At 64.4% G+C, this 41885-nt stretch carries 34 protein-coding genes, 3 tRNA genes and 1 pseudogene; 13 read left to right on the top strand and 25 right to left on the bottom strand.

What is annotated here, in order from left to right; genetic code table 11:
• On the top strand, positions 1–429 hold a 429-nt coding region (locus tag FFS27_RS01810; RefSeq protein ID WP_335926862.1), incomplete at its 5' end, for an HD domain-containing phosphohydrolase.
• Positions 430–439: 10 nt separating this feature from the next.
• On the opposite strand, the gene FFS27_RS01805 is transcribed toward FFS27_RS01810, so the two are convergent.
• The gene (locus tag FFS27_RS01805; protein ID WP_003090055.1) at positions 440–2047 is read right to left on the bottom strand and encodes a methyl-accepting chemotaxis protein; all 1608 of its coding nucleotides are present in this window, start codon (positions 2045–2047) and stop codon (positions 440–442) included.
• Between the two features lie 111 nt (positions 2048–2158).
• On the bottom strand, positions 2159–3307 hold the full coding sequence (alkB1, locus tag FFS27_RS01800) for an alkane 1-monooxygenase AlkB1 (protein ID WP_003090058.1): 1149 nt from the start codon (positions 3305–3307) through the stop codon (positions 2159–2161).
• Between the two features lie 346 nt (positions 3308–3653).
• On the opposite strand from alkB1, the gene FFS27_RS01795 reads away from it, so the two are divergent.
• Positions 3654–4256, top strand: coding sequence for a nitroreductase family protein (locus FFS27_RS01795; RefSeq protein WP_003090061.1), 603 nt, complete (start codon positions 3654–3656; stop codon positions 4254–4256).
• Positions 4257–4320: 64 nt separating this feature from the next.
• On the opposite strand, the gene FFS27_RS01790 is transcribed toward FFS27_RS01795, so the two are convergent.
• Positions 4321–5220, bottom strand: a complete 900-nt coding sequence (locus tag FFS27_RS01790) for a DMT family transporter (protein WP_019371712.1) — start codon at positions 5218–5220, stop codon at positions 4321–4323.
• A 132-nt stretch (positions 5221–5352) separates the two neighbouring features.
• Between FFS27_RS01790 and FFS27_RS01785 the strand changes: the two genes are divergently transcribed.
• Entirely contained in the window at positions 5353–5790 is a 438-nt protein-coding gene (locus FFS27_RS01785; RefSeq protein WP_003090065.1) for an Lrp/AsnC family transcriptional regulator, read from the top strand.
• A 14-nt stretch (positions 5791–5804) separates the two neighbouring features.
• Positions 5805–6365, top strand: coding sequence for a GNAT family N-acetyltransferase (locus tag FFS27_RS01780; RefSeq protein ID WP_003090067.1), 561 nt, complete (start codon positions 5805–5807; stop codon positions 6363–6365).
• A 31-nt stretch (positions 6366–6396) separates the two neighbouring features.
• On the opposite strand, the gene kynA is transcribed toward FFS27_RS01780, so the two are convergent.
• Both kynA and FFS27_RS01770 read right to left on the bottom strand, forming a co-directional pair.
• Positions 6397–7263, bottom strand: coding sequence for a tryptophan 2,3-dioxygenase (gene kynA, locus FFS27_RS01775; RefSeq protein ID WP_003138969.1), 867 nt, complete (start codon positions 7261–7263; stop codon positions 6397–6399).
• A 324-nt stretch (positions 7264–7587) separates the two neighbouring features.
• Positions 7588–8178, bottom strand: coding sequence for an NAD(P)H-dependent oxidoreductase (locus tag FFS27_RS01770; protein ID WP_021264886.1), 591 nt, complete (start codon positions 8176–8178; stop codon positions 7588–7590).
• A gap of 423 nt (positions 8179–8601) precedes the next feature.
• Here FFS27_RS01770 and FFS27_RS01765 point away from each other — a divergent pair, with 423 nt between their 5' ends.
• Positions 8602–9642, top strand: a complete 1041-nt coding sequence (locus FFS27_RS01765) for a hypothetical protein (protein ID WP_021264887.1) — start codon at positions 8602–8604, stop codon at positions 9640–9642.
• Positions 9643–10034: 392 nt separating this feature from the next.
• On the opposite strand, the gene FFS27_RS01760 is transcribed toward FFS27_RS01765, so the two are convergent.
• The 3 genes from FFS27_RS01760 to FFS27_RS01750 form a co-directional block, all read right to left on the bottom strand.
• Positions 10035–10108, bottom strand: a tRNA-Cys gene (locus tag FFS27_RS01760).
• Between the two features lie 290 nt (positions 10109–10398).
• Positions 10399–10932: a ProQ/FINO family protein gene (locus tag FFS27_RS01755; protein WP_021264888.1), complete on the bottom strand. Its 534-nt coding sequence runs from the start codon at positions 10930–10932 to the stop codon at positions 10399–10401.
• A 90-nt stretch (positions 10933–11022) separates the two neighbouring features.
• Positions 11023–14001: a response regulator gene (locus FFS27_RS01750; protein WP_021264889.1), complete on the bottom strand. Its 2979-nt coding sequence runs from the start codon at positions 13999–14001 to the stop codon at positions 11023–11025.
• Between the two features lie 831 nt (positions 14002–14832).
• On the opposite strand from FFS27_RS01750, the gene FFS27_RS01745 reads away from it, so the two are divergent.
• The gene (locus FFS27_RS01745) at positions 14833–15693 is read left to right on the top strand and encodes a fimbrial protein (RefSeq protein ID WP_223677416.1); all 861 of its coding nucleotides are present in this window, start codon (positions 14833–14835) and stop codon (positions 15691–15693) included.
• Between the two features lie 733 nt (positions 15694–16426).
• On the opposite strand, the gene FFS27_RS01740 is transcribed toward FFS27_RS01745, so the two are convergent.
• The 5 genes from FFS27_RS01740 to pqsH all read right to left on the bottom strand — a co-directional run bounded on the left by FFS27_RS01740 (position 16427) and on the right by pqsH (position 21126).
• A tRNA-Gly gene (locus FFS27_RS01740) sits at positions 16427–16502 on the bottom strand.
• 68 nt (positions 16503–16570) lie between these two features.
• On the bottom strand, positions 16571–17131 hold the full coding sequence (gene pgsA, locus FFS27_RS01735) for a CDP-diacylglycerol--glycerol-3-phosphate 3-phosphatidyltransferase (protein ID WP_003090349.1): 561 nt from the start codon (positions 17129–17131) through the stop codon (positions 16571–16573).
• Positions 17132–17164: 33 nt separating this feature from the next.
• Positions 17165–18991: an excinuclease ABC subunit UvrC gene (gene uvrC, locus FFS27_RS01730; protein ID WP_003097551.1), complete on the bottom strand. Its 1827-nt coding sequence runs from the start codon at positions 18989–18991 to the stop codon at positions 17165–17167.
• On the bottom strand, positions 18992–19636 hold the full coding sequence (gene gacA, locus FFS27_RS01725) for a response regulator transcription factor GacA (protein WP_003090351.1): 645 nt from the start codon (positions 19634–19636) through the stop codon (positions 18992–18994).
• 341 nt (positions 19637–19977) lie between these two features.
• Positions 19978–21126 (bottom strand): 2-heptyl-3-hydroxy-4(1H)-quinolone synthase, encoded by a 1149-nt coding sequence (gene pqsH / locus FFS27_RS01715; protein ID WP_003090354.1) that lies wholly within the window; start codon positions 21124–21126, stop codon positions 19978–19980.
• A 617-nt stretch (positions 21127–21743) separates the two neighbouring features.
• On the opposite strand from pqsH, the gene FFS27_RS01710 reads away from it, so the two are divergent.
• The gene (locus FFS27_RS01710; RefSeq protein WP_021264891.1) at positions 21744–22772 is read left to right on the top strand and encodes an AraC family transcriptional regulator; all 1029 of its coding nucleotides are present in this window, start codon (positions 21744–21746) and stop codon (positions 22770–22772) included.
• 15 nt (positions 22773–22787) lie between these two features.
• On the opposite strand, the gene FFS27_RS01705 is transcribed toward FFS27_RS01710, so the two are convergent.
• From FFS27_RS01705 to vqsR, 3 genes are all read right to left on the bottom strand, one after another.
• Positions 22788–24002, bottom strand: coding sequence for an MFS transporter (locus FFS27_RS01705; RefSeq protein WP_003130955.1), 1215 nt, complete (start codon positions 24000–24002; stop codon positions 22788–22790).
• A gap of 10 nt (positions 24003–24012) precedes the next feature.
• Entirely contained in the window at positions 24013–26667 is a 2655-nt protein-coding gene (locus FFS27_RS01700) for a TonB-dependent receptor (RefSeq protein ID WP_023101198.1), read from the bottom strand.
• A gap of 119 nt (positions 26668–26786) precedes the next feature.
• The gene (gene vqsR, locus FFS27_RS01695) at positions 26787–27593 is read right to left on the bottom strand and encodes a transcriptional regulator VqsR (RefSeq protein WP_003130951.1); all 807 of its coding nucleotides are present in this window, start codon (positions 27591–27593) and stop codon (positions 26787–26789) included.
• 152 nt (positions 27594–27745) lie between these two features.
• Between vqsR and FFS27_RS01690 the strand changes: the two genes are divergently transcribed.
• Together FFS27_RS01690 and qteE are read left to right on the top strand one after the other, a co-directional pair.
• Positions 27746–28849 (top strand): polyamine ABC transporter substrate-binding protein, encoded by a 1104-nt coding sequence (locus FFS27_RS01690; RefSeq protein ID WP_003090368.1) that lies wholly within the window; start codon positions 27746–27748, stop codon positions 28847–28849.
• Between the two features lie 206 nt (positions 28850–29055).
• Positions 29056–29628, top strand: a complete 573-nt coding sequence (qteE, locus tag FFS27_RS01685) for a quorum threshold expression protein QteE (protein ID WP_003090369.1) — start codon at positions 29056–29058, stop codon at positions 29626–29628.
• 66 nt (positions 29629–29694) lie between these two features.
• Here qteE and FFS27_RS01680 read toward each other — a convergent pair whose 3' ends face one another.
• The 8 genes from FFS27_RS01680 to FFS27_RS01645 all read right to left on the bottom strand — a co-directional run bounded on the left by FFS27_RS01680 (position 29695) and on the right by FFS27_RS01645 (position 38357).
• Complete coding sequence (locus FFS27_RS01680) at positions 29695–30654, bottom strand: aliphatic sulfonate ABC transporter substrate-binding protein (protein ID WP_021264893.1); 960 nt, start codon at positions 30652–30654, stop codon at positions 29695–29697.
• Positions 30655–30789: 135 nt separating this feature from the next.
• The gene (locus FFS27_RS01675; protein ID WP_003097601.1) at positions 30790–31746 is read right to left on the bottom strand and encodes an ABC transporter substrate-binding protein; all 957 of its coding nucleotides are present in this window, start codon (positions 31744–31746) and stop codon (positions 30790–30792) included.
• 11 nt (positions 31747–31757) lie between these two features.
• Positions 31758–32744 (bottom strand): aliphatic sulfonate ABC transporter substrate-binding protein, encoded by a 987-nt coding sequence (locus tag FFS27_RS01670; protein ID WP_003113358.1) that lies wholly within the window; start codon positions 32742–32744, stop codon positions 31758–31760.
• Positions 32745–32851: 107 nt separating this feature from the next.
• On the bottom strand, positions 32852–34003 hold the full coding sequence (locus tag FFS27_RS01665) for an acyl-CoA dehydrogenase (protein ID WP_003162150.1): 1152 nt from the start codon (positions 34001–34003) through the stop codon (positions 32852–32854).
• A gap of 4 nt (positions 34004–34007) precedes the next feature.
• Positions 34008–35090, bottom strand: coding sequence for an LLM class flavin-dependent oxidoreductase (locus tag FFS27_RS01660; RefSeq protein ID WP_003097607.1), 1083 nt, complete (start codon positions 35088–35090; stop codon positions 34008–34010).
• 9 nt (positions 35091–35099) lie between these two features.
• Positions 35100–36044 (bottom strand): ABC transporter substrate-binding protein, encoded by a 945-nt coding sequence (locus FFS27_RS01655; protein ID WP_003097609.1) that lies wholly within the window; start codon positions 36042–36044, stop codon positions 35100–35102.
• Positions 36045–36053: 9 nt separating this feature from the next.
• Positions 36054–37121: an LLM class flavin-dependent oxidoreductase gene (locus FFS27_RS01650; protein ID WP_003113362.1), complete on the bottom strand. Its 1068-nt coding sequence runs from the start codon at positions 37119–37121 to the stop codon at positions 36054–36056.
• 339 nt (positions 37122–37460) lie between these two features.
• Entirely contained in the window at positions 37461–38357 is an 897-nt protein-coding gene (locus FFS27_RS01645; protein ID WP_003090383.1) for a LysR family transcriptional regulator, read from the bottom strand.
• Between the two features lie 112 nt (positions 38358–38469).
• On the opposite strand from FFS27_RS01645, the gene FFS27_RS01640 reads away from it, so the two are divergent.
• Positions 38470–39075 carry a 3-mercaptopropionate dioxygenase gene (locus FFS27_RS01640; RefSeq protein WP_003162147.1) on the top strand — a complete coding sequence of 202 codons (606 nt, stop codon included), beginning with the start codon at positions 38470–38472 and terminating at the stop codon, positions 39073–39075.
• Positions 39072–40655 (top strand): rhodanese-related sulfurtransferase, encoded by a 1584-nt coding sequence (locus tag FFS27_RS01635; protein ID WP_023101197.1) that lies wholly within the window; start codon positions 39072–39074, stop codon positions 40653–40655. The genes FFS27_RS01640 and FFS27_RS01635 overlap by 4 nt, the downstream gene beginning before the upstream one ends.
• 134 nt (positions 40656–40789) lie before the next feature.
• Here the strand turns inward: FFS27_RS01635 and FFS27_RS01630 are convergent.
• A tRNA-Ser gene (locus FFS27_RS01630) sits at positions 40790–40879 on the bottom strand.
• A gap of 129 nt (positions 40880–41008) precedes the next feature.
• Between FFS27_RS01630 and FFS27_RS01625 the strand changes: the two genes are divergently transcribed.
• Both FFS27_RS01625 and FFS27_RS34065 read left to right on the top strand, forming a co-directional pair.
• Positions 41009–41677: a Bax inhibitor-1/YccA family protein gene (locus FFS27_RS01625; RefSeq protein WP_021264895.1), complete on the top strand. Its 669-nt coding sequence runs from the start codon at positions 41009–41011 to the stop codon at positions 41675–41677.
• A 110-nt stretch (positions 41678–41787) separates the two neighbouring features.
• Positions 41788–41885, top strand: a pseudogene (locus tag FFS27_RS34065) (sulfurtransferase complex subunit TusD); the annotation flags it as partial.

Here is a 41885-nt window from a genome sequence, read left to right as displayed (position 1 = left end):
TATCCGGACCACCTCAAAGGCGAGTCCATCCCCCTGGGCTCGCGCCTCTTGAAGCTGGCGGTGGATTTCGTCGAGTTGCAGCGTGGGCTGATCCTCGAACGGCGCATGAATCGCGACGAAGCGCTGATCTACATCCGCAAGTACGCCGGCCGGCTGTACGACCCCGAGCTGATCGAACCGTTCATCCAGGTCTGCGCGACGACCCTTGCCGACGTCACCCTGGCCGATCCGCAAGTCCGTGCCCATGGCACCCGCGACCTGGTTCCGGGCATGGTGCTGGCGCGCAACCTCACCGCCAACAACGGCATGCTGCTGCTCAACGCGGGCAAGGTCCTGAACCTGGCGCTGATCGAGAAGCTGATCGCCTTCGAAGCGATCGAAGGCGCACGCTACACGCTGTTCGTGCGCCTCCCGGAGTCGACGACCTAGGCGGCCCCCGTCAGATCTTGAAGCGCTCCACCGACGAGCGCATGGTCGCCGCAACCTCGTTCAGGCGCCTGGCGGTGGCGGCCATCTCGTGCATCGCCTGGGTGTTCTGCTGCGAACGCTGGGCGATGAGCTCCACGCGCTGGGCGATTTCATCGCTGGCGCGCGACTGTTCGCGGATGGTCTGGGAAATTTCGTCGACCACCGACGCGGCATGACGGGTTCCATCGAGGATCTCGTTGATCGACACCCCTGCCTGGCGGGCGAACGACACCCCCTCGTTGACCCGGCTCACGCCGGCCTCCATGCTGTTGATCGCTTGCCCCGTGCTGGCGCGGATGCGCTCGATCATCGCGGTGATCTCCTGGGTCGACTGGGTGGTCCGCGCCGCCAGCCCGCGCACCTCGTCGGCGACCACGGCGAAACCGCGCCCGGCCTCTCCGGCCCGCGCCGCCTCGATGGCGGCGTTCAATGCCAGCAGGTTGGTCTGCTCGGCGATCCCCTTGATCACCTGGATGATCGAATGGATCTCGTCCGACGACTGGCCGAGAGCGGTGATGCTGGTGGAGGACTGGTTGACCACGTCGGCGATGCGGCTCATCCCTTCCACCACGTTGAGGATCACCTGTCCGCCACTGCTGGCCAGCTCCTCGGACTTGGCCGAGATCACCCTGGCGTTGTCGGCGTGGTCGGAAATCTGCGAGATATTGGTGATCATCTCTTCCATGCTCGCAGCCATGCTGGTGGCGCTGTCGGCCTGTTGGCTGGCGCCGTGGACGATCGACTGCGAGGTCTGGCCGATGGACTGGGAGGTGTCGTGGAGCTCTTCGCTTTCCTGGCGGATGATGGTGATCATCTGCCGCAGGTTCTCCTGCATCTCGCCCAACGCCCGCTGCAACTGGCCGGCCTCGTCATTGCTGTCGACGCCGATCGGCTCCTGCAGGTTGCCCTGGGCGATCACCCGGGCCGATGAGACCAGTTTGCGCAGCGGCTGCAGGACGGCGCGCAGCAACTGGCGACAGAGCTGTCCGAGGACCAGGCAGGCGACCAGGATGCCGCCCGCGAGCATCCAGGCGGAATAGCGCATACTGTCTTCGCGCGCCCGGTTGGTCTGCTCGACGTGTTTCTCGATCAGGCTGCTGAGCGCTTCGTTGCGCCCTTCCAGATCCTTGAAGGCCTGGACGAACTGCGGCAGCTCGGCCCGCGCCGCCACGGGATCGAGCAACGCCTTGCCGACGATGCTCTCGGCGGCGCCGATGTAGGCTTCCAGGTCGGGCCGCAACTCGACCAGCGCCTGATGGATGGCGTCGTTGAGAGGCAGCCCCTGGTTCTGCTCGACCACCTTGCGAAACCACTGACTGTGCTCCTGCAGGTCCTCGCGGACCTGCTCGGCCGCCGCGCCGTCGCCGGGCTGGACCACGAACGCCGCCAGGACGTCGGCGCGCAAGGCGTCGTGCATCATGTCGCCTTCCATGTGGTTGCGCAGCGCATTGACGCTCAGCTCGTTCTCCGTCAGCGCCTTGCCCAACCGCAATTGCCCCCAGAAGCCGACCCCGCCGAGCAGCACCACAGCCACGATGCCGATGGCGCCCGAAGCGAGGATCCTCTGCCGAATGTTCATCCCTGGGCTCCTTTCCATGCGAGATATCGCTAAGGATAGCCAACCCCCGGCAAGGCGGAATTACCCGAACGAAGAGCTATCCGGGCACGGAGCGGGAGGCATCGGCGATGCTCAGGAGGCCGCCGGCCGCTCGCTCTGTTCGGCCGTCAACTGGAACTCTTCGCCCGCATAGTAGGCCCGCACCTTGGGGTCCATGACCGCCCGCCACAGCGGCGGGATCAGCGCCAGCACCACCATCCCGGCGTAACCGCTGGGCATCTGCGGGCTATCGTCATAATGGCGGAGGGCCTGGTAGGGGCGTTTGGCGAAGGCATGATGGTCGGAATGCCGTTGCAGATGGAACAGGACCAGGTTGGTGAAGACGAAGTTGCTGTTCCAGGAGTGGGTATGGTTGGTCCGCTCGTAGCGCCCGTCCTCGCCCTTCCGCCGATGCAGGCCGTAGTGCTCGACGTAGTTGATGATTTCCAGCAGGGTCACCGCGACGAACGCCTGGCCAAGGAAGAAAACCATCCCCAGCCAGCCGAACGCCCAACCGAAACCGACCAGCAACGCCAGGCTCAGCAGGTACCACCAGATCAGTTCGTTCTGCCAGCCGAACACCGGCAGGCCCTTCTTGCGCAGCCGCACCGCTTCGAGGCGCCAGGCGTTGAGGAAGTTGTACTTGTAGGCATGCGGCAGGAACTGGTAGACCGACTGGCCGAAACGCGCCGACGAAGCGTCCTCCGGGGTGGACACATGCACATGGTGGCCGCGCACATGCTCGACCTTGAACCCCGCGTAGCACACGGCGGCCAGCAGGATGCCACCGGCAGCCTGCTCCAACGCCGAGTCCTTGTGGATCAGCTCATGGGCGACGACGATCCCCACCGCTCCCATCACCGTGCCCATCGAGAGGATCCAGCCCAACCGGCCGAGCCAGCCCCATTCCTGGAAAGCGACGAACACGCCAGCGGCCCAGACCAGCGTGCCGATGAGCACCGGCACCGTGGCCAGGGTCAGCAATACGTAATAGCCCTGGCCGAGCAACTGCGGCGTCTGGGTTTCCTCGTCTGGGTTGGCCGGGTCACGACCGAACAGCATGTCCAGCAGCGGCCCGATGCCGAATACCGCAATCACCAGGGAAAATGCCCAGAAGGCCGGATGTGCGCTGTCCTGGGCCATCCAGTAGTTGAACGGCATGGACAACGCCAGCAGCAGCCAGAGCCAATAGGCGTACTTCTTGATGGCCAGCATGGTGGTGGGAGAGAAATTTTCAAACATCGTGCGCTCCAGTTTTTGTCCGACAATCCTACAATCGAACCATCACCGAGCCGGGCCGCCGGGTCACCATCACTAAAGGTTGGCCGCCTCCCTGGCCTCCACCCTGCTTGACCTGAATCAACGGTCAGGTCCTCGCGGGTTTATGCCCATCGACTTTCTCGATATTCCGATTTCATCCGTACGCGCCATCCCTCGCTGTCGGCCTCGCTGGACTGCTGATACCCGGCTTTCCTGGGGAAACAGGACATCCATCACATCAGTCGATAGGAATCACCGGTTATTTCCCATTGATCTCATCGAGGCCGTCGCTAATATCGAATCCAACTTCCAAACAAGGAGCCTCACGATGTCTGACGCATTCCTCTCCTCCATCAAGAACCGCCGCACCATCTACGCCCTGGACAAGCAACTGCCTATCTCCCAGGAGAAAGTCGTCGAACTGGTCAAGGAGGCCGTCTCGCACAGCCCTTCCGCATTCAACTCGCAGACCTCGCGGGTGGTCGTGCTGTTCGGCGCCGAGCACGAGCAGTTCTGGAACATCGCCAAGGACGAGTTGAAGAAGATCGTTCCCGCCGACGCCTTCGCCGCCACCGAAACCAAGCTCAACTCCTTCGCTGCCGGTGCCGGCACCGTACTGTTCTTCGAAGACCAGACGGTAGTGCGCCAGCTTCAGGAGCAGTTCGCCCTCTACGCCGATAACTTCCCGGTGTGGTCGGAGCAGGCCAGCGGCATGGCCCAGTTCGCGGTCTGGACCGTCCTCGCCGAGCACAAGGTCGGCGCCAGCCTGCAGCACTACAACCCGCTGGTAGATGCCCAGACCCACAAGACCTGGAACCTGCCGGAAAGCTGGAAGCTGCGCGCACAGATGCCTTTCGGCGCCATCGCCGCCCCGGCGGGCGAGAAAGCCTTCATCGCCGAAAGCGAACGCTTCAAGGTCTTCGGCAACTGATCAGCCGAGATCGCTGTAGAAAAGCCTCGCCCCCGTCGCGGGGCTTTTTCTTTTCCTCGCCGCCTCAGCCGCGCCGCACTGCCGGCCCCGGCAGGCGCACGCTCCAACCCTGCTGCATGCCCGCCGCGGCAAGCAGGATGGCGGCCACGCCAAGCCACTGCGCCAGGCTCAGGCGATGTTCGAAGACCAGCCAGTCCACCAGGATCGCCGCGACCGGATAGATGAAGGACAACGCACCGGTCAGCGCCGTCGGCAATTTCTGAATGGCGCCGTAGAGCAGCACGTACATCAGCCCGGTATGGACGATTCCCAGGGTCGCCAGGCTGGCCCAGGGAGCAACGCCCCGGGGCAGTTCGGCAAGGTTCGCCAGCGGTGCGAGCATCAGCACGCCGGTGCCCACCTGGATCAACGCGATAAGATGCGGCGGCGTGCCTTGCAGGCGCTTCACGATCAGCGCGGCAAAGGCATACAGCAGCGCGGCAGCGAGCGCCAGGAGGATACCGAACAGGTAGTCCCCGCGCGGGGCGTCGCTGTCGCCGTGGGCGCTGACGATCGCCAGCATGCCGGCGAACGAAAGCCCCAGCCAGCCCAGCTTGCGCGCCGTGACCTTCTCGCCGAGAAACGCCGCGCCTAGCCCCACCAGCATGAACGGCTGGACGTTGTAGACCGCGGTACCGATGGCGATCGAAGCCCGTGAGTAGGATGCGAACAGCAACACCCAGTTGCCGACGATGAACACCCCGCTGAGGAGCGCCAGCAGGAACGCCTCGCGCCCCAGGCTGCCGCGGCGCAGGAAGCCCAGCGCGGCACAGGCGACCAGCAGGGCGGCGAAACCGAATACGCAGCGCCAGAACACCACGTCCAGCACGGGCTGCCCGGAGAGCAGCACCAGCCAGCCAATGGTGCCGCAGATCAGCATGGCCGAAGTCATTTCCAGCGTACCGCGACGGATCGGATCGTTCATGAGCGCTCTCCCGCAAGACAGGCCTATGATTATCCAAAGCCGTCTTCCAGCCCTCCATCGCATTACTCAGGCAAAAACCCGTGACGACCTTTTTTATCAGGGCTATTTTGAAAAAAAACTTTCGAGGCCGACATGACCGACGACATCGACCAACGCCTGATCAACGCCCTCATGGCTGACTCGCGACTGTCCCTCAAGGCCCTCGCCCAGGTCAGCGGACTATCGGCCCCGAGCGTCGCCGAACGCCTGCGCAAACTGGAAGAACGCGGCGTGATCCGCGGCTACACCCTGGATGTCGACCCCCGCTGTTTCGGCTACCAGTTCCAGGCGATCGTGCGCATCCGCCCCCTGCCCGGCAAGCTGCACGAGGTCGAGCGACAGATCCAGGACATCGCCGAGTTCACCGAGTGCGACAAGGTCACCGGTGACGACTGCTTCATCGCCCGCCTCCAGGTCCGTTCGATGGAACAGCTCGACACGCTGCTGGACAGGATCAACGGCTACGCGGAAACCAACACCGCCATCGTCAAGAAGTCCCCGGTTAAACGCCGGCTCCCCCCGATGACCTGAGCGAGGCACTCCGCATGCCCACACCCGGCACGGGTTCCGTCCCGGACCTGCAACTCGTCCCGTTCCAGCTGGAACACTTCCCCACCCTGCAACGCTGGTTCGCCACGGAAAAGGAGCTGGTGCAATGGGCCGGCCCCGCCCTGCGGCATCCGCTGAGCCTCGAGCAGATGCATGAAGACCTCGCGGAAAGCCGCCGACAACCGCCGCTGCGCCTGCTCTGGAGCGCTTGCCTGGATGGCCAGGTCATCGGCCATTGCCAGTTGCTGTTCGACCGCCGCAACGGCGTCGTCCGCCTGGCTCGCATAGCCCTGGCGCCAAACGCGCGCGGCCAGGGCCTGGGGCTACCGATGCTGGAGGCGCTGCTCGCCGAGGCTTTCGCCGACGCCGACATCGAGCGCGTTGAATTGAACGTGTACGACTGGAACGCTGCCGCCCGTCATCTCTATCGACGCGCGGGGTTCCGCGAAGAAGGCTTGCGCCGCTCCGCCACCCGGGTCGGCCGGGAACGCTGGAATGTCGTTCTCATGGGGCTTTTGCGGCAAGAGTGGGCGGCGGGAGGCGCCGGCAACGACTGAGGCGCAGGCGGATGCTGCGCCTCATCCGGTACTACAGGTTGGAACGGAGCCGCCACAGTTCGGGGAAGAGGATGGTATCGAGCATGCTGCGCAGATACCCCACGCCCTCGGTTCCGCCCGTGCCGGGTTTGAAACCGATGATGCGCTCCACCGTGGTCACGTGACGGAAGCGCCACTGGCGGAACGAATCCTCCAGGTCGATCAGTTTTTCCGCCAACTGATACAGGTCCCAGTAGCGCTCCGGCGTCTGGTAGACCTGTCGCCACGCCGCCTCCACCGAGGCCTCGTAACAGGTGCCGGCCGCCGCGTCCCGGACGAGCCGCTCCTGGCTTACCGGCAACCCCTGGGCGGCCATCAGGCGGATCGCTTCGTCGTATAGCGACGGCGTATGCAGGGCCTGCTCCAGGGCCGCCAGCAGCTCGGCGCGGTGAGCATGGGGCTTGAGCAGGGTGGCGTTCTTGTTGCCGAGGATGAATTCGATCTCGCGGTACTGGTAGGACTGGAAACCGGAAGACTGGCCCAGGTACGGGCGGATGGTGTTGTACTCGGTCGGCGTCATGGTGGCCAGCACCGCCCAGGCGTGTACCAGCTGGTCGAAGATCCGCGAGACCCTGGCGAGCATTTTCAGCGCCGGACCGAGCTTGCCTGACTTGACGTGCTCCCGGGCGGCCCGCAGTTCGTGGAGCATCAGCTTCATCCATAGCTCCGAGGTCTGGTGCTGGATGATGAACAGCATTTCGTTGTGGTCGGGCGAAAGCGGGAACTGGGCGTCCAGGACCTTGTCCAGCTTCAGGTAATCGCCGTAGCTCATCGCATGGGTGAAGTCCAGGGCGGCGTTATGCCACTCAGCCTCTCCGTCCGTTTCTCCCTGGGCCTGGGAGTGAGGGCAAGGACACATGTGAATCTCCTGAATTCGGCGGCAGGCGTCGGAAGTCGATGAGCGACCTGCCAGCAACGTTGTCGGGGGTGGCTTCGACACGGTCGAAGCGCGCTCATTTTACGATGCGCCCATTCGAATATTCGTGCAAAGCATCCTTTCCTCCCCGTCCCCGATGAAATCTAATTCGACGGATCGATGGAAAAATCGAATTTCGGATCACTCGCGGGTCGTGGCGGAGAAAAGCCCGGATAGCGGATCCGTGACCGTTAGGCCTCGTCCCGAGAGCCTGGATTTCGATCCGCCACTCCATCCAGCGAAGCGACACGAGGCCCGCCGTCGAACTCAGCCGGCGCGCCCGAACACCCTGTCCAGGTGCACCTGGTAGGCAGCGACGGCAGCCGGGACGTCCGGGCGCTTCATCACATCCACCGCGAGGAACGTCGGCAGGCCGGACATGCCGAGGAACTGGTTGGCCTTGTGGAAGGGGAAATACACCGCATCCACGCCTTTCCCTTCGAAGAAGTCGCTCGGATCGTCGAACGCCTGCCGTGGTGCATTCCAGGTCGCCGAGATCATGTAGCGCTTGCCCTGCACCAGACCGCCGCTGCCATATTTCTGCGTGCTGTCGGAGCGGGTACGGCCGTCGTTGGCATAGAGGCTGCCATGACCGGCCGTGAAGACTTCGTCGATGTAGCGCTTCACCGTCCACGGGGCGCCCATCCACCAGCCGGGCATCTGGTAGATCACCACGTCGGCCCAGAGGAACTTGTCCACCTCCGCCGGGATGTCATAACCGCCGTCGATGAAGGTCTGGCGCAGGTCGAAGCCACGGCGGTCCAGATGGGCCAGGGCGGTTTCGTGCAGGGTCTGGTTGAGGCGACCGTCGGAATGGGCGAAACGCTTTCCGCCGTTGAGCAGGAGAATGTTTTTCATGGTGTTCCGTACATGCTGGAACCGCAGCGGAGATGCCTGCCGATCCCGGGTTGAAGAGAGCGGCAGGTTAGATAGGCGCAGGGAACGGAAAAAGTCGTACGGCGGTAAAACAGATTTGATCCGCACTCACGAATCGCCAGAAGAGCTGGGATGCGCGTCTTCATTGCGCTCCCACGCAGCCAGCCCTCGATGACCGGCACGAACTCTACCCGCAGCGAGCCATCACCAACGCAGTACGCACTGGCTCGCCAGCATTCGAACGCATGTGAGTACCCAGGATTGCAGCAACAGGCTGTGACGCGCTCGACTCAAACGCTCCTTCCTACGCGCGGGACGAACGCTCCTTGGGAATCCGCAAGGAGTAGATTAGGATTCTTCCCGCACTCGCCTTAAGTCATTGGCCCGTATAGATAAGGATATCTCATGAAAACCATCGCTCGGCGTCTGAGCCCCTTCGCGATCCTGCTCCCGGCAAGCCTGTTGTCAGCCTGCGCCTCCCTAGGCAACGCCGGACTCGGCGGCTCCCAGCAGAACCCCACCAACCAGCTCCTGAACATGATCGATGAGGCTACCCGCGAAGGCATGTCCGTGGTACTGGTACCGGCGCTCATGCCCAACAAGAGCGTGACGGACCTCTCCAGCTACTCGCATCGGGTCATATTCAAGAACAAGGACGTGCCCGGGATCGCCTACATGCAGGCCTTTGCCAACAACGACCTGGAGAAGATCAAGGAAGCCGTCTATCTGTGGGACTTCCTCGAGGTCAACATCGTCCCGCCGGGAACCTACCTGCTGTCCGGAGGGATCGACTACAAGATCGACAGCACCCTTGCCCAGATCAAGGCGCCAAAGGGGCAGCCGGCTGCCAGCCCACTTGGTTCGGTGAACCTGTCCGCCGTGCTGTATCGCCGGTTCGTGAAGGAGAACTACTGGCGCGACGCCTCCTATGCAGACAAAACCTACACACAGAATGTCTGCAGCGCCGTGCACATGGCCTCCGGCCAATGCGTGGGCTGGACCGAGCAGCAATACAGCCAGCGGGAAATGGTCTCGGATGCCGGTTGGGCCGAAGGCACGAAGATCGAGGATGTCCCCTCCATCAAGCTGCAAGCGCAGATACCCGACGCCTATGCCCCGCTGTCCTTCACCATTCAGCCTGGGCAGATCCTGCTCAGCGATCGGTTCCACTTGAAGACCCCGGCCGTGAGCTATGACAGGAAGACCTGCAAGGCCGTGGACACGCAAAACATCAAGTGCGCCTTGCAGGATCTCCAGGTCTTCATGAGGCCAGCGCCCATGGAGCTGACGAAAAGGTTCATCGATCGCGAGCAGCCAAGGCTTGATGAAACGGGCCGCCAGGTGCTCGCGCGGATCCAGCCGATGAAAACCGAGATACTCGGCGAAGCAGGCATGGAAGACCTGACCTGGGGCCTGCCGGTTTCCTTGAAACGCAAGGCAAGATGAAACGGGCCCTCCGCCAAGCGCCTTCCGCTCGCGGTCGCCACAACGGTTGATCGATAAAGGCCCGGAAGGCAGGCGGCGGGACAGACCGGCTCGGCTGGTCATGTTCGATGACGACCAGCCGATGGCCGACCCAGACCGGATCTTGCGTCCAGATAAAAGCCGCGCACGGGGCCGAATTGCAGGCAACGGCCGAAAACGTGACAGGTGCTGGGGTACTCCTCGGACACTCCGGGAAAGTAGTAATTACGGAGCGGCTTATCGGGAGAGGGAGGCGGTTGCGAGGCCGTAAAAGTATGAAAGCGTTATGGGGACACCCCAAGGAACTTGCTTCAGCAATACCGGACAGGAAAGAAAAAAGCCCCGTAACTCACTGAGCTACGGGGCTTTCCTGTTGGAGGCTGAGGTCGGAATCGAACCGGCGTTCACGGATTTGCAATCCGGTGCATAACCACTCTGCTACTCAGCCTTTGAGCGAAGCGACATGCGTTTGGCATATCGCTGAAATCTCTTTCCTGGTGCGATTTTGAACTTATAACCCTTTGATTTCAAAAGATTTTTAGCTCACCCATCGCTGGAATGGACGCAATTATGGACGGATTCGCCGGGCTTGGCAAGCGCTCTACGAAAAAAACTTTGCAGATCAGGCTATTGCGTAGCACAAGCCGGGAGAAACGGGCCCAGACGTCCGCGAAATGGGCCCCGCGGCGACCGGCAACCGAGGAGCGCGCCAGGATCCGACGCGCCCTGCCCCGGCGATCAGTTCGCCTCGGGACTCGCTTCGGTTGCGGGCGCTTCAGGCGTCGGCGCCTCCGTGGCGGCCGGCGCTTCGCTACCTGCCTGGGCACGCTTCTCGCGCTTCTCGCGCATCTGCTCGCGCTGCCGGCGAGACGCCTGCCGCCGCGCATACACCGCCTGCTCGGCGGTTACCTTGCCGGCAACCTGGCCTTGCAGATCCAGCCGCGGCGCATCTTCCACCATGCAACTCCAGTAGCGGCTGCCCTGGCACCAGGTGGCGATGGCCTGTTTCAGTTGTTCGGCGGTGATTCCCAGTAGCTCGAGGTGCTGCTGCGCATCCTGGAGGATGCCCTGCTTGAGCGGAACCTTGGCCGCGGGGCTTTTCGGAAACGCCAGCGGGAAATGCCGTTGCAGCCTCCAGATAGCCTCGACTCCCGGCTCGACGGCTTCACGTTTCTTCGCGCGTCCCGCGGAGCTTTTGGTTTGAGCCGGTTTCGCCTGCGCCGCCTGCGCGCGCAGACGGTCTCTCAGCTCGGCAAGTTGTTCAAAACCCATCGTTCGCTTCACTAGTGCTGGTTCATTTCTGCGAGAGATTACCCGATACATCCGCTCGCGGCACGCAAAACGGCAACCAGTCGGGCACTTTCATTGCGAATCGACGCTCGTAGGCATGAGCGGCTCTCCCCCGTTCAGCGCCCGAGCGAGCTCATCGAGCGTAGTCGGCTTGAACAGGACCCGGTCCATGCCGGCAGCCAGGCAACGCTCCAGCGCATCCTTCTCGGCGCTGGCGGTAAGCGCTATCACCAAGCAGCGACGCCGACCGCCAAGGGCTTCTTGCGAGCGGATCCGTCGCGCCAGCTCGTAGCCATCCATCCGCGGCATCATGCCGTCGGTAATCACGACGTCGAAGTCTTCGCCCTGCCAACGTTCGAATGCTTCCTCGCCATCTTCCGTGGAGGTCACCCGGTGCCCAAGGCTTTCCAACTGCATGGTCAGGGTCAGCCGATTGAACGGATGGTCTTCCGCAAGCAATATCGAGAGCGCCCTTGCCTCTTTCCGCTCCTCGACCTCGGCAACTCCGGAACGCGCTTCGCTGGACTCGCTGGGCGGAGGTTCGGTCAGCGGAAGATCGAACTCGACCGAGAAGCAGGAGCCGTTGCCCAGCTCGCTGCGCAGGCTGATCTGGCCGCCCATCAGGTGTACCAGGCGTCGGCTGATGTACAACCCCAGGCCGCTGCCGGACGCCTGGCCAAGCGCAGGCGAGCCGACCTGCGAGAATGGCCGGAACAGCCTGGCCTGGTCCTCCTCCGAAATACCGAGGCCGGTGTCGCTTACCTCGAGCAGCAAATGAAGCCTCTCCGCCTCGCGCCGCCCCACCGCCCGCACCGTTACCCCACCGCGCTCGGTGAACTTGATGGCGTTGCCCAGCAAGTTGAACAACACCTGCTTGAAATGCAGGGGATCCACCAGCACCCACTGCTCGAGATCCCCGTCGAGTTCCAGTGCCAGGGAAAGATTCTTCTGCCGCGTCAGCCCGCCAACCAGCGGCAGGATCCCTCTGATCAACTCGCCAGGAAGCACTGGTTCGGGAGCGGAATCGAACCGACCGGATTCGATCCGCGACAAATCGAGAATATTGCCCAGCAGAAGCAGCAACCCCTGGGCAGCTTCCTGGGCGATGCTCAGCGAATCGAGATCCAACACGCCCTTCTCGCCCTTTTTCAGCACCAGCTCCTGCAAGCCGATGACCGCGTTCAATGGCGTGCGGATCTCGTGACTCATCGTCGAAAGAAACACGCTCTTGGCACGGTTGGCAGCGTCGGCTTGCTCTTCTGCCTGGCGGGTCTTGCGCACCTGGCGCATCAGGTAGAAACCCCAGATGAGAGAGATGGAAATCAGTACGCCGAACAATCCGCCGATCTGCAGAATCTTGCTCCGGTGATCGCGCCAGAAGTCCGTCCCTCCCTTGGCGAAGCGAGGCTCCCAGCGGTGGAGGATTTCCGCCACTTCTTCCGGAGCGATCGCCAGCTGCGCCTTCTCCAGGATGCCCTGCAGCTCGGGCTGGTTCCTCGCCACACCGATGCTGATCGGAATGGAGAGATCATCGAGGATACCGACGACCTGGATCCGGTTGTCGAAATGCTGGGCGGACAGATAGCGACCGGTATAATCGCTGCTGATGGAAGCCTCGCTCTGTCCGGCATCGACGCTTTGCATCGCGGCGAGAAAGGTCGGATAGACCTGGAGCTTGATCTCAGGGTGATCGCGCCGAATGGTGTCGTTGAGGAAATAGCCAACCGTCGTGGCCAATCGCTTGCCGTCGAGATCCGCGAGGCCATGGACACGCTCCAGCCGTTCGCCCCGGCCGCCCCGGCTGGCGCTCATCAGCACCGTGGTGCTACGCAGGTAGGGAGTCAGGACCTCGAGGCCGGAATCGAGACGCTCCGTCGAGGGCATGGTCGGCGTAACCAACGCCTCGCCCGCATCCAGTCGACGTTTCGCCTCGACGAAGTTTCGGGCTCCGCTGAAGGAAAACTGCAGGCCGCTGCGCTTGCCGATCAGGTCCAGATAGTCACGCCCGATACCGCTCAGCCGCCCCTCGCTATCCAGTTGCCCGAGCGCGCCAAGGGAATGGTTGATTACCACCGGCACGACCGGATGCGTGGAGAGCCAACGCTGTTCCGCCGGCGCAAGCGTCACCCTGGGATCGTCGAAACGCAGGCGCCGCCCGGCGCTCCAACTGCGCAACAGTTCGTCGCCGTAGCGCCCATTGATACGCGGCAGGGCTCGATCGAGGACCGCGAGCAGAGGCTCATCCCCCGGCCGGAGCAGGAAACGGAAACCCTGGCTGTCGATGGGCGCGAAGTTCTCGATACGCAAGTTCAGCAGGTAATGGGTCTGGATGAGATAGTGCGCAGAGACGGCGTCACCCAGCACGCCATCGACGTCCCCCATGCTCAGCGCTTCCAGGGCAAGCTGCGGCGAGTCGAACCAGATGACCTTGCTGTGCGGATAGGCGGCCTTGATACGTTCGGCGGGAAGATAACCCTTGACCGTGGCCAGCCAGGACTCCGCCTGCGAATCGAACGGGGCGCCGCTGGAAGACACCAGTACCGGCCGGTCGGAAAGATACGCAGCGGATGCCAGCAATCCGTGTTGCCGGGCCTCGACCTCGCTACCGACACCGAGCAGATCGATCTCTCCCCGCGACAACGCAGCGATTGCCGCCTGCCGCGACGGAAAGTCCCTGACGCGCAACGGCCGCTCGAACACCAGGGCCAGGTAATCGGCCGTGAAGCCCTTGTAGGAACCTGCATAGAAGATGGATAGCGGCGGATAGTCGGGAGAAACCACGCCTATCGTCAGCGGCTCCCGGGCATCCAGCCACTGCCTGGCTCGTTTGTCGAGCCAGGGGCGCGTCGTTGTCGTCATACGACCATCGAGCAGGATGGATTCGGCCGCGACGGGCAGCGGCTGCAGGATGATCGGCAACAGGCAAAAGACCGCGGACAGCAACGACCTTGTCAGCATGTCGAGTCTTCGATGGCAAAGTTCTCCGGCCGGATAGAGGGCATGGCATCCGCGCCCCAGAGCCTGCGGACACATCGGCACCGATGTCGCCATGTTAGCAGGTGAACGGGTATTTTTCCCAGACAGCCGTGGCGGAAAGGAGCGGCTGCCGGTGTTTTTACGCTGATACGAAAAAAGGGCCTCTCGATCCTTTTCGAGGTTCTGCAGAACTTGGTGAAATCTGCATATCGATATCCTGGAGCGGGAAACGAGCCTCCATGATACTGACTCCAAAGGAGAGCCTTGCACTCACCTCGGATCGATGGACTGAATTAAGGACTAGTCTTCGAGACAGGACAGGCAGGCACAGTCGAGGAACGCCAGGCAGCCATTGCGTGGCCCTTCCCATGAGTTCCTTTCCCAGCCTTCCGCGCCACGGCTTTTCCCGAAGCCGCTCCACGAACGCTTCATCCTGCGGCCGCAGCTCCTGCCCCATAGCATCGCAGGAAGACCGCCTTGCGATGAATCCGCCGACAGGATGCGAGGCACTACGCCTGGCAAGCATTCCCGCCAGAGACCTGCGCAACCTCAAGTGTTATGGCTGGTTGAGAGGATCAGATTCCAGCGTTACTTCCAATCAGAAAGTTAAGAAATTTCATACAAGCCCCCCGGACCGGTCCTGTCTCAGTTGAAAGACCAGGGATGGAATAATCAGCGTGAGCAAATCATCCTACGAGTTCAAGGGTTCCCGTGAAAAAGCCAGCCCCCGCACACGTCAAGCTACTCTTCTGCATTGGTATATCGACCGCTGGATGCCTTTGGTCGCTCTCCTCGGTGGCCTATTGCGGCAAGCCTGAACTACCTACCAAGACCCCCCTGCCGATACAGAGCCTCCAATCCGTTTTCACCTTGAAGCACGCACCGATCGGTAAATCGATGGGAACAATGACCGTGCAAGTCGGCTCAGGAGAAACTCTAGGTGGCTGGGCGTGGTGCGGAAGTGACGGAAAGCCCGGACAATTCGGTTTTACAGCTCCCAAAACGACCCTCATTCCAATAGATGGAAATGGCCTCTATGAGTCTGGAGTGCCAGGGGTCGGTATCAGAATTGGACACCGAGCACGCTATAACTGGACCGAACCGACAGCAGCTCCCGCCACCTACCCCACGGGCAACATCGGCACCATGCGCTATATGCCCACTGTTCTCGTAGTTGATTTCATCCGAACCGCAATGGGAGTAGGAAAGGGAGACATCACCCCTTTTAACTACTCAACCAATTTTTTCATCGATACCAACTACACAAATCCATCCAGGGCTGAATTCACCATAGAGGGATATAACCTTCGCGCAACGCTTGAACATAACGCTTTCTTCACCACGTGCAGCACACAAAAGTCGACCATTGATGTCAACATGGGGCGCCCAACGGCGTATGACATCAAAAGAGGGGCTGTGCCAGATCATGGCTTTTCACTGGATGTTGTGTGCGAAGGGCTCAATCCGAGTGTCAAACCTCCTGTGAAGGTCTACTTTGAAGGCAACTCGATCCAGGATGGCCTGTTGAACCTCACAGGCAGAGGAGAAGCCGGTGTAGCCCAAGGAGTCGGCATTTCGTTGACGTCCAGTAAGGGAGCGGCATTGCCATTCACCCAAGCCAGGGCCCTGCCCCTGGACTGGCTGGCCAGCGGTGCAGGGACGGAGATGTACCGCTTTGTGGGATCGGCTCGCTATGTCGCCACTGGCGGAAAAATCACCGCGGGTAAAGCTGACTCCATTTTGACCTACATCCTGGAGTACAACTAACCCAGCAGAACCGGTCGGTCGAACCGAACCCGGCCCACACTGCGGTACAACCAACGCATCGATGAGGCGACGCCGATGCCCACCAGCTTCCGGAATGAGCGCCTCCCCGTCGGCTCCGCCTAAGTTGAATACCTAGAGATAAGGGGGCTCGCTCTGCGCGTAACTCATCGACCGCATGAACGGGTCAAATCGCGGGAACCGACCCAATGCCGGGTCGTCGATGCGACAGGGCATTCCGATGACTCGGTAGATGTATCTTCGAGAAGGCGCCCCTTCCACACACCGGGCTTCCCGGCACTCCTGTGTCCGTTGCTCGCAAGAGCCGAGCGCATGCGATCAATTCGCGGACACGACGCATCGGCTGCGAGCCTCTTTGAGAGCGACTTCAGGATAGCTGCCCGACCAAGCACCTTTTGCTTGTCCTTCCAGCGATAGTGGGAAATGCCGGCTCTTGCCATCCTCGGGCGAAACAGCCTGGGAAAGGCCATCGATGACCAAGACTATATGGACCTTGCCGGTGCCCTTCGAATGCCGAATGGCAACGCACCATGCTCAATGCTCTATTGCGCGGATCAAGGGATAGACGATCTGTAGCCGCCGCCCAGCACTGATGCACTAAAGAATGGACTAGAAGATGCTGGCCGATGCCGGGCCGATAGAACCCGCCGAAACGAAAAAAGGGCCCTAAGGCCCTTTTTTCAATGATCTACAGGCAAGCCTGTGGATCTATATCTGGAGCGGGAAACGAGACTCGAACTCGCGACCCCGACCTTGGCAAGGTCGTGCTCTACCAACTGAGCTATTCCCGCATCGTCTTGGTGACGGGCGCCATTCTATAGCATCGCGGCGCCGTGTCAACTCCTTGATTCAAAAAAGTTTATTTCTCTTTCGGGGTGGTCGACAGATGCGGCCACGCGGCCAGCAGGTAGTGCACCATGGACCACAGGGTCAGCGCCGCAGAGATGATCAGCAGCACGTAGCCGAGAATCACCCAGAAGGTCATCAGCGGCGGATTCGCCAGGAGAATGACCAGCGCCAGCATCTGCGCCGCGGTCTTCCACTTGCCCAGGTTGGACACCGCGACCTGCGCCCTCGCCCCCAGTTCGGCCATCCACTCACGCAAGGCGGAAACCACGATCTCGCGGCCGATGATGATCACCGCCGGCAGGGTCAGCCACAGGTTGGCGTGCTCTTCCACCAGCAGGACCAGCGCAACCGCCACCATCAGCTTGTCCGCGACCGGGTCGAGGAAGGCGCCGAACGGCGTGCTCTGGCCGAGGCGCCGGGCGAGGTAGCCGTCCAGCCAGTCGGTGGCGGCGGCCAGGGCGAACACGGCACTGGCGGTCAGGTAGCTCCAGGACGTCGGCAGATAGAACAGCAGAATGAAGATCGGAATGAGCAGGACGCGCAGTAACGTGAGCAGATTGGGGATATTCATCGGACCATCTAGGCTGCGAGGTGAGCCGGCATTCTACTCGCTGTGCAGGACGGCATAAATCTGCTCGGCAAGCTTTTTACTGATACCGGGGGCTTTGGCCAGTTCATCGATACTCGCCCGCGACAATTCCTGCAACCCGCCGAAATGCTTGAGCAGATCGCGCCGACGTTTCGGGCCGACGCCAGGGACGTCCTCCAGCGTCGACGTCCGCCGTGCCTTGCCGCGCCGCGCACGGTGGCCGGTGATGGCGAAACGGTGCGCTTCGTCACGTATCTGCTGGATCAGGTGCAGCGCCGGCGAATCGGCCGGCAGGGTGAACTCGTGGGAGGCATCGTTCAGGTAGAGGGTTTCCAGCCCCGGCTTGCGGGTCACGCCCTTGGCCACGCCGAGCAGGATCAGACCGGCGACCGCCAGTTCCTGGAGCACCTCCTGGGCCATGGCCAATTGCCCCTTGCCGCCATCCACCAGGAGAATGTCGGGCATCTTCCCCTCGCCGTCCTTCAGGCGACTGAAGCGGCGGGTCAGCGCCTGGTGCATCGCCGCGTAGTCGTCGCCGGCCGTGACGCCTTCGATGTTGTAGCGGCGATAGTCCGACTTCAGCGGCCCTTCCGGGCCGAACACCACGCAGGAAGCCACGGTGGCCTCGCCGCTGGAGTGACTGATATCGAAGCACTCCAGGCGTTGCGGCGGCTCCGCCAGGTCGAGCGCCTCGGCAAGGGCTTCGAAGCGTGCCGCCACATGCTGGCGGTTGGCCAGGCGTGCGCCCAGGGCCTGTTCGGCGTTGGTCACCGCCAGTTGCTGCCAGCGGGCGCGGGTACCACGCACCCGGTAGCTGATCTCCAGTTCGCGGCCTCGCGCTTCGGCGATCGCCGAAACCAGCACCGGGAAATCCTCGTGCGTCACGTTGACGATCAACTCCGCCGGCAGGTCGCGCTCCTGGTGGCTGAGATAGTACTGGCCAAGGAACGCCAGCAGCACTTCGCCCACCTCCTCCTCGATCGCGACCTGCGGGAAGAAGTTCTTGCTGCCCAGCACCCGTCCGCCGCGTACGCTGATCAGGTGTACGCAAGCGCCGCCAGGGGTGACGATGGCGGCGACGATGTCGACGTCGCCGTTGCCACCTTCCATGCTCTGCTGGTCCTGGACCCGCCGCAGGATCGCCACCTGGTCGCGCAACTCCGCCGCCTTCTCGAAGTCCAGGCGCATCGCCGCCTGCTCCATGCCGACGTTCAGCTCGTCGGCCAGCGCGTTGCTCCTTCCTTCGAGGAACATCACCGAGTGGCGCACGTCCTCGGCGTACTCCTCAGGACTGACCAGCCCCACGCAGGGCCCCTTGCAGCGCTTGATCTGGTATTGCAGGCAGGGCCGCGTACGGTTGCGGAAATAGCTGTCCTCGCACTGGCGGACGAGAAACGCCTTCTGCAGCAGGTTGAGGCTCTCGCGGATCGCTCCCGCGCTCGGATAGGGACCGAAGTAACGCCCCTTGCGCTTCTTCGCGCCACGGTGCAGGGACAGCCGCGGATACTCGTCCTCGCTGGAGAGGAACACGAAGGGATAGGACTTGTCGTCCCGCAGCAGGATGTTGTAGGGCGGCCGCCACTCCTTGATCAGCGTCTGCTCCAGCAGCAACGCCTCGGTTTCATTGGCGGTGATGGTGGTTTCCACCTGGGCGATGCGCGCCACCAGCGCAGCGGTCTTCGGCGCCAGGCCGGACTTGCGGAAATAGCTGGCCAGGCGCTTCTTCAGGCTCTTCGCCTTGCCCACGTAGAGAAGCTTGGCGTCCGCATCGAACATGCGGTAGACGCCCGGACGATTGCTACAGGTAGCGAGGAAGGCGCTCGCGTCGAAAACGGCGCTCATCTAGCTGGCGGCATCGACCATGCCGTGGCGGACGGCGAGCAGCGCCAGTTCCACGTCGCTGGTGATCGAGAGCTTCTCGAAGATGCGGTAGCGATAGGTATTCACGGTCTTCGGCGACAGGCACAGCTTGTCGGAGATGCTCTGCACCTTGTGGCAGTTGGCGATCATCAGGGCGATCTGGATCTCGCGCTCGGACAGCGAATCGAAGGGGGAATCGTGCTGCTGCGGCTGGAAGGACTTCAGCGCCAGTTGCTGGGCGATCTGCGGGCTGATATAGCGCTGGCCGGCGAAGACCTGGCGAATCGCCTGGACCATTTCCTCCAGCCCCGCGCCCTTGGTCATGTAGCCGGCGGCGCCGGCCTGCATGAGGCGGGTGGGGAACGGATCCTCTTCGCAGACGGTGACTACCACGACCTTGATGTCGGGCTGGCTGCGCAGCAGCTTGCGGGTTGCCTCCAGGCCGCCGATACCGGGCATCTTCACGTCCATCAGGACGACATCCGGCTTCAGTTCGCGGGCCAGTTTCAGACAGTCTTCACCGCAGTCGGCCTGGCCGACCACTTGCAAGCCTTCGATGTCGGCCAGCATGCGGGTAATACCGGTGCGTACCAGATCGTGGTCGTCGACCACCAGCACCTTAATCACGCTGCACCTCGTCGCGCATTAGCAGACAACCGCCCACACGGGCCCCCAGGAGATTTCGGCAACCTTAACAGAAAGCCATCCCATGACCTAGCTTGGCGCAAAGGCGTCATAAATCAAGCGTCATGGAAACATCATTCGACGACATCGAACGGGCGCTGCGAAGTATACCGCCAGCCCCCGGCGAGCGGCAGACCGGATCGCAGCAAAAACCGGCGAACCTGTGGAGAGCCCAGCGACGCCGGGCCTGGTAAAGCGCAAGCGCCCTGGTTGCCCGGGACTTCTCCATAGCGACCATCGCCGAACTCGAAAACAGGCGACCAAGACGCCACTGGCACCGGCGGCTACTGCGCGGCCATCTCACCGACACCGGTGAAAAGACGCTGGTGCAGGCGCCTGCGACTGGCATTCGGCACCAGGCGGACGAGGGTATTCCTCAGCCAGACGCTCCAGGGCGATTCCCATTGACCAAGGCGGCCGACGATCCAGGATTGCTTCCTGATGAACTCGATCCGCGCCTCGCGTTGCTGCTGGAACAGGATCAGCGTCTCGGCGCGCGGCGCCAGGCACCACAGGCGCGCCAGCAGGAAGGCGTCCTCCAGGGCCATGGCCGCGCCCTGCCCCAGGTTCGGCGTCATGGCGTGTGCGGCGTCGCCGATCAGCACTACCCGTCCGCGGCACCAGGAGGCGCCGGCCAACTCCTCAAGGTCGTTGTGCACCAGTGTGGTGGCGCTCGGTATGAGCCGGGCGATGCTCGCGCCGATGCCGTCGAAGTCCGCGTAGTGGGCGGCCAGCCGTTGCGGGGTGACGAAGCCCTCCTCGTCCTCGGGCTCCTCCCGGCGCACCTTCAGGGTCGCGTAGACATACATCTCGCGCGGGCTGATCTGGATGAAGCCGAGGCGCTTGCCGTGCCCCCAGACCTCTCCCGCCAGCTCGGCGTCCTCCAGCCGATGGGGAACGACCAGGCGCCAGCAGGTTTCGCCGGAATGACGCAAGGTCGCCTCCGGCCAGACATAACGTCGCACGCTCGAACGAATGCCATCCGCACCGACCACCAGCGAACAGTCGTGGACAGTGCCGTCGCTCAGGGTCACGCGTTCGTGGTCGAGTCCGTCGAGGATCTGCACGATGGAGACCCCGACCCGAATGCGCGACTCATCCAGCCCCTCCAGTAGCGCCGCATGCAGTTCGTGGCGCTGCAACGCCAGGCCGCCGCGGGAATTCCCACCCAGGCTGGAAGGCATCGACATCAGCATCGAACCGTCGTGGGCGTATACGTTGATGCCGGCCAACGGCATGCCACGGCGGAACAGCCGGTCGAGATCCAGGGTGCTGGACAACGCCGTCAACGCATTGCTCGCCAGGGTGATGCCGGTACCGATGGGCCTGATCTCGCTGGCCCGCTCGACCAGCAGCCAGTCGATGCCTGCCTTGGTGAATTCGCGCGCCAGCGCCAGGCCGGCGATCCCGGCCCCCTGGATAAGAACGGTCATCCGTTGCTCCTTAGCAGCGGCATCCGTCGCGACTTCGCGCGGTCGCGACAGGCCTGCCCGAGACGATGAAAATGTCCATCCTAGCCGCCCCGGACAGCCCACCGACCCTATCAGAAGATCGAGTTGACCCTGCTCGCCGACACCTCGCCGCTCGCTTTTCCTGTCCTCCAGGCCACCGGAAGTCCGGCGCGCCGGGAAGGCAAGCGTGGCCCGGGCACGGCACGCGTGGCCGGAAATCCCCGCTAGCAGCCGCCCGCCGCGGCGCTGCGGTTTTCCTTGGCCAGCAGCCTCCCGAGCGCCGGCAAACGGCGATGGCGCTTGAAGCTCACGGCGATCGGCCCGCGCCACCATCGCCCACGACGATCATCCAGGCGCAGCCACCCCGGAGAGAGTGGCCGGGACGGCAGCGTTCGGCCGGGCCACGGCGAGCATGCACGACCGATCGGCACGGCGTCGCGGAGGCGCGGCTATACGCAGACCCCGCTCCTGTCAACCCCTTACGCAAGGTAGTGATTGCCGGAAGCCCAGCGTACGAAAATCAACCGAAACGACATCCGCATGGAATAACGAAGCCCTGACGCCTTCAGGGCGATAGCATCGCGTGCAAGAGGTAACCGATGAGCCCGTCCGAAAACATCCAGTACGATTTCGAGTGGCGACCACTCAACAACTACCTCGCCGTGCAACGCATCACGCCTCCGGACATGCGCCAGGGTTCGGCTGCCGAGCCGCGCCTGCCCAGCGAAGCGCTCTACGAGTGGATCGTGCTGAACGGGCGCTCCCCCCTGGAAGGCCTGAGCCTGGGGGAGCACTACCGCCTTTCCGACTACGGCGTCGCCGGGCTGGCATTGCAGAGTGCCGGCACCGTGAACGAAGCCTTGCAACTGATCAAGACCAACATGCTGCTGTTCCGCAAGGACATCCGCGGGATCGCGGTGAGACGTTCCAGTTGCGACACCGTGGATGTGGATATCGACCTGCAGGACAAGCCGGACTGGCCGCAGTCGGCCCGGTTGTACCACGCCAACGTCCTGGCGTCGGCCGCCTACGCGGTGTTCCGCGACCTGCTGCTGGGCGATCTGGAACTGGTCCGCCTGCGCCTCCCGGAAAGGAACGGCGACGTGCGGGCATACGAGGAGTATTTCCGGGTGCCGGTGTATTTCGCCGGCGAAGGCATCACCTTCACCCTCCCCGAGGAATTGCTCGAGGCCGAGATCGCCACTGCCAACTCCGCCGTGTTCCAGGCCTCGCTGGCGCTCGGCAGCAAGGCTTTCAACACCCGCGTCACCCGCGAGATGGGCGGCTACCGCCAACGCATCGTGGCACTGCTGGAGGTGCTGCAGGACCGCTACCCGAGCATCGCCTGGGTCGCCCGGCAGTTGAAGGTCACCGAGCGGACGCTGCGCCGACGGCTCGCCGACGAGGGCACCAACTACCGGGAAGTGCTCGACCTGGTCCGCCACGACAGGGCGCGCCAACTGCTGCGGGACGAGCGACTGCGCATCGAGGAAGTCGCCGAGAGGCTGGGCTACATGGATACCTCCAGTTTTCGCCACGCCTTCCGCCGCTGGACGGGACAGTGCGCCAACGACTATCGCCAGACCCGCATCGGCGGCAAGACCGCGCGGCGCCAGGGCGAACGCTAGCCGGCATGATTCCCCTCAGGGCAATTTCTGCGGATAGGGGCGAAAGGCGAACAGGCTGCACGCAGCCAGGGAAAAAGCCGCGAGCAGCACCCATTCGGCCGTCCCGTAGCCTTCGGCGCGGTCGTACAGCCAGCCCAGCAGGTAAGCGCCGAGACTGATCGACAGGGCGAAGGTGAACGGCTGGATCGAACCGTAGATCACACCGAAGCTGCGCAGGCCGAAGTAGCGCATCAACAGGTACTTGGTGGTGCCGCTTTCCCCTCCTCCGCCCAGGCCGACCAGGAACACCGCCAGCCATAGACCGCTCGGTGTGTCGCCCACCAGGAACCAGGCCATGCCGAGCACCGCCGCCAGGGCGAAGGGCAACGCCACCCGCGGCGTCGCCACGCGGTCGAGAAGCCAGCCCATCAGCGGCTGCGACAGCATCATGCCGACCCACAACGCCGACAGCGCGGTGCCCGCCTCGCCCCGGGACAAACCGCGCTCCACCAGCATCGGCACACCATGGGTCATGATCCCGGACATCACGAACACCGCCAGCACCTGGTTGCCCAGCACCAGCCAGAAACTGGCGCTGCGCCAGGCCTGGGGCGCCGTCGATCCGCTCAGCGCGGTTTCCGCTACGGCCGTGCCGGCGGCCACGCCAGCGCCCGGCGCTGGCTCGCGGAACAGCCAGGCCAGCAGCGGCAGCGCCAGGCCCAGTTCGAGCACGCCGTAGACCAGGAAAGCGCCGCGCCAGCCCCACGCTTCGAGGCTCTGGTGGCCGACCAGCAGGCCCAGCGGCCCGCCCACCCCGAAGCCCAGGCCGAGCAGGCCGTAGGCCACGCCCAGGCGGTGGCGGAACCAGAGTCCGAGGATACGTCCGTAAGGCAGGTTGCCTGGCGCCAGCAGGCCGATCAGCAGGAACAGCGCGTAGAGTTGCCAGACGGCATTCACCGCCGCCAGGCCGAGCAGCGGCAGCGACAGGGCCGCGGTCAGCCCGAGCATTGTCCGCCGCGCGCCCCAACGGTCGATCAGCCAGCCCTTGAGCGGGCTGGTGATGGCGACCGCCAGTCCGAACAGCGTCACCAGCAACGACACCTCGGCGCGGTCCCAGGCGTACTCGGCGCTCATCGGTGCGATGAACAGACTGAAGGTGTTCAGCAGGATGCCGGTGGGCCCGAGCATGATCGCCACCACCGACGCCAGCAGCACGCCGCCGCTGGTCGCAGAAAATTCTCGTTGCGCCACGCCTGGCCCTCTAGAAGCGGTAGGCCGCGCGCAGGTAGTAGAAGGCGCCGTTGAAGCCGATCTGCGAGGCATAGGTGTCGTAGCGCAGCACGTCGCCATAGGTGGTGTTCTGCGCGGGCAGCTTGTCCGGACGGACGTCGAACAGGTTGTCGGCGCCGGCGGTCAGCGTCAGGTCAGCGCTGAGCCGGTAGCGCGCGGCGATGTCGGTGATGTACTTCGGGTCGTTGACGAAATGGTTGAATTTCTCCGTCGACCAGGCGTCCGGCCCTACCGTGTAGTCGAGTTCCGAGCTGGTCCGGCCGTAGCGCGTCAGGCGCAGGCTGACCTCCCAGTCCTGGCGGCTCCAGGTGCCGCCGAGGGAAACCTGGCTGCGCGGGGTGGAGCTGGTGATCCAGGCGACCTGCTGGGCATTGAGCAGCGGCTCGCCGTTGGCGCCTCGATGGTTCTTGCGCAAGGTGGTGCGGTTGAAGTTGGCCGACAGTTCCCAGTCGACCTGCCCGTATTCGCCAAGCGCGACGAGGTAGTGACCGGTGATGTCGACACCGCGGGTGCGGGTGTCGGCACCGTTGGCCAGGTAATGGGTACTGACCGTACTGGCGCTGGCCGGCAACGAGATCCCCGCCGCAGCTAGGGCATCGATGGCTTCCTGGCCGGAATAGGTGGCGCTGTCGACAATGCGGTCGCGGATGCTGATCTGGTAGGCGTCGATGTTCAGCCCGACGTTTTCCCAAGGGTTGAGTACCAGGCCAAGGTTGAAGCTGGTCGACTTCTCCGGTTGCAGTTCGTCGGCGCCGAGCATCTTCGCTGCCGGCGAGTTGGCCGCCAGCAGGCCGAGGGCGATGGTCGGACCGACGCTGAGGCCGGTGTAGTGCTCCTGGACCAGGGACGGCGCGCGGAACCCGCTGCTTACGCTGGCGCGCAGCGCCACCCGCGGATCGAACTGGTAACGGGTGGCGAACTTGCCGTTGGTGGTGCTGCCGAAGTCGCTGAATTTCTCGTGGCGCACCGCCAAGTCGACCTCCCAGGCTGGGGTCAGGGAGGTACCCAGGTCCAGGTAGGACGCCCAGGCGTGCCGCGACCATTGCCCCTCGCTGAGCGGCGAGAGGCCAGCCAGGGATTCCGCCCCGCCGCTGTAGTAGGACGCCGGGTCGCCGGCGTCGATGCGGTAGCTTTCCCGCCGGTATTCCGCACCCAGCGACAACGCCAGCGGAGCAGCGAGGAAATCCAGTTGGAATTCCCGCCCCAGGTCCAGGTTGCTGGTCCATTGGCTGTTGCGGTAGCGCGCCAGGTCGAAGCTTCTCGGGCTGTTGCCGGTTTCACGATAGATCGCCGCGTTCACCGACTGGGTCATGCCGATATCGGGACGGTCGGCGCCGTAGCCACTGCTCAGGTCCCAGTGCCAGGCATCCAGCAGACGCTCGCCGCGCACCCCGGCGAGGAACGCATAGTCGTCCTCGTCGCTGTTCGGGCGCGGCGTGAAGCCGTCCGGATACAGCGTCGGCGCCACCGAGGCCAGGCGATAGTTGGCCGCCGAGGAGGCCTTGCGCCGGGTATAGGTGCCGAAGCCGTACACCTCGATATCGTCGCCCAACCCGAAACCGGAGTTGAGCGCCAACGATTGCCGGTGGAACGCGGGATCGCCCATGGAAATGTTGTCGCGCCGACCGGTGCGCTCATCGATGCCGCTGCGCATCGTGCGCTCCTGCTCGCGATATTCGGCGGTGAGGTTGACGAAGCCGCTATCGCCGTAGGCCAGTCCGATGTTCCCCCCGCCGCCATGGGTGAAGCCGTCGCCGTCGCCGGTCTGCCCGACGTCAGCGGCCGCCGACCCGCCGTGGTCGGCGGACTTGAGGATGACGTTGATCACCCCGGCGATGGCGTCCGAACCGTACTGCGCCGAGGCGCCGTCGCGCAGCACCTCGACCCGCTCGATGGCGTTGATCGGGATGGTGTCCAGATCGACGCCGGTGGAGCCCTTCTCCAGCCCCCCGCTGATATTGAGATTGGCCGTTTCGTGGCGACGCTTGCCGTTCACCAGCACCAGCACATGGTTGGGGCTCAGCCCGCGCAGCGACTGCGTGTGGGTCAACGCCGAGGCGTTGAACGGCTGGGCCTGGCGGGTCAGCGAGGGCAGCAGTTTGACCAGTGCATCGCGCAGGTCGACCGCGCCGCTGCTGCGTAGCTGGGTAGCGCTGACCACGTCGATCGGGCTCAGGCTGTCCTGCGCCCTCACATCGCTCTTGCGCGTGCCGGTGACCACTACGGTGGACAAGGTCGGTGCCACCGCCGCACCTCGCGTCTCCTGCACAGGCGCCTGTCCGCCGCGCAGGACGAAGGCACCGCTTTCGTCCTGCGCGTATGCCAGCCCGCTGCCGGCCAGGGCACGCCGCAAGGCGTCCTCGACACTGAGCCGGCCGCGGATATCCGGTCCGCGCAACCCCGCCACCAGGCGCTGGTCGAAGGCGATCGGCACGTGTCCCTGGCGCACGATGTTCAACAACACCTCGGCCAGTTCGCCGGGCGCTATGTCGAATACCCGGGGCGCCGTGGCCGCGTCGCGCGGCCCACCGTCGGCGGCCTGCACCCCGCCCTGCAGCGCGCAGGCGAGCCCCACCGCACAGAGCACGGGGGTCAACGAACGAGAGGAAAGACGTACATCGGGCATGGTCGAATCGTCCTGGATGGAATTCGCCCATGAGTGCAATCCGACGCCGGCTTTTTCAGCGTCGGGCAATATGAATTTCGCATAACCTTATGCGCCCGGGTTCCTCCGCAGGCGGCGCACTAGCGTGCGTCGGCGAGCCGCGGCGCGGGCGGGTTGATCAACAGCGCGAATATCTCGGAGTGGGACTTCACGTTCAGCTTCGCGTAGATGTGCCGGCGATGCACCTTGATGGTGGCGATCGACAGCGTCAGCCGATCCGCTATTTCCTTGTTCGAGTATCCATCCAGCATCAGCCGGATGACATCCGACTCCCGCGCGGTCAGCGGCGATATCAACCCTCTCCAGGGCTGGACTTCCACCTCCGCCGCTGCGATCGGTTTCGCCTCCTCCCTGACCGCATCCTCGAAGTGGATGCGTTTTTTCATCAGCGCGATGACCCACGGGCGAAGCAGCTCGAACAGCGCGATCTGCTCGGCACCGAAGCGGCTCTCGCTGCCCAACGACAGGCATAGGGTTCTTTCACCATCCAGCGGGACGTTATATTGAACTTCGTCCGTCACCACATAATGCGCAAAGTACGCATTGTAATACTCGGTCGTTTCGAAATCTTCGGAGACGATATCCGCAAGATGAAAAAGCCCGCCGCGCCGACAGTTTCTGGATACCTGGTAGAAAGGATCTTGCAGATAGAGTCCGGTTATATATCGACTGATCAGCGGGTCCGGCTCGATTTCTTCTATCTCCTCTTCCATGAAGGAAAGAATCAAGGGGCTGGAGTCGCTGAATATCAGGGCCGCCCAGTTGTCGACGGGGGCGAACTGGCCGAGGGTCTGCGCCAGGATCCGCCAGAAGAACGGCCGGTCCAGCGCTTCGAGCAACTTTCCCAGTGACTCGTGCCAGGCGCCGCCGTGCAATGCGATATCCACACAACTACTCCTCTGGGATTAGTCACTCGGCGTTATGTCATGAAGAGTTCCAATGTGCATAATATCGATGCCTTCGAAGATAGCCACAGGTCAGAACTACCAGTTCTGGTAGGTGCAAAATCCAACTTGTTTCGTTTCGGAAAGGAAATCCAATGAAAAAAGTTTGTGCACTGGCGTTATCGATCCTGACGACGATCGGTGCGACAGCGGCGGACAGTGCATGGGCTGCGCAAACCAGCGTCCATCTTTACAACTGGTATGACTTCATCGCCCCGGAAACGCCCAAGGCTTTCCAGAAGGAAACCGGCACCCGTGTCGTCCTCGACACCTTCGACAGCGCCGAGACCGCGCAGGGCAAACTGATGGTCGGCCGCTCCGGCTACGACGTGGTGGTGATCACCTCCAACATCCTGCCCGGACTGATCAAGGCAGGCGTCCTCCAGGAACTCGACCGCGATCGGCTCCCCCACTGGAAGAACCTCGACGCGGACATCCTCGGGAAGCTTCAGGCCAACGATCCCGGCAATCGCTATGCCGTACCTTATCTCTGGGGAACCACCGGGATCGCCTACGACGTGGACAAGGTCCGCAAGCTGCTCGGCCCCGACGCGCCGGTCGACTCCTGGGACCTGGTCTTCAAGGAGGAGAATATCTCCCGCCTCAGCCAGTGCGGCGTGGCCACGCTGGACTCCTCCACCGAGCTGGTTTCCATCGCCCTCAACTACCTGGGCCTGCCGCACAACAGCCAGAATCCCGAGGATTACCAGAAAGCCCAGGAACTGTTGCTGAAGGTTCGCCCCTACATTCGCTATTTCGACTCCTCCAGAGTCGACACCGACCTCTCCAACGGCAACGTCTGCGTGGTGGTCGGCTGGCAGGGCACGGCCTACATGGCCCAGGTCAACAACGAACAGGCCGGTAACGGTCGCCATATCGCCTACAGCATTCCCCGGGAAGGCTCGCTGGTCTGGGCCGAGAACATGGTGCTGCTCAAGGATGCACCGCATCCGCAGCAGGGTTATGCGCTGATCGACTACCTGCTGCGTCCGGAGGTCATCGCCAGGACCTCCAACTACGTGGGCTATCCGAATGGCAACCAGGCGGCGCTGCCGCTGGTGGAGCGGAAGCTGCGGGAAAACCCGGCGGTTTACCTGAGCAAGGAAACCATGGCGACCCTCTTCCCGCTGGAAACCCTGCCACTGAAGGTCGAGAGAATCCGTACCCGGGTCTGGAGCCGGGTCAAGACCGGGAGCTGACACCCGCCCGAGACGCCCCCTGGAAGCGCGGGAGCGCCCGGAGCCAGAAAAATCCAGCGAGGTCCGCCAGGACCGGCGTTCGCGTCTTTCACCGGGCGAGGCTCTGCCTCGTCCGTCAGGATGCGGCTTGCCGGCTGACCTGCGACCGATAGAGATACCTCTCCCCCTGGGCGGGAAAGCCCCGGGCATGCCTGATGGAGAAAACCATGCTTATCCATTTCTGCCCCAGGCTGCTGACGCCTGCGGGGTTCGACCTGCCGTGCGAGCTGATCGACATCCGCATCAAGGAGTTCGACCTGCACCTGCTTGGCGGGCGCGACGTGGTGGCGCGTCACCCCCTCCCCGACAAGCGCTACCACGTGGCCTGCCGCAAGTCCGGCTGCAAGGCGGTGAATGGCCTGCTGGTGGACGTGGAAAAGCACGTTCCGCTGTTCACCGTGGACACCCGCTGGAGCATCGACGCCGAAGTGGTCCTGCGCCACCGCGTCGAGTACGTGGTGCTCGACGCCGAGCACGATGCGGTGAGCGACTACATGCTGCTGTGGTGCGACGAGGTGCCCAACTACTTCCTCGGCCAGAGCACCCCGGCCATGCAGGTTCCGTTGATGGAACTGATGCGCGGCAATGCGTTGCAGACCGAGCGGCAGGATGTGTTCCGCCTGCCAACGCTGAGGTCCGAACGCCTGCGCCAGGGCAACGCCGATGCCAACCAGCATCTTCCGAGCCGTGAGCAGGCGTTCCACGTCAAGGCCGAGCAGATCAGCTATGGGCTGGCCTGAAGGACGCGCGCCAGCGGCAAGCTACGCTGGCCGCCGGTGCCGCGCATCACAGGGCAGCCGCGCCGCTCAGTGCCGCGGCTGCCATACCTCCACGGCGCGCGTATCCACCGGTTTGGGTAGCAGTCCCTGGGCGTGGAAGGCGTCGGCGATGCGCTGTTGCTCGTCGAGACCATCTGCGCTCACCGGTTGTACGTCGTAGCTGCGCCGCGCATTCGCCTGCTCGACGGTAGCGGCATCGAGATTGCCCCACAGCGGCCCCAGCACCTTGGCCGCGTCGGCCGGGTGGCTCTTGAGCCAGCGCCCGGTGCGCTGCAGTTCGGCGAAGACCTGCTGGAGCACTTCAGGATGTTTCCTGGCGTAGTCGCTGGAGGCGAGGTAGTAGCGCTGGTAGCTGGCCAGGCCCTGGCCGTCGGCCAGTACCCGCGCGCGTTGCTGGCGCTGGGCGCTTGCCACGTAGGGGTCCCAGGTCACCCAGGCGTCGACCTTGCCGTTCTCGAAGGCGGCGCGGCCGTCGGCTGGCGTCAGGTAGGCTGGCTGGATGTCGGAGAACTCAAGCCCGGCGCTGGCCAGCGCGGCGATCAGCAGGTAGTGGCTGCCGGCGGCCTTGGTCACGGCGATGCGCTTGCCCTTCAGCTCGGCCAGGGACTTCAGCGGCGAATGTTCGCCGACCAGTATCGCCTGCGCCGCGGGCGAAGGTGTTTCGCGGGCGAAGTAGGTCAGGCGAGCACCCGCCGCCTGGGCGAACACCGGCACGGTGTCGGCGACGTCGGCGGAGAGATCGACGTTGCCGACATTGAGCGATTCGAGCAACGGCAGGCCGCTGGGGAACTCATGCCAGGACACCCGGATGCCCTGCCTAGCCAACTCGCGCTCGAAGGTGCCCTGGCTGCGGATCAGGGTCAGCAGAGTCGAGGATTTCTGGAAGCCGATGCGCAGGACCTCCTCGGCCTGTGCGCCACCAATGCCCGACAGGACGACGGAAGCGGCAAACACGATGGCCAAGCGACGCAGGAACGGACGAGACATGCGATGACTCCTGGGATAGGTGCGAGCGCCCGCAGGGACGGGAGTTCCAGCTGCCGGCGACGGAACGGATAGATTATTGGAATAAAAAACAATCGATAAATAACTTATAGTTATCAATTAATACCCAGGCAGCGCCTACCGGATATCCGCATCCGACGCCTGCCTGACCGCAAAGCCGCTGGCGAAGGTCGGCCGCACATCGAGGCGCTGCGGAATCAATCCATGGGCCTGGTAGAAATCGGCGGTCTCCTGCTGCTGGCCGAGCGTTCGCTCATCCAGCGCCTGCCAACGCAAGCGCCGGCGTTCGAACTGCAAGCGCGCGGCGTCCTCGGGGAAGCCGATGATCTGCGCCAGGCTTCGCGAATACTCGTCCAGGTGCAGGTACGCCCAGCGCTGGGCGCTGGCCAGGCGTTGCAGGTAGTCCTGCAGCACGGCGCGTTTCGCCGGGTCGGCCAGTGCGCTATCGGTAGCAGCGAGGAAGCTGTTGCCAGCCCACAGGCCGCGACCGTCGACCAGTACCCGAGCCTTGTCGGCGGTCTCCGCGAACGCGGTGTAGGGCTCCCAGGTCGCCCAGGCATCCACGGAACCATTGGCGAGGGCCATTTTCGCGTCCACCGGGCCGAGGAAGCGGAATTCGACGTCCTTCTCGCCCAGCCCGACCGAGGCCAAGGCCTTGAGCGCGACGAAGTGGCCGATGGAACCGCGCCCGGTGGCAATGCGCTGACCTTTCAGGTCGTTGGCCGAGCGCAGCGGCGAATCCCCTCTCACCAGCACGGCGGTACCGTAGGGATCGGATTTGTCGACGGCGATGGCCTTCAGCCGGGCACCGGCGGCCAGGGCGAAGAGCAATGGCGCGTCGCCGATGATGCCGGCATCCACCGCACCGGCATTGAGTGCTTCGGCGAGGGGGGCGGCGGCGGGGAATTCGAACCAGCGGATGTCGTAGGTCAGGTCGTCCAGCGCGCCGGCAGCCTCCAACTGGGCGCGCATGTTGCCCTTCTGGTCGGCCAGGCGCAGGGTCACGCGCTCGTCGGCACAGGCCTGGCCGACGAGCAGGCAGAGAAGCAGGAACAGGCTCAGGGTCTGACGCATTCCGTAACTCCTCAACGCTGGCCGACGCGGAGGTCGGCGGGCAACTGGCGGGCCACTTCGGCGGCACCGGCGGACAGGCTGAAGTCGAACGCCGGGGCGACCTCCAGCGACTTCGGCAGCACGCCTTCGGCATGGAAGAAATCGGCGGCGGTCTGCAGGGTAGCGGCAACCTCCGGACCGAAGACCACAGGACTGATGCGCGCCTCGCCAACCCAGCGCCGAGTGACTTCGCGCGGCATGTTCAGATCCTTGGCCAGGGCCTCGGCGAACGCCTCCGGATGCCTCAGGGCCCAGGCCTGGGCACGCGCCAGGCGGGTCAGCAGGTCGCTGATCGCGGCCTTCTTGCGGGCGATCGCAGCGTCGCTGGCCAGGGCATAGGAGTAGCCGGTCATGATCCCGGCACCGTTGTCGATGACCCGCGCCTGATCGAGCAGCACGGCGCTGGAGGTATAGGGCTCCCAGGGCACCCAGGCGTCTACCGAGCCACGCACCAGGGCGGCACGGCCGTCCACCGGACCAAGGAAGGAAAAGCTTACGTCCTGCGGTCCGAGGCCGGCGCGACGCAACGCGCCAAGGGCGAGGAAATGCCCCCAGCCGCCGCGATTGACGGCAATGCGCTTGCCCTTGAGGCCGGCCACCGAACGGATCGGCGAGTCCTTGCCGACCACCAGCGCCACGGTCGCCGGGTTGAAGTGCCAGGCGCCCACCGCCTTGAGCGGCGCGCCGGCAGCGTAGACGAAGAGGAACGGGATGTCGCCGGTAAAGCCTATGTCCAGGGCCCCGGCGTTGAGCGCCTCGAGCACCGGTGCACCGGAGGGGAACGCCGACATTTCCAGCTTGTACGGCAGGTCGTCGAGCTCGCCGGACGCGCGCAGGGCGGCGTAGCGGTCGCCCTTCACATCGCCCAGGCGCAGGCTGATGAGGTCGGCGGCGCTGGCGGCTCCAGCCAGCAGGGTCGCGGCCAGCAGGCCGGCAAGCACACACAGGGGTCGTTTCATGGGCAATCTCCAGGCAGCTCCGCACGGAGCCGGGGCTATCCTGGGCTATCCGTTCCGCCGGTGCGGTCGCCGACAAGGCCAGGGTCGAGAATCGTGGGAGGTACGTTTCAAAGACTCAGCGCCGCCCTCCCCGCCGCGCTCCAGACGCTATCTTTCTGTGGCGTGTGGACACGTCCGCAAAGCACGTCGCGGTAGTGCCGCTGTAGCGGATTGTGCCGGCTGAGGCCGTGGTTGCCGCTCAGTTCCAGGGCCTTCTCGACCACCGCCAACGCGTTGTCGATGACCGCGACCTTGAGCAGCCCGGAGTCGCTGGCGGGCAACTGTCCGCAGCACGCGGCATCGAGCAGCAGGCGGTTCTGCAGGAGCAGGCCGTCGATCCCGCCGAGCGCCTCCTGCATCCTCGGCAGGCTCGCCAACGGCGCGCCGAGACTGGCCGGCACGCGCTCGCGCAGCCAGCCGACGAGCCACTCGCGGGCGCTCCCGGCGATACCGTCGTAGAGAGCGCCAAGCAACACCGCGCTAGCCTGGGCGAAGTCGCGCAGCACGGCCTGGTCCGGCGCCGGAGGCTGGTCGTGGGGATGCAGGCCGATGGCGTTTTCCAGAGGCACCGCCACCTCTTCGAAGAGCACCTCGTGGCTGCCGCTGGCGCGCATGCCCAGATGGTCCCAGCTCTCCACGATACGGATGCCTGGGCTGTCGCGGCGCACCAGCCAGGTACCCACGCGGGGGATCGGCTCGTCGCTGCGCGCCCATACCGCCAGCCAGGTCAGGCCGGGAATGCCGGTGGTGTAGAGCTTGTGCCCAGACAGCTGCCAGCCGTCGCCGACACGCCGCGCCAGCGTACCCGGCAGACCGCCGCGTGACGGCGAACCCAGCTCGGGCTCCACGCGCAGGCTATTGATCAACGCCCCCTGCTCCAGCACCTCGCGCGCCACGCGCCGCTTGAGCGCGCCGGGCCAATCGGGGTTATCGGCCAGGCGCCGCAAATGCAGGTACTGCATGCACAGCACCAGGGCCGTGGAGGGTTCGCCGCGAGCCACCGCGCCGATTACCCGGCGCAGCTCGCCGAGGCTGGCGCCGGGACCGCCGAGCGCAGGCGGCAAGGCCAGGGCGAGCAGCCCGTGGTGTCGCAGCAGGGCCAGGTTGGCATGGGGAAAATCTCCGCTGCGGTCATGGGCATCGGCGCTTTCCGCCAGTTGCCGGGTCAGTTCTGGCAGCCGTTCATCGAACGCCGCCGAGGGAGTCTGCAGGACGGCCATGGGATCAGGCCGTGGCGCGCCGGCGCTCGCGCTCGGCGACTTTGGCGCGGGTCAGCGGGATCAGCTCGCGGCCATATTCCACGGCATCGGCGAGGGGATCGAAACCGCGAATGAGGATATTGCGCACGCCCAGGTCGTAGTAGGCGAGCAGGGCGTCGGCCACCTGTTCCGCGGTACCGACCAGGGCGGTGGAGTTGTGCCCACCACCGACCAGCCTGGCGATTCCGGTCCAAAGGCGCTCGTCGAGGCGCTCGCCCTGCTCCACCGCCTTGAGCAGACGCTGGGCGCCGACGCTCTGCGGCTTGCCCTTGGGGAAGCCGGCCTCGCCCAGGCGCGCGCCGGCGCTTGCGCGTATCGCCTCGGCCTTGGCCCAGGCCTCGTCCTCCGTGCGCCCGAGGATGGGCCGGAACGACAGGCTGAATTCCACTTCGCGACCATTCGAGCGCGCCTGTTCGCGCACAGCGGAGATGGTTTCGGCGGCCTGTGCCAGGGGTTCGCCCCAGAGCATGAACACATCGGCCTGCTTGCCGGCGACCTTCAGCGCGGCTTCCGAGGAGCCGCCGAAATACACCGGAATGTGCGGTTTCTGCTGCGGACGGATGGCCGAGAAGGCGTGCTCCACGCGGTAGTGCGCGCCGTGGAAATCGAAGGGTTCGGTGCTGGTCCAGGTGCGCTTGAGCAGTTCGATGAATTCGTCGCTGCGGGCATAGCGCTGGTCGTGGTCGAGATAATCGCCGTCCTTGCGCTGGTCGGCGTCGCTGCCGCCGCTGATGATATGCACCGCCAGGCGCCCGTCGAGGAGGTGTTCGAGGGTCGCCAGCTTGCGCGCGGCCAGGGTCGGGGCGACGAAACCGGGGCGGTGCGCCAGCAGCAGACCGATCCGGGAAGTGGCCAGGCCAGCGGCGGCGGCCACCAGGAATCCATCCGGCTGGTCCGACCAGTAGCCGACCAGGATTCGATCGAAGCCGGCCTCTTCGTGGGCGCGTGCGAAAGCGGCGATGTAAGGCTTGTCGAGGATAGGTCCGACCGGCGCGAGGGTCTCCGAGGCCAGGCGATGGCCGATCATGCCGAGAAACTGGATGCTCATGGTCCGTACTCAGTGGAAGGCTTCGTTGAAGGACGTGTCGATCACCGTGGAAGTGTCGAACGGCTTGGGCAAGGCACCGGTCTGCAGCAGGAAATCCGCGGTCTCCTGGTAGTCGGTGGCGGCCTGGGCGTCTACCGGGCCGACGCTCATGCCGGCCTGGCCGATCCAATGGCGGGAGACTGCCCGGTCGAGATTGGCCTTCTGCGCCCAGAGGTCGGCGTACTGCTCCTTGTGTGCCTCGACCCAGGCCCGTGCCTTGCGCAGGCGGCCGAGGAAGTCGGCGATCTGCGCGCGCCTGGGCTCGATGGAAGCAGCGTTGGCGGCGATGCTGGACAGCCCCGGCATCAGGTCGCGGGCGGTGAGAATCGGCCGTGCGCCGGAAACCACGATCTGCTGCGAGATATACGGCTCCCACACCGGAAAGGCATCGATGCTGCCGCGCGGCAAGGCGGCGGCGGCGTCGATCGGCATCAGCTTGACGAACTCCACGTAGTCCTTCGGCAGGCCGGCTTTCTCCAGCGCGCGCAAGGTCAGTTGCTGGCTCCAGGCACCGGGCCAGTAGGCGACTTTCCTGCCCTTGAGATCGGCAATGCTGCGCACCGGAGAATCCTTCGGCACCAGCAGGGCTATGGTATCGGGGTTCTGCCGCGAGACGCCGACCAGCTTCACCGGCGCACCCTTGGCGGCGAGGAAGATGAAGCCCGAGTCGCCGAGGAAACCCAGGTCCAGCGCTCCGGCCTGCAACCCTTCGGCCACCGGCGCGGCGGACTGGAAATGCTTCCATTCGACCTGGTAAGGCGCGCCTTCGAGAACTCCCGAGGCCTCCATGGAAGCCCGCACGTTGTAGTAGTTCTGGTCGCCCACACGCAACGTCGGCAGCTCTGCGGCCTGGGCCAGGGAGGCACCGAGCAGAAGCGTGGCGAAGCTGGTTAGCAGGTATTGCTTGAGTTTCATCGGAGCTCCTCAACCGGCGTGCCGCAACAGCGGCAGGCGGGCGATATGGTCATGTATGGCGGGAATCAGGCCCTGGCCGTAGCGCACGGCGTCGCCGAGCGGATCGAAGCCTCGAATCAGGAAGGTCGAGACGCCCAGCCGGTAGTACTCGCCAAGCGCAGCGGCAACCTGCTCGGGGGTGCCTACCAGGGCGGTGGAGTTCCAGCGCGCCCCGGTCAGCCGGGCCACGCCGGTCCACAAACGGCTGTCGAGCACCTCGCCCTGCTCGGCGGCGGCCAGCAGGCGCTGCGAACCGACGTTCTGCGGCTGGTGGTCGCGCAGCGGCAGACCGAGGCGCGCACGGTTCTCGCGGACCTGTTCGAGCACCTCGGCGGCACGCTTCCAGGCGGCCTCCTCGGTATCCGCGACGATCGGCCGGAATGACACCGAGAAGCGCAGATCGCGTCCCTGGGCCTTGGCGGCGGCGCGCACTCGGCGGATATGCCCGTCGACCGCGGCCAGCGGCTCGCCCCAGAGCATGTAGGTGTCGGCGTGCCTGGCGGCGACCTCGATGGCTGCGTCGGAGGAGCCACTGAAATAGATCGGTATGTGCGGCGACTGGCGCGGGCGCACCGCTGGCGAGGCGCCCTGGAAGCGGTAGAACTCGCCGTCGAAATCCACCGGTCCCGTGGCGGTCCAGATAGCACGCAGGGCTTGCAGGTATTCGTCGGTACGGGCGTAGCGGCGGTCATGGTCGAGGTAGTCGCCATCGCGCGCGAGGTCCTCGTCGTTACCACCACTGACTACGTTCAGGGCCAGGCGGCCCTCGCTGAACTGATCCAGGGTGGCCAGTTGGCGTGCCGCCAGCGGCGCTGCGATCACCCCCGGGCGATAGGCCAGGAGAACGCCAAGGCGCCGGGTGGCAGCGGCGACGAAGGAACTGACCACCGCGCCCTCGGCGGCATTGCTGAAATACCCCACCAGCACCCGGTCGAAGCCGGCGTCCTCATGGGCCTGGGCGAAACGCCGGACGAAACCGGCGTCCACAGCCTCCCCCAACGGCTGGTCCACCTCGGAACTCGGTGTGGCGGTGATCATGCCGAGAATTTCCACGCTCACGCTGTTGCCCTCGCCTGGGCCGCTCGACTGATAAGGTTGGCGGCTTTCGTTATAAGAAAAACATCTGCATGGGTGCTTTTCTTAGAAGCTACAGGCTGAAACTACATGATGGAAATTCATTTTTGTCATATCTTAATATGCTAAACGCGCATATTTAGCTTTTCCGTCTTTTCGTTTCCCAAGGCGGACACTATGCGTAGCCGCCCTCGCTCCCTCTTCCCTCTGAAGCGAAAAGGGGCTCGCAGGGGAATGTTGATCCCGACTGCAGCCCCTTCTCATTCACGCTCCCGTCTCCCGGGGTTCTCCCGGCGCCGCTACTCAACCGGCTTGCATATCCAACCCCTCGGCCACCGCCCTGCCGAACAGCCGTGCCGGCGTCTCCAGATTGCCCAGCAGGCGCGGACGCACCAGCCAGAGCTGGATCAGCGGCTGGAAATCCTCCAGTTGCAGCACCTGCAACTGATCGCGGTAGCGGCTACGCGCCAGGGCCGGCGCCGGCACCAGGCCGAGACCCCGGCCCGCGGCGACCAGGCCCAGTTGCAGCTCGCTGCCGAAAGTCTCGAGGTTCAGTTGCAGGCCCAGGCCCTGATCGGCCAGGGCCCGTTGCAGGCCGGCACGGAAGCCGCAGCCATCGGGGTTGAGCACCCAGCCATGGTGGTAGCAATCGAGCAGGCGTCGCGCCTGGATGGCACTGTCGCGGGCGACCACCACGCAGAGTTCCATGCGCCCTAGGGGCGTGGCGCCGAGTTCTTCGGGGAATACCTTGCTTGGCGGAAACAACACCACTGCCGCGTCCAGTTCGGCATTCTCCAGGCGCGCCAGCAAATGGCTGCCCCAGCCAGTGCCGACCTGCGCGCGCAGCTCCGGGTACTCGTCGGCCAGCCGCCGAAGGGCATCCAGCAACACCACCTCGCCGATACTCTGCGGCACGCCCAGGCGCAGCACGCCACTTGGTGTGGCGTCACCGGCCACCAGTTCACGTAGGCCATCCACCTCGCGCAGCACCCGCCGGCACTGTTCGTAGACCCGCAGTCCGCTGGCGGTGGGTTTGAGCGGCTTGGTATTGCGGTCCAGCAATGCCACTCCGAGGGACTCCTCCAGGCTCTGTACCCGCCGGGTGATCGCAGACTGGGTCAGACCCAGGCTCTCGGCGGCCTGGCTCAGGGAAGCGTTGCGGATCACCGCGACGAAGGCGTCGATGTCATCGATTTTCATGGGGCCGGCACCAATTGCATTTCTCGCATATTAGCTTAGATTCAAAATGCATTTCAGGAATAAAAAAGCGTTTGCTACCGTACCGCCAGAACTTCCCGGAGTGAATCCCCGCATGTCATCCATCCTGCGCCTCGACCGCCTGCGCCAGTTCATCGGCGAGCTGGCGACACTGCTCGACAGCCGTCCCGACGAATCCACCCTGCTCGCCCAAGCCCACCCCCTGCTGGCCGAGCTGGTGCGCCAGGACGACTGGCTGCCGGAAGACTGCGCCCGCCCCGATCCACAGCGCTACCAACAGTACCTGCTGCATGTCGACTCACGGCAGCGCTTCTCGGTGGTCAGCTTCGTCTGGGGGCCGGGCCAGATCACACCGGTACACGATCATCGGGTCTGGGGCCTGATCGGCATGCTCCGCGGGGCCGAATACTCGCAGCCGTACGCCTTCGATGCGGGGGGGCGTCCGCATCCCAGCGGAGCCCGTCGACGCCTGGAGCCCGGCGAGGTCGAAGCGCTGTCGCCACGCATTGGCGACGTGCACCGGGTGAGCAACGCCTTCAGCGACCGCACATCCATCAGTATCCACGTCTACGGCGCCAATATCGGTGCGGTACGGCGTGCCGTGTTCAGCGCCGAAGGTGAGGAAAAACCCTTCATTTCCGGCTATTCCAACAGCCGCTTGCCCAATATCTGGGACCTGTCGAAAGAGAACCCCGCATGAGCCAGATCGCCGTACGCACCTTCCACGATATCCGCGCCGCTCTCCTCGCCCGCCGGGAGCTGGCGCTGCTCGACGTGCGCGAGGAGGACCCGTTCGCCCAGGCCCATCCCCTGTTCGCCGCCAACCTGCCGCTGTCCAGGCTGGAACTGGAGATCCATGCCCGGGTGCCGCGCCGCGACACGCCGATTACCGTCTACGACGACGGCGAAGGCCTGGCGTCGGTCGCCGCGCAACGCCTCCTCGACCTCGGCTACAGCGACGTGGCCTTGCTCGATGGCGGCCTGTCCGGTTGGCGCAACGCCGGCGGCGAGCTGTTCAGGGATGTGAACGTGCCGAGCAAGGCCTTCGGCGAACTGGTGGAGGCCGAGCGCCACACGCCATCGCTGGCCGCGGAGGAAGTACAGGCTTTGCTCGACGCCAGGGCCGACGCGGTGATCCTGGATGCCCGTCGTTTCGACGAATACCAGACCATGAGTATCCCCGGCGGCATCAGCGTGCCCGGCGCCGAACTGGTGCTGCACGTCGCCGAACTGGCGCCGGACCCGCGCACCCGGGTGATAGTCAACTGTGCCGGGCGCACTCGTAGCATCATCGGTACCCAGTCGCTGCTCAACGCCGGCATCCCCAACCCGGTGGCGGCATTACGCAACGGCACCATCGGCTGGACGCTGGCCGGTCAGCAACTGGAACACGGCCAGACGCGACGCTTCGGTGCGATCTCCCAGGACACTCGCAAGGCCGCCGCCCAGCGCGCCCGTGCCGTCGCCGACCGCGCCGGCGTCGAACGCCTCGACCTGGCCGGTCTGGCCCAATGGCAGGACGAGCACGACCGCACCACCTACCTGCTCGACGTACGCACGCCCGAGGAATACGAAGCCGGTCACCTGCCTGGCTCCCGCTCCACGCCCGGTGGCCAGTTGGTTCAGGAAACCGACCATGTCGCCAGCGTGCGCGGCGCGCGCCTGGTACTGGTGGACGACGATGGCGTACGCGCCAACATGAGCGCCTCCTGGCTGGCCCAGATGGGCTGGCAGGTCGCGGTACTGGACGGACTCTCCGACGCCGACTTCAGCGAGAGGGGCGCCTGGAGCGCGCCGCTGCCGAGGCAACCCCGGGCCGACACCATCGACCCGACCACCCTCGCCGACTGGCTGGGCGAACCGGGCACCCGGGTGCTCGACTTCACCGCCAGCGCCAACTATGCGAAACGCCACATCCCCGGCGCCGCCTGGGTATTGCGCAGCCAGTTGAAGCAGGCACTGGAACGGCTGGGCACGGCCGAGCGCTACGTACTCACCTGCGGCAGCAGCCTGCTGGCGCGCTTCGCCGTGGCGGAAGTCCAGGCACTCAGCGGCAAGCCGGTGTTCCTTCTCGACGGCGGCACCAGCGCCTGGGTCGCCGCGGGCCTGCCGACGGAAGACGGCGAAAGCCTGTTGGCGTCGCCGCGCATCGACCGCTACCGCCGCCCCTACGAAGGTACCGACAATCCGCGCGAAGCGATGCAGGGCTACCTGGACTGGGAGTTCGGCCTGGTGGAGCAACTCGGTCGCGACGGAACTCACGGCTTCTTCGTGATCTGAAGCCATTACCCGACGAAATCGGAGAGTCATCGAATCGACGCCGGGCAGGCTGCGGAAACGACCCGGAAGTGCGGAAGAGCGGCGCCCCGAAAATGCAAAAGCCCCGCTCAGCGGGGCTTTTCAGTACGCGGATATGGCGGAGGCGGTGAGATTCGAACTCACGGAAGAGTCTCCCCTTCGACGGTTTTCAAGACCGTTGCCTTAAACCACTCGGCCACACCTCCGCATCGCGGGGCGCCATAGTACCGGATAGCAACACACTGTCAAACTCTATCGATTGGCCCTGGCAGAGGCTTTGCTATCATGCCCATCAGTACGTCATGGACCCGTTCCCGTTAAGGAGTACCCACACCATGCAAGAACAGCAATATCAGCTGAACTCCGCCGTCGCGGAACAGCGTGAAGTCAGCGGCGTTCTGCGCAATACCTACGGCCTGCTGGCACTCACCCTGGCCTTCAGCGGCCTGGTGGCCTACGTTTCGCAGCAGATGCGCCTGCCCTATCCGAACGTGTTCGTGGTGCTGATCGGCTTCTACGGCCTGTTCTTCCTCACCGTGAAGCTGCGCAACAGCGCCTGGGGCCTGGTCAGCACCTTCGCCCTGACCGGCTTCATGGGCTACACGCTCGGCCCGATCCTCAACATGTACCTCGGCCTGCCCAACGGCGGCAGCATCATCACTTCGGCGTTCGCCATGACCGCCCTGGTGTTCTTCGGCCTGTCCGCCTATGTGCTGACCACCCGCAAGGACATGAGCTTCCTGTCCGGCTTCATCACCGCCGGCTTCTTCGTCCTGCTGGGCGCCGTGCTGGTATCGCTGTTCTTCCAGATCAGCGGCCTGCAACTGGCGATCAGCGCCGGCTTCGTCCTGTTCTCCTCGGCGATGATCCTCTACCAGACCAGCGCGATCATCCACGGCGGCGAACGCAACTACATCATGGCCACCATCAGCCTGTACGTGTCGATCTACAACCTGTTCATCAGCCTGTTGCAGATCTTCGGCATCGCCGGCGGCGACGACTGATAGAAAGCGCCTCCGAAAAAGCCCGTCCCCGCGACGGGCTTTTTCATTTGCGGACCGGCAAAACACAGGCATTGGTTTATCATTCGAAGAAATCCTTCGCGTATCGCAGCATGAAATTCGCCATCGCCCTATTCGACCCTCCCCACTCCCCCGCCGCCGGCCAGCGCGGCTTCGCTGAAGCGCAGCGCGCGGCGGGCACGAAATCGTC

It is taken from the genome of Pseudomonas sp. 2VD, from assembly GCF_005503585.1.
In the GTDB taxonomy this organism is placed as follows: domain Bacteria; phylum Pseudomonadota; class Gammaproteobacteria; order Pseudomonadales; family Pseudomonadaceae; genus Pseudomonas; species Pseudomonas aeruginosa.
The sequence above is the reverse complement of the archived record's forward strand: the minus strand, read 5'-3'. Positions and strand labels throughout refer to the sequence as shown.

Bases quoted from the DNA above. Each gene is read 5' to 3' on its own strand.
- FFS27_RS01805 (WP_003090055.1), bottom strand. From the start codon at position 2,047: ATGAACATTCGGCAGAGGATCCTCGCTTCGGGCGCCATCGGCATCGTG.
- alkB1 (WP_003090058.1), bottom strand. From the start codon at position 3,307: ATGTTTGAAAATTTCTCTCCCACCACCATGCTGGCCATCAAGAAGTAC.
- FFS27_RS01795 (WP_003090061.1), top strand. From the start codon at position 3,654: ATGTCTGACGCATTCCTCTCCTCCATCAAGAACCGCCGCACCATCTAC.
- FFS27_RS01790 (WP_019371712.1), bottom strand. From the start codon at position 5,220: ATGAACGATCCGATCCGTCGCGGTACGCTGGAAATGACTTCGGCCATG.
- FFS27_RS01785 (WP_003090065.1), top strand. From the start codon at position 5,353: ATGACCGACGACATCGACCAACGCCTGATCAACGCCCTCATGGCTGAC.
- FFS27_RS01780 (WP_003090067.1), top strand. From the start codon at position 5,805: ATGCCCACACCCGGCACGGGTTCCGTCCCGGACCTGCAACTCGTCCCG.
- kynA (WP_003138969.1), bottom strand. From the start codon at position 7,263: ATGTGTCCTTGCCCTCACTCCCAGGCCCAGGGAGAAACGGACGGAGAG.
- FFS27_RS01770 (WP_021264886.1), bottom strand. From the start codon at position 8,178: ATGAAAAACATTCTCCTGCTCAACGGCGGAAAGCGTTTCGCCCATTCC.
- FFS27_RS01765 (WP_021264887.1), top strand. From the start codon at position 8,602: ATGAAAACCATCGCTCGGCGTCTGAGCCCCTTCGCGATCCTGCTCCCG.
- FFS27_RS01755 (WP_021264888.1), bottom strand. From the start codon at position 10,932: ATGGGTTTTGAACAACTTGCCGAGCTGAGAGACCGTCTGCGCGCGCAG.
- FFS27_RS01750 (WP_021264889.1), bottom strand. From the start codon at position 14,001: ATGGCGACATCGGTGCCGATGTGTCCGCAGGCTCTGGGGCGCGGATGC.
- FFS27_RS01745 (WP_223677416.1), top strand. From the start codon at position 14,833: ATGACCGTGCAAGTCGGCTCAGGAGAAACTCTAGGTGGCTGGGCGTGG.
- pgsA (WP_003090349.1), bottom strand. From the start codon at position 17,131: ATGAATATCCCCAATCTGCTCACGTTACTGCGCGTCCTGCTCATTCCG.
- uvrC (WP_003097551.1), bottom strand. From the start codon at position 18,991: ATGAGCGCCGTTTTCGACGCGAGCGCCTTCCTCGCTACCTGTAGCAAT.
- pqsH (WP_003090354.1), bottom strand. From the start codon at position 21,126: ATGACCGTTCTTATCCAGGGGGCCGGGATCGCCGGCCTGGCGCTGGCG.
- FFS27_RS01710 (WP_021264891.1), top strand. From the start codon at position 21,744: ATGAGCCCGTCCGAAAACATCCAGTACGATTTCGAGTGGCGACCACTC.
- FFS27_RS01700 (WP_023101198.1), bottom strand. From the start codon at position 26,667: ATGCCCGATGTACGTCTTTCCTCTCGTTCGTTGACCCCCGTGCTCTGT.
- FFS27_RS01690 (WP_003090368.1), top strand. From the start codon at position 27,746: ATGAAAAAAGTTTGTGCACTGGCGTTATCGATCCTGACGACGATCGGT.
- qteE (WP_003090369.1), top strand. From the start codon at position 29,056: ATGCTTATCCATTTCTGCCCCAGGCTGCTGACGCCTGCGGGGTTCGAC.
- FFS27_RS01680 (WP_021264893.1), bottom strand. From the start codon at position 30,654: ATGTCTCGTCCGTTCCTGCGTCGCTTGGCCATCGTGTTTGCCGCTTCC.
- FFS27_RS01675 (WP_003097601.1), bottom strand. From the start codon at position 31,746: ATGCGTCAGACCCTGAGCCTGTTCCTGCTTCTCTGCCTGCTCGTCGGC.
- FFS27_RS01670 (WP_003113358.1), bottom strand. From the start codon at position 32,744: ATGAAACGACCCCTGTGTGTGCTTGCCGGCCTGCTGGCCGCGACCCTG.
- FFS27_RS01665 (WP_003162150.1), bottom strand. From the start codon at position 34,003: ATGGCCGTCCTGCAGACTCCCTCGGCGGCGTTCGATGAACGGCTGCCA.
- FFS27_RS01660 (WP_003097607.1), bottom strand. From the start codon at position 35,090: ATGAGCATCCAGTTTCTCGGCATGATCGGCCATCGCCTGGCCTCGGAG.
- FFS27_RS01655 (WP_003097609.1), bottom strand. From the start codon at position 36,044: ATGAAACTCAAGCAATACCTGCTAACCAGCTTCGCCACGCTTCTGCTC.
- FFS27_RS01650 (WP_003113362.1), bottom strand. From the start codon at position 37,121: ATGATCACCGCCACACCGAGTTCCGAGGTGGACCAGCCGTTGGGGGAG.
- FFS27_RS01645 (WP_003090383.1), bottom strand. From the start codon at position 38,357: ATGAAAATCGATGACATCGACGCCTTCGTCGCGGTGATCCGCAACGCT.
- FFS27_RS01640 (WP_003162147.1), top strand. From the start codon at position 38,470: ATGTCATCCATCCTGCGCCTCGACCGCCTGCGCCAGTTCATCGGCGAG.
- FFS27_RS01635 (WP_023101197.1), top strand. From the start codon at position 39,072: ATGAGCCAGATCGCCGTACGCACCTTCCACGATATCCGCGCCGCTCTC.
- FFS27_RS01625 (WP_021264895.1), top strand. From the start codon at position 41,009: ATGCAAGAACAGCAATATCAGCTGAACTCCGCCGTCGCGGAACAGCGT.